We start from the raw sequence: 42,621 nt of genomic DNA on the forward strand, positions 1-42,621 counted from the left end.
GGGCGCGGGGGCCGCGGGCATGGCGGCCACCGACAGGCCGGCTTCACGTGCCGCGGCGTGCTGCTCGGGGCTGCCGCCGCGCACGGCGATCGGCTGGGTCTGGTGGCGCGCCAGCAGGCTGCGCAGGGCGGCAAAGTCGATTTCGGGGGCGTCGGTGCCGCCCTCGGCCGCCTGTTCCTGCAGCAGCGAGAGGTCGATCACCACCGGCTCCTGCTCGAAGAAGTCGGGCGAATCCGCCAACTGGGCGTCGAGCGCCTCGGCCAGCACGTCGAGGTCGGCTGTCTTGAGGATCACTGCGATCAGCGGCAGTGTGGCGCTCTTGAATTCGAAAACCGCCTTGGTACGAGCGGCGGAAACATCGGCCATTGGAAAACGTGTGTGAACGTCGGTGCGAAAAGCGTTGGAGTCTAACGGGCGCCGGCCAAAGCCCGATGGCCGGCGCCGTGTTCACTGACCCCGCACAACAGTTATTGCACGAGGTTTCACTTTGTCTGCGCTCAGGCGTTGCGCGAACGGCCCAGCAGGGCGTAGAGGATGATCGCGCCGAAAGTGGCGGTTCCGATGCCGCCGAGGGCGAAGTCGCCGAACTTCAGCGTGAAGTCGCCCGTGCCGATGATCAGCGTGATGGCGGCCACGATCAGGTTCTTGTTCTGCGAGAAATCGACCTTGTTGTCGACCCAGATCTTGGCGCCGGCAATGGCGATCAGGCCGAACACCACGATGCTCACGCCGCCCATCACCGGCAGCGGAATGGCCTGGATCAGCGCGCCGAACTTGGGGCTGAAGCCCAGCACCAGCGCAATCAGCGCCGCCACCACGAACACCGCCGTCGAGTAGATGCGGGTGGCCGCCATCACGCCGATGTTCTCGGCGTAGGTGGTCACGCCGGTGCCGCCCGCGGAACCGCTGATGACCGTGGCGATGCCGTCGCCGATGAAGGCGCGGCCCATGTACGGGTCGAGGTTGCGGCCCGTCATGGCCGTCACCGCCTTCAGGTGGCCGAGGTTTTCCGCCACCAGGATGATCGCCACGGGCGCGATCAGCAGCATCGCGTTGGCCGTGAACACCGGCGCCGTGAAGGTCGGCAGGCCGAACCAGGCCGCGTTGGCGATGCCGCTCAGGTCGACCGGCTTGCCCAGGCCCATGCCGTTGGTGAGCGCGGCGTACACCAGCGTGGCCAGGATCAGGCCGATGAGGATCAACAGGCGCTGCACCATGCCGCGCGTGAACACTGCCACCAGGCCCACGCACAGGAAGGTCACGGCCTGCATCCACGAATCGAAGTTGCTGGCCGCCATGTTCTTGATGGGAATGCCCGCCAGGTTCAGCCCGATCACCGCCACCACGGCGCCCGTGACCACGGGCGGCATGAAGCGTTCGATCCAGCCCGTGCCCACGGCCTGCACGATGGCCCCGATCAGGATGTAGACCACCCCGCAGGCCACGATGCCGCCCAGGGCCACCGCGATGTTGGCGTTGGCCCCCTTGCCCGCGTAGCCGCTGGCCGCGATCACCACGCCGATGAAGGCGAAGCTCGAGCCCAGGTAGCTGGGCACCTTGCCGCCCGTCACGAGGTAGAAGATGAGCGTGCCGATGCCGCTCATCAGGATCGCGATGTTGGGGTTGAAGCCCATCAGGATCGGCGCCAGCACCGTGGCGCCGAACATGGCGATCACGTGCTGGATGCCCATCGCGCCCGTCTGCAGCCAGGGCAGCCGCTCGTCGGGCGCGATGACCGCGCCGTTGGCCAGTGTGGACACCGGCTTTTCAGTCCAGTTGAACATGTGTTTTCTTCTCCTCGGTTGGTGTGTATGGGGGGTCGACGCGCTCCCTGGGGCGAGATTGTGGTCGATCCACCCCGTGCTGAACACGGGTGCCACCCGCAAGAGGCGTACCAGCGGGAGAAGAAAAAAGAAGAAGCGCCCCGGGGGCGCGCCCGCGCTCAGCGCGGCTGCAGCACCGCCATGGTGATGCGCGAGACGCAGGTCAGCTCGCCGGCCTCGTTCGTCAGGTCGATCTGCCAGACCTGCGTGGTGCGCCCGCGGTGCACCGGCCGCGCCGTGCCGGTGACCCAGCCGCTGGTGGCCGAGCGGATGTGGTTGGCGTTGATGTCCAGGCCCACGGCGCGGTCGCCCTCGGGGGCCGAGTAGTGCGCGCCGCAGGAGCCCAGCGTCTCGGCCAGCACCACCGACACGCCGCCGTGCAGGATGCCGTAGGGCTGGCGGGTGCGCTCGTCCACCGGCACGCGGGCGCGGATGAAGTCGTCGCCCACCTCCAGGAATTCGATGCCCAGGGCGGCCACGGCCGTGCCCACGTGGTTGGCGGTCAGCGATTCGACCGAGATCTCTTTCTTCCAGATACGCATGCAGGGGTCTCCGATACAGGGGGTGCGAGGGCACCGAGGGCACTATAGCGACGACGGCTGACAACCGCAGTCGCCTTTGCGTGCTACCTTGGCCCGATGACCTTCCCTTCGGTGCGGCGGTGGCTCCTGGGCTCGGCGGCGGTGCTGCTGCTGGGCATCGGCGCGCTGGCGCTCGTGGTGGCCGCGCGCCTGCCCGACGACGAGGAGGTGGCGGCCCGCATCGCCGCCGGCTTCTCGCAGCGCTACGGCGTCGAGCTGACGGTGGGCGGCGCCCACTGGTCGCTGTGGCCGGTGCCCGTGCTGGCGCTGTCCGAGCTGGCGACCGACCAGCCCCAGCCCATCACCCTGCGCCGCGTGAGCGTGCGGCTGCACCTGTGGCCGCTGCTGCTGCGCCGCGAGGTGGCCATCGACGAGATCGCGCTCGAGAGCTTGGTGCTGCCGCGCGCCTCGGTGCGCGCCTTCCGGGACAAGGGCCCCGAGCCGCAGGAAAGCGAGCGCATCGTGCCGCTGCCCGCGCCCTGGACCCTGGCGCCCGTGCCGGTGGAGCGCGTGCGCTGGCGCGACGTGGTCTGGATCGACCGCCGCGACATCGCGCTGGCCTACGACGGCGAGGTGACGTTCGACGACAACTGGCGCCCTCGCAACCTGCGTCTGGAGCGCGCCGGCGCCGCATCGCCCGTGCGCCTGCGGCTGGACCGCGAGGGCACGGAAGACCGCTGGCGCACCCGCATCGACGCCGGGGGCGGCACGTGGAACGGGCAGGCGCGGCTCGAGGTGCTGCCCGAGGGGCGGGGCTTGCGCGTGTCGGCCGAGCTCGATCCGCGGCAGGTCGACATCGAAGCACTGGTGCAGGCCTTCGGGCGCCGCTCGGCGGTGGCTGGCAAGGTCTCGGGCCACACCTCGCTGGTGGCCGAGGCCCGCGAGGTGGGCGCGCTGATGCGCGGCCTGCACACCCGCACCACCTTCTCGGTGCAGCCCGCCACGCTGACCCGGCTGGACCTGGCCAAGGCCGTGACCACCGCCGGCATCAGCCGCGGCGGCACCACGGCGCTGGACGAGCTCACGGGCACGCTCGACACGCAGGGCACCGAAGACGGCATCGTGATGCGCTACACGAACCTCAAGGCGCGCTCGGGCGTGCTCACCGCCAGCGGCAACCTGCGGCTGTTCAACCGGCAGATGTCGGGCGAGATGGCGGTGGACCTGGTCGATGGCGTGGTCGGCGTGCCGCTGAAGATCGGCGGCAGCGTGGCCGAGCCCGAGGTGTCGATGACCGGCGGCGCGCTCGCGGGGGCGGCGGTTGGCAGTGCGGTGCTGCCGGGGGTGGGCACGGCGATCGGGGCGCGTGTGGGGCAGCAGGTGGAGAAGCTGTTCGGTGGGGATGAATCGGCGAAGAAGAAGCCTGCATCGAAGCGCTGACTGGGTGCCGGCGTGTTCAGGGCGTGTGCCCAGGCCACCGGGTACTTCCCTCCGCGAATGTCCCCCGGCCTGCGGCCTCCTCCTTGATTTCGCTGCGGGAAGCACCCAGTGTCCTGGGCACATGGACGCGCTGCTGGTGTGCGGCTGGCCGATCAGGAGAACGCCTTGATCACCGCCGGCACCGTCAACACCGCCGTGTAGTAGCCCATGAACTGCACGCCCGTGTTGAAGCCGATGGCACGCGACAGCAGGCCGCCGAGCAGCCCCATCGTGAGGATCACCAGGAGCCCGAGCAACTGGCCTTCCCACACGCTGATCACCACGATCAAGCCGACGAAGGTCGCGATGATCGCCTCGTGGCTCACCTTGCGCGAGACGAACAGCGCTGCGCGGCGCGCGAAGTTCATGGTGAAGGGGTAGGCCACCAGCGCCGCGAGCACCACGGCCAGCATGCCGTAGCCGAGGAACTCCCAGTGGTTCAGCAGGTTGTGCAGGTTGTGGGTCTGGCCCGTGGCCGAGTCGATCGTGAACACAGGCGGCGCGTTGAACAGCGGCGCGGCGGGGCCGGCCGCCACGGGGCTCAGCGGCAGGCCGATGGCGATCAGCGGGATCAAGGCTTCGGCGATGTAGGTGGCCTCGGTCACGCCGTTGCGCGCGGCCAGCGTGGTGGTGAGGCGGTGGTACGCATGCTTGATGCGCGAGCCGACCAGCTCGCCCAGCACCACCGTCATCGCGACGGGGCTGAACACGAAGGTGGCGCTGGAGATCGCGGCGGTCGCGAAGGTCCACTTCACCTGGCCGCGGTCGAGCACCTTGAACGGGTTCGGGAAGTAGCCCGACCAGCCCTTCACGTCGGGCGCGAGCGAGAAGGTGCGGACCTTGTCGCGCTTCATGCGCGCACGCGCCGCCGGCGAGATCACCGAGAACAGGTCGGCCACCAGCGGCCCGATGGCGATGCCCAGGAAGTAGCTGATGCTCAGCTTCACGCCGTACTTGCCCGTGAGCGCCTGCAGCGCCACGATCACCATCACGAACGGCACCAGTGTGGCCACCGAGGCCCAGCGCCCGCTCGAGAAGTAGGCAATGGCCACGGCCGCCACCACGAAGATCCACGGCGCCGCCTTGGTGATGGCCGCGCCGTACGGCGCCAGCAGCACCGCGAACAGCACGGCCAGCGGCACCGCCAGAAAGGCCGCGATGATCGCGCCCGACACCATCTTGCGCAGCGCGATGTGCGGCACGCCCAAGTTGCGCAGCACGTTCGCGTCCTGCAGCAGCGGCGTGGCCATGGTGTCGCCCGGAATGCCCAGTAGCGCGGTGGGCACCGCGTGCGTCATGTGCTTGGCCACGGCGGCGGCCAGGAAGAAGGTGAACACGCCTTCGGGCGGCACGCCCAGCAGCACCACCAGCAAGGTGAGCGGTGCGAGCGTGGTGGTTTCGTCGGTGCCCGAGACGAGGCCGATGGCCGCGAACACGATGGCGCCCACGAGGCCCATGCCGGTGGCGACGAGGATCTGGTTGAACAGGGCTGCGTCGATCACGAGGCGGCTCCTTCCGCGGCCTTGGCGGCCTGGGGCTTGTACGACGCGAACAGCTCGTAGATCTCGAGCTCCTTCATCTCGCGCACCACCACGGGCGGCAGGTCGTCCACCGAGCCCAGGTCGCCGTGCTCGGCGGCCAGCTCGGCCAGCACCTCCTCGCGCCAGCGCGGATCGGCGGCGGTGCCTTCGACCACTTCGCGCTTGGGCGTGAAGAGCTTCGCGCAGATCACGCCCGAGACCACGCAGCCGCCGAGGCCCGCGAGCATTGCGTAGGCGCGCGCCAGTTCAGGCGTGTTCACCACGCTCGCGAGCACGCGGCTCGCCACGAGGTAGCCCGTGAGGCTCACCGCGACGCCGATCGCGATCGACCACGCGAGGTGGCCCAGGTCGGCCGTGTCGCCCCATATCTCCACCAGCCGCCAGCGGGCGGGCGTTGCACTGTCTGCGTTCATTCGAGTTGTCTCCGTCTGTGGTTGTGTGACGGCCGCGTGCGCGACCGCCGCGGTGTCGGCCGCGGACCGTGGTGCGGGAGGCTCCCGCGTTGCTTACTTCTTGCGCAGCGCGTCGAGCAGCGCCACGGCGCGGTCGGTGCGCACGTCGTGCTCGGCCGCCATCTGTCTGGCGATGGCGTCGATCTCGTCGCCGGTGGCGCCCGCGACCAGCGCGATGTTGCGGGCGTGCAGCGCCATGTGGCCGCGCTGGATGCCTTCGGTGGCGAGCGCGCGCAGGGCGCCGAGGTTCTGCGCGAGGCCGACGGCCACGGCGACTTCGCCGAGCTCCTGCGCCGACTTCACATCGAGGATCTTCAGCGCGAGCCGTGCGAGCGGGTGCGTCTTCGTCGCGCCGCCGACCAGGCCCACCGGCATCGGCATCTCGATGGTGCCGACCAGCGCGCCGCCCGCGTCCTTCTCCCACGTGGTGAGCGAGGTGTAGCGCCCGCTGCGGCAGGCGTACGCATGCGCGCCGGCTTCCACCGCACGCCAGTCGTTGCCGGTCGCGACGATCACCGGGTCGATGCCGTTCATGATCCCCTTGTTGTGCGTGGCCGCGCGGTAGGGGTCGATGGCTGCGAAGGTGTAGGCGTCGATCACGCCCTCGACCACCTCTTCGCCGCTGCGCTCGCGCGTGGCCAGCACGGAAGGCGCGAGCCGCACGCGCGCACGCGCCAGCCGCAGGTCGGCCAGGTTCGACAGGATGCGCAGGCGCACCGTGCCGCCGGTGAGCTTCTCGACCAGCGGCGACACCGCCTCGGCCATGGTGTTGACGGTGTTCGCGCCCATCGCGTCGCGCACGTCGACGATCAGGTGCATCACCACCATCGCGCCGCGCGGCGTGTCGCCGAACACATGCACCTCGATGTCGCGGCAGCCGCCGCCCAGGCCGATCAGCACCTTGTCGCGGCTGTTCGCCACGGCCAGGATCTCGTCGCGCGCACGCAGCAGCGCCAGCCGCGCACCGTACGGGTCGGTGATGCCGATCACCTGCACCTGCGCGCGCATCAGCGGCCCGGTGCTCGAGGCCTCGAAGCCGCCGCCTTCGCGCGCCAGCTTGGCCATGAACGAGGCGGCGGCGACCACCGAGGGTTCCTCGACCGCCATCGGCACGAGGTAGTCGCGCCCGTTCACGGTGAAGTTGCCGGCCACGCCCAGCGGCAGCTCGAAGGTGCCGATCACGTTCTCGACCATGCCGTTGGCGCGCTCCACGCCCAGCGCGCCGGGTTGCGCGAGCAGGGCCACCTCGTCGTCGGTGAGCGCGGCGGCCTGTGCGATGTGGGCCAGGCGTTGGGCGGGCGTGAGTGCGCGGAAATTGGGAATGCGGGAATCGGCGGCCATCGGTGCGTGTCTCTTCGGAAGGTGAATTCGGGAGCAGGCAATTTAGGCCGGCTGTACCGCCCGCGGAAGGCACAGTTTGGCGGGACAGTGCGGACAGTGGTGCGCCGCCACGCCTCGCTGTGTCACAGTCCAAGCCCATGACCACGATCGCCGATTCGCTCGCCGACACCCTCGCGCGCCAGATCGCGAGCGGCGCCTACAAGGCCGGCGACAAGCTGCCCTCGCTGCGCGAACTCGCACAGCTGCACGGCTACGCCAAGAACACCGTGGTGGCTGCCTTCGAGCTGCTGGTGTCGCGCGGCCTCGTCGAGCCGCGGCGCGGTTCGGGCTACTACGTGCTGGCGCAGGCCACGGCCACGCCCAAGCCCGCCGAGGACGACGCCGGCAGCCTCGGCCGTGCGATGGACATCGTGTGGCTCATGCGCGAGCAGCTCAAGACGCAGCCCGATGCGGTCGCCGTGGGCGACGGCTTTCCGCCCGTCGAATGGCTGGCCGACGTGCGGCTGGACAAGTACCACCCGAAGGTCGTGCGCACGGGGCTCGGCGCGCTGTTCCGCTACGGCAGCCGCTTCGGCTACGCGCCGCTGCGCGACCACCTCGTGCGCAAGCTGGCCGACTTCGGCATCGGCGCCGAGCCGCGGCAGATCGTGCTCACGCACGGCGCCAACGAGGCGATGGACATCGTCATCCGTTATTTCGTGCCGCCCGGCGGCAAGGTGCTGGTCGACGACCCGGGCTACTACCCGCTGTTCGGCAAGCTCAAGCTCGCGGGTGCGCAGATGCTGGCCGTGCCGCGCCTCGCCGACGGGCCCGACCTCGAGGTGCTCGAGCAGCTGCTCATCGCCGAACGGCCGCGCCTGTTCTTCACGCAGTCGTTGGCGCACAACCCTACCGGCTCCGACATCTCGCCGGCCAAGGCCTTTCGCGTGCTGCAGCTCGCGCAGAAGTACGACCTGCTGATCGTCGAGAACGACCCGCTGGCCGACTTCAAGCCCACGGCGCTGCCGCGCCTCTCGGCGCTCGACCAGCTCGAACGCACGATCTACATCGGCAGTTTTTCGAAATCGTTCTCGGCCGCGCTGCGCGTGGGCTTCATCGCCTGCGGCGCCGACCTGGCGAGCGACCTCGCCGACCTGAAAGCGCTGATCCACGTGAGCAGCTCGGAGTACAGCGAGCGCACGGTCGACGTCATCCTGAGCGAGGGCCACTACCAGCGGCACCTCAAGCGGCTGCAGCAGCGGCTGGGCGAGGCCACGCGCGACGCGCTGAAGCTGTTCGACGCGGTGGACGCCGAGGTCTTCGCGCGCAGCCCGCAGTCGCTCTACATCTGGGCCGCGCTGCCCGGCGTGGACGACTCGCTGGCCTTCGCGAAAGAGCTGCTGCCGCGCAAGATCGTGATGGCGCCGGGGCGCATCTTCAGCGTCGACTCGACGCAGGTCTCGCGCTGGTCGCGCTTCAACGTGGGCGCCATGGCCGACCCGCGCTTTGCGAAGGCGCTGCGCACGGCGTTGCGGCGGCGCGCTTGAATCAGCCGGTGAAGGTGCCGTGCCGGCCCGCACCGCCGGCAAAGCGCGCGGCGCCGGCTTCGCCTTCGGCCGCGACGATCGGCACGCCCTGCGCGCCTTCGCGGCGCAGCGCCTCGGCCAGCGGCAGGTCCCACTGCTCGAAGGCGGAGCGCCGGTCGGCCAGCATGCATTGCTGCGGAAAGGCGGCGATCTGCCGCGCCAGTTCCTGCGCGGCGGCCAGCGCGCCGCCCGGTGGCGTGGTGCGGTTCACCAGGCCCATCGCCAGCGCCTCGGCGGCGGACACCGGCCGGCCCGTGAGGATCAGGTCGAGCGCACGCCCCATGCCCACGAGGCGCGGCAGCCGCACGGTGCCGCCGTCGATCAGCGGCACGCCCCAGCGGCGGCAGAACACGCCGAACACCGCGTCGTCGTCGGCCACGCGCAGGTCGGCCAGCAGCGCCAGCTCGAGCCCGCCCGCCACCGCGTAGCCGTTCACCGCCGCGATCAGCGGCTTGGACAGTGCCATGCGCGTCGGGCCCATCGGGCCGGTGCCGCCGCCGTCAGGGTCGAGCTCGTTGCGGCGCGCCGGATCACCGACCGCGCCCAGGTCGGCACCCGCGCAGAAATGGCCGCCCGCGCCCGTCAGCACGGCCACGCGCAGCGCGTCGTCGGCCTCGAAGCGTTCGAAGGCCGCGCGCAACGCGGCGGCCACCACGCCGTCCACGGCGTTGCGTTTGTCGGGACGGTTCAGCGTGAGCGTGCAGACGGGGCCGTCCGCTTCGAAGGTCACGCAGGGTGGGGTGGACATGGGCGGCGTCTCCGGGAAGTTGAAATGGCGGGTGGCCCGGCCATCGTAGAAAACATTCCCGGGTTCTCCAACCCCGCCGCGTTCAGGTGGCGCGGATCACGTCCGCATCGCCCGGCGCCGGCGCATGCAGCCGCGCCACCTCGACCGCGCGCCGCGTGAGCACGGCGCGCTGGTTGATGTAGCCCTTGTCGGTGATCTCGCCCGCATCGGGGCTGGGCGGTTCGGCCAGCACCAGCGCGCAGGCCGGGCACTGCGACGAGCCCGCGCCTTCGTCGCGCAGGGCGCGCAGCACCCCGGCGATGCGCGCGGCCAGGGCTTCGGGCGCGAGGGCGGCGCCTTGCGGGCTGGCGAACACCAGCATGCCGATCGCGTCGCGGTCGTGGCCCGTGAGCACGATGTCCTGCACATGCGGCGCCAGCAGCGACACCAGCTTCACGCGCAGCGTGCCTACCGACACCCAGGTGCCGGTCGACAGCTTGAAGTCTTCCGCCACGCGGCCGTTGAAGATCACGCCCTGCGCCGGGTCGCCGGGGTTCGCAAGAAAGCCCGCGTCGCCGATGCGGTAGTAGCCCTCGGCGTCGAAGGCACTGGCGGTTTCGCGTGGCGCGTCGCGGTAGCCGGGGAACACCGAGACGCCCTTGACGCGCATCTCCAGCTTCTCGCCGTTGGGCACGAACTTCAGTTCCAGCCCCGGCAGCGGCGCGCCGATGCAGCCGGCGCCGTCGAGCTGCCAGTGCGCCGAGGTGATGGCGGGCGAGGTCTCGGTGGCGCCCCACGAGGTGGTGAGCCACAGCGGGCGCGCGGGCCGCACGCGCCGCGCCACGGCTTCGAGCCGCTGCCAGGTCGAAGGCGCGAGCGCGGCCGCCGCGTAGAAGGCCAGGCGCAACCGCGAGAACACTTCGGCGGCGAGCGCGTCGTCGGCTTCGAGGAACGGCAGCAGCATGTCGAAGCCGCGCGGCACGTTGAACAGCAGCGTGGGTTTCACCTCGCGCAGGTTGCGCACGGTCTTCTCGATGAGGCCCGGCGCGGGCCGGCCTTCGTCGATATAGAGCGCGCCGCCATGGCACAGCACCATGTGCAGGTTGTGGTTCGCGCCGAAGGTGTGGCTCCATGGCAGCCAGTCGACGAGCACCGGTTTTTCTTGCGCGAGGAAGCGCCAGGTCTGCGCCATCATCTGCTGGTTGGCGCACAGCATGCGGTGCGTGTTGATCACCACCTTGGGCTGGCCGGTGGAGCCGGAGGTCAGCAGGTACTTGGCGTGCGTGTCGGGGCCCACGGCGGCGAAGGCCTGCATGACGGCGGGCGTTTCCTTCGTCGCGCGCAACCGGTCGAAGGGCATCGCGCCGGGATGCGCTTCGGCGTTGCGACTGAACACGGTGACCGCGTCGACGCCGCAGCCGGCGAGCGATGCGCCGTACACCTTCGCGTCGGAAGCGTAGATCAGCCCGGGTTGCAGCGCCTTCAACATGCCGTGCAGCCGCGACGGGTCTTTCGCCATGCGCGAGTAGGCGCTGGACAGCGAACAGGCCGTGCGGCCGATGTGCATCGTCGCGAGCATCAGCACGGCATGGTCGATGGCGTTGTCCGAGAGGATCACGACCGGTCGGCCTGGTGGCAGGTCCAGGTCGAGCAGGCCCTGCGCCACCGCGCCGACGGCGGCGCGCAGTGCGCGGTAGTCGAGCCTGCGCCAGCCTTCGCCCGTCTCATCGCGCTCGGCAAAGGCCAGCGCGTCGGGCGTCTCGCGCGCCCAGCACTCGATCCATTCGCCGATGCAGCGTGCGTACGGCTGCAGCGCCGTCGGCGAGCGCAGCACGAACGAGCCGTCGTCGAAGTCGATGCGCACCGTGCGGGGCGGCGCGACCAGGGTGTCGTCGAGAAGGAAGTCGGTCATGTCAATCCAGCGTACCCGTCTCGGCCTTGGCGCGAATCAGGTTCAACAGCAGGGTGTCGCGCGCGGCTTCGAGGTCGGCCGTGTGGCGCGTGCCCAGGGCTTCGTCCACGCCTTGCACCACTTGCTGCTTCAGCTCGGCCGTCATCGACGGTGCTCCCAGGTCCTTCCACCAGTCTTCGATCGGACCGCCCAGGTGCGCGAGCAAATGCTCAATGCCGCCCGCACCGCCTGAGAGGTGCAGATTCATGAACGGCCCCATCACGGCCCAGCGCAGGCCGGGGCCGTGCGCGATGGCGGTGTCGATGTCGGCCACGCTCGCCACGCCTTCGTTGACGAGATGAAAAGCTTCGCGCCACAGCGCAGCCTGCAGCCGGTTCGCGATGTGGCCTTTCACCTCTCGCTTCACGTGGATCGGCCGCTTGCCGATGGCGGCATAGAAGGCCATCGCGCGGGCGATGGTGTCGGGCGAGGTCTGCTCGCCGCCGATCACCTCGACCAGCGGAATCAGGTGCGGCGGGTTGAACGGGTGCCCCAACACCACACGCTGCGGGTGCACGCAGCCCGACTGCACGCCGCTGATCGCCAGGCCCGACGAGCTCGACGCGAGGATGGTCTCCGGCGGCGCGGCCGCGTCCATGCGGCGGAACAGGTCGATCTTGAAGTCCATGCGCTCGGGGCCGTTCTCCTGCACGAAGTCGGCCACGGCCACGGCGTCTTCCAGGCTGTCGTGAAAGCGCAGGCGGCCGACCGAGGCGCCCTCGGCCAGGCCGAAGCGTTCCAGCGTCGGCCAGTGCTGCGCCACGGCGGCGCGCAGCCGGTCTTCGGCGCCGGGCGAGGGGTCGGTCGCATTCACGTCGAGCCCGTGCGCGAGGAAGTGCGCGGCCCAGCTCGCGCCGATCACGCCGGTGCCGACGACGGCGACGCGCTTCACGTCGGTGGTGAGGTTCATGCCGATTTCCACCGCGCGCAGCGGCTCTCCGTCTTGGTGGTCCACGCGGCTTCGCCGGGGATGTTCTCGATCACCTTGTAATAGTCCCACGGCTCCTTCGATTCGGCCGGCGCCTTCACCTGCATGAGGTGCATGTCGTGCACCATGAGGCCGTCGTCGCGCAGCCAGCCGCCCTTGACGAACATGTCGTTGAACTTCGTCTTGCGCAGCTGCGCCATCACCTTGTCGGCGTCGTCGCTGCCCGCGGCCTTCACGGCCTGCAGGTACTGCAGCGCGGCCGAGTAGTCGCCGGCATGGAAGGAGGAGGGCATGCGCTTGTGCTTGTCGAAAAAGCGCCGCGCCCAGGCGCGCGACTCGGGGCTCTGGTTCCAGTACCAGCTGTCGGTGAGGTACATGCCCTGCGAGGCCTTCAGGCCCAGCGCGTGCACGTCGTTGATGGTGATGATCATGCCGGCGAGTTTCATGTTCTTGCTGATGCCGAACTCCGCCGCCGACTTGATGGCGTTCACCGTGTCGCCGCCCGCATTCGCGAGCGCCAGCACCTGCGCCTTCGAGCTCTGCGCCTGCAGCATGAACGACGAGAAGTCGCTCGCGCCCAGCGGGTGCTTCACCGAGCCCGCCACCGTGCCGCCGCTGGCCTGCACGGTCTTGGTGGCGTCGCCTTGCAGCGCGGCGCCGAAGGCGTAGTCGGCCGCCACGAAGTACCAGCTCTTGCCGCCGGCCTTGACCACCGCGCTCGCGGTGCCGCGCGCCATGGCCACGGTGTCGTAGGCGTAGTGCACGGTGTAGGGGGAGCAGTACTCGTTGGTGAGGCTGGACGCGCCCGAGCCCACCACGAAGTACGGCTTCTTCTTGTCGGCCGCCACGCCGGCCATGGCAATGGCCGCGCCCGAGTTCACGCCGCCGATCAGCATGTCGACCTTGTTCACGTCGAACCATTCGCGCGCCTTGGCGGCGGCGATGTCGGGCTTGTTCTGGTGGTCGGCCGTGACCAGCTCGATCTTCTTGCCATTGATGGCGCCGCCCATGTCGGCGATGGCCATGCGGATCGCCTCGGCGCCGGCCGGGCCGTCGTAGTCGCGGTAGATGCCCGACATGTCGCTGATGAAGCCGATGCGGATGGTGTCGTCGGACACCTGGGCGAAGGCGCTCGATGCAAAGAGGGCGCCGAGCGCGAGGGCCAGGGCGGTGCGGGGAATGTTCATGTGCGGTGTCTCCGTTCGTTGTCGTTGTTGTCTGTCTTCAACCGAGCGCGAACTCGGGCCGCGGGCCGCCCACGCGCGGCAGGCCCATGATCTGGCGCGCCTCGGCCGGCGTGGCCACTTCCATGTCGAGCTCGCGGATCACGCGCACGATGCGCTCGGTGAGCTGCACGTTGGTGGCGAGTTCGCCGTGACGGAAGTAGAGGTTGTCTTCCAGCCCCACGCGCGCATGGCCGCCCAGCAGCAGCGCCGCCACGTTGGCCTCGAGCTGCGACATGCCGATGCCGCTCACGCCGAAGATGGCGCCCTTGGGCAGCGTGTCGACCATCATCTGCAGGTTGCGCGGCGAGTACGGCATCGCGTTCTGGAAGTTGCGGTGCACGTTCATCACCAGGTTGACGAAGTAGGGCTCGTCGTCATGGCCTTCCTCGATCAGCGTGGTCGTGTCCTGCAGGATGTGCGTGGGGCTGAACACCTCCCACTCGGGCTTGATGCCGCGTGCCTTCATGCCGGCGGCCAGCTCGCGCCCGCGCGTGATCGGCGTGTCCATCAGGATCTGCTTGCCCTCGAAGCTCAGGTTGAGCGTGGTGGCGTCCAGCGTGCACATCTCGGCGCCGGCGTCCATGCCCTTGATGCGCTCTTCCCACGCGATCTCCCAGCGGTCGCCGGCCAGCGGCTTCACCATGTCGCCGTGCACGCCGCCGCCGGTGGAGTTGTTCAGCACGATGTCGCTGCCGGCCGCGCGGATGCGGCTGTTGATGTCGCGGTACACCTCGGCGTTGCAGGTGGCGCCGTCGTCGGGGCGGCGCGCGTGGATGGCGACCACGCTGGCGCCGGCGTTCCAGCAGCGCAGCACGTCGGCGGCGATCTCGGCGGGCTGGGTGGGGAGGTGGGGGTTCTGCGACTTGTGCGCCATGCCGCCAGTGGGGGCGATGGTCACGATCACTTTGCGCTTCGACATGCTCGGGGCTCCTGGGGTCGGTCGTTCGGTCAGTCAGTCAGGGGGGGCGCGCCATTATTTTTTGTGATGCGTTCGTACTCAGTCATCGCGACGACATTCAGGGGCAGGGTTTACGCGGCGCCAGCCGCTAAAGTCGCCCCTGCGCCGTTGCGCACACAAGGAACCTCTCCATGAAATTTCTGCCCCTCGTGCTGGCCGCCGCGGCCGCGTTCACCACCCTCGGCGCCGCCGCGCAACCCGCCGGCCCCGCCACCTGCGACGCCAAGCGCGAGGCCATCGGCCGCGACATCGAGATGGCCAAGTCCAAGGGCCAGAAGCAGCGCGTGCGCGGGCTCGAAACCGCGTTGGCGGAAGTGAACCGCAACTGCACCGACGCCAAGCTGGCGGCCGAGCACCAGAAGCGCATCCGCGCCCAGGAGCGCAAGGTGGCCGAGCGCGAGCGCGACCTGCGCGCGGCGCAAGAGAAGGGACGTGCCAGCAAGATCGCCGACCGCGAGAAGAAGCTGCACGAGGCGCAGGCCGAGCTGCAGCAGCTCAAGGGCGCGCAGTAAATCAAAAAGACAGCATGCCCTCGACCAAGCCGGCGATCCCCGCGGCCTCCCTGACCATTCCCCAGCTGCTGCAGGGTTCGGCCTGGTTCCCGCTGCTCGACCTGGGCGCGGGCGAGCGCGTGCTCGACGAGATGCGCGAGGTCGAGGTGGCCGCCGGCGCCGCGCTGTGCCGGCGCGGCGACACGCCGCTGCACTGGTACGGCACGCTCGAAGGGCTGCTCAAGTGGTCGATCACCTCCAGCGACGGCCGCTCGGTCACGCTGGGCGGGCTGTCGGTGGGCAGCTGGTTCGGCGAGGGCACGCTGCTGCGCGCCGTGCCGCGCTCGGCGGACATCATTGCGCTGCGGCCCAGCCGCGTGGCGCAACTGCCGCTGGAGACCTTCGAGTGGCTGCACCGCACGCAGCGCGGCTTCGATCACTTCCTGCTGCAGCAGATCAACGAGCGGCTGCACTGGTTCATGGGCAGCTACGCCGCGCACCGGCTGCTCGACGCCGACAGCCAGGTGGCGCGCGCACTGGCCGGCCTGTTCCATCCCTGGCTGCACCCGGGCAGCGAGCCGCACCTGCAGACCTCGCAGGAAGAGATCGCCAACCTGTCGGGCGTGTCGCGCCAGCGCTGCAACGCGGCGCTCAACCGGCTGAAGGAGGCCGGGTTCCTGCACATCGAGTACGGCGGCATCACCGTGACCGACCTCGAAGGCTTGCGCCGCTTCATCCAGGAGTGAATGACTCCCTCTCCCCGAGGGGAGAGGAAGCCGGAGCCGCTCAGCGCTTGTGGTGCGACGCCGCCAGCTCGTACACCGGCGTATCGATCCCTTCCATGCGCGCCTTCAACTGCAGCGCCAGGAACTGCGAGTAGTGGCGCGACTGGTGCAGGTTGCCGCCGTGGAACCACAGCTGGGGCACCTGCGTCGGCTTCCACATGTTGCGCAGCTCGCCCTCCCACGGACCCGGGTCCTTCGGCGTGTCGGAGCCCAGGCCCCAGCACTTGCCGACCTTGTCGGCGATCTCGGGCGAGATCAGGTCGGCCAGCCAGCCGTTCATCGAGCCGTAGCCCGTGGCGTACACCAGCAGGTCGGCCGGCAGCTCGGTGCCGTCGGTGAGCGTGACCGAGTGTGCGTTCACGCGCTCGATGTTCACGCCGCTCTTGAGGTGGATGCTGCCGTTGGCCACCAGCTCCGAGGCGCCCACGTCGATGTAGTAGCCCGAGCCGCGCCGCAGGTACTTCATGAACAGGCCCGAGCCGTCCACGCCGAAGTCGAGCAGGAAGCCGGCCTTCTCCAGCCGCGCGTACAGGTCGGCGTCGCGCTTCTTCATCTCCTCGTACACCGGGATGTGGAAGGTGTGCATGATCTTGTAGGGCACCGAGGCGAAGATCAGGTCGCCCTTGTGGTGGTCGATGCCGCTCTTCACCGCCTGCTCGGAATACAGCCCACCCAGCGCCAGCTCCATGAGCGACTGCGAGGGCGCGATGTGCGTGGACGAGCGCTGCACCATCGTCACGTCGGCGCCGTGCTCCCACAGCGCCGCGCAGATGTCGTGCGCCGAGTTGTTCGAGCCCAGCACCACGCACTTCTTGCCCGCATAGGCCTCGGGGCCGGGGTGCTGGCTGGAGTGGTGCTGGTCGCCCAGGAAGTTCTCGGCGCCCGCCACCTTCGGCACGTTCGGGTAGCCCGACACGCCGAGCGCGAACACCAGCTGCTTCGGGCGCAGCGTCACCGGCTTGCCCTCGCGCTCCACCTGCACCTCCCAGCGCTGCGTGGCCTCGTCGAAGCGCGCCTTGGTCGCGTTGGTGGAGCTCCAGTAGTTGAGCTCCATGATCTTGGTGTACATCTCGAGCCAGTCGCCGATCTTGTCCTTGGGCGCGAACACCGGCCAGTCGTCGGGGAAGGGCATGTAGGGCAGGTGGTCGTACCAGACCGGGTCGTGCAGGCACAGCGACTTGTAGCGCTTGCGCCAGGAGTCGCCGGCCTTGGCGTTGCGCTCCACGATGATCGTCGGCACGCCCAGCCGCCGCAGCCGCGCCCCCAGCGCGATGCCGCCCTGGCCGCCGCCGATGATCACCACCTCGGGCTGCTCGGTGTAGCCCAGCGCGGCCTCTTCGTCGCGGCGCTTCTCGAGCCAGTTCTTGCGGCCTTTGTGCACGCCGTGCTCCGCGCCCTTGATGCGGTTGTCGCCGGTCTTTTCCTCGAAGCCCTTCAGCTCGGTCATGGTGGTGAGCAGCGTCCAGGCCTTGCCATCGCGCAAGCGAAGATGGCCGCGTCCGCGCGCCACGCGCGTCTCGAAGCCGAACCACGCGTCGACCACGCCGTCGGCCTCGGTCGCCTCGCCTTCGAGCGCGAAGGCCGTGGGCTGCGTGTCGGCCAGGCGCGCCTGCAGCATCGCGCGGATGGCGCCCGCGCCTTCCTGCGTGCGGATGTTCCAGGTGAAGGCGACGAGGTCGCGCCAGTAGCTGTCGGCCTCGAACAGCGAGACGGCCGCATCGATGTCGCCGCGTGCGAGCGCGGCGGCGAGGTCGGCCAGCCATTGGGCGGCGGCCCGGGTGGGGCCGGTGGTCGGGTCTGTCATTGCATGTCTCCGTTGTGTCGTTGAACGAATCGAATCGCGGCGCGGCAAGGCGCACGCGAAGGGCGTGGCGCAGCTTTCGTGCCGTGCGGGGCGGGACGAAGAATCAAGGGGTTGGCGGTGGTTTTGTCGCAGGCGGCTGTCGCTGTCTCACCGAGACTGAGACGATGCATGAGAATTTGAACGACGTATAAAATTGGACGACGTTCAAATTCAAGGGCCCAAAACCGTGACCGAACCAGAACCGCCAGGCCGCCGCGAGCGCCGCCGCACCCAGACGCTCGACCACGTCGCGTCCACCGCCATGCGCCTGTTCGAAGCCCAGGGCTACGACGCGACGACCATGGAGCAGATCGCGCAGCAGTCCGACGTGGCCAAGGGCACGCTCTACAACCACTTTCCGACCAAGGAAGCGATCCTGGCGCACTGGGTGCACCTCGAGCTCGTGGTCGATGCGCAGCGCCTGCACGAGGCCATCGACCCGAAGGCGGGTTTCACGGCGCAGCTCACCGGCCTGCTCGACGCCTCGGCCGACTGGTCCGAGCGCTACCGGGCCTACCTGCTCGACTACTTCCGCTTTCGCTTCCTCAACATCGAAAGCGAGCTCGGCGGCGGCGACCGCAGCACGCCGCGCGACCTGTCGGGGCTGTTCGAGGCGCTCATCGCCGCCGCCCAGCAGGCCGGCACGCTGCGCACCGACGTCTCGGCCGCGCACCTCGCGAGCCTGTTGCACCACCTGTACTTCGGCGCGCTGATGCGCTGGCTCACGCTGCCCGGCCTCGTGCTGCGCGACGAGTTCGCGGTGGTCGTCGACCTCTTCGTCGGCGGCGCGCGCACGGCCCCGAAGCCACCCGCTGCAAGGAGGCGCGCCCCATGAAACTCGCCGTACTCACCTACGGCACCGAGGGCGACGCCCGCCCGCTCGCTGCGCTTTGCCGCGCGCTGGACGACGCGGGCCATGCGTCGGTGCTGCTGGCGGACGCCACCACGCTCGGCGCAGCCGAACGGCTCGGCGTGCGCTCGCAGGTGCTGGCCGGCGACATCCGGCAGGCGCTCGGTGGCGTCATCGCGCAGGGCGACAAGCCGGCCGCCGCCGCGAAGGCGCTGGCGGACATCGCCAATGCCAACGCCACGCCCTGGCTGCGCCAGACCATCGAGGCCGCGCAGGGCTGCGACGCGATCGTCTGCGCGGGGCTCGCGGCCTTCGTGGGCCTGTCGGCGGCCGAGGCGCTGGGCGTGCCCGCCATCGGCGCGGGCATGTTCCCGCTCACGCCGACGGCCGCATTCGCTTCGCCCTTCCTGCCGCCCGCCCGCGTGCCGCGCTTCTTGAACCGCGCGAGCCACCACCTCGTCAACGGGCTGCTCTGGCGCGCCTTCCGGCCGGCCGTGAACGCCGCGCGCGCCGAGGTCTGCGGCCTGCCGCCGCGCCGCCGCCTGTGGACCACGCACCCCGTGCTCTACGGCTACTCGCCGAGCCTGCTGCCGCGCCCCGCCGACTGGCCCGCCAATGCCGCCGTGTGCGGCCAGTGGCTCGCGCCCGCGCCCGACTGGCAGCCGCCGGCGGCGCTGCGCGACTTCCTCGCGGCCGGCGAGGCGCCCGTCTACATCGGCTTCGGCAGCATGACGGGCTTCGACAAGGCGCGGCTGCTCGCGGCCCTCGTCGACGGCATGGCCGGCCGGTGCGCGGTGCTGCATCCCGGATGGAGCGGCCTCGATGTGCAGCAGTTGCCGCCGAACTTCCACGTCATCGGCGACACCCCGCACGACTGGCTCTTTCCGCGGATGGCGCTGGTGGTACACCACGGCGGCTCGGGCACCAGCCACTCGGCCGCGCGCGCGGGCGTGCCCTCGGTGGTCGTGCCCTTCGCGGGCGACCAGGCGTTCTGGGCGCACCACCTCGCGCAGGCGGGCGTGGCACCGCCCGCGGTGGCGGGGGGCCGGTTCGGTGCGGACGACCTGGCGCGCGGCATCGCCTTCGCGCACGACCCGCAGGTGCGCGCACGGGCCCAGGCGCTGGGCGAACGCATGCGCGCGGAAGACGGCCTGGGCACGGCCGTGCGCGCCATCGAGCAGATCCTGAGGCGTTAGCCGCGCTGCGGCGCCACGATGCCGAAGCGCTTCATGTGGCGGTACGCGGTGGCGCGGCTGATGCCGAGCGCCTGCGCGGCCCGCGCCACATGCCAGCGGTGGCGCTGCAATGCGTCGAGCAGGCGCGTGGCGTCGGCGGCGCTGTCGTCGTCGACCGGAGAGGGCGCGGCGTCGCGGTGATCGAGCGACGGCCGATGCGGCGCCAGGCGCAGCTCTTCGGGCGTGATGCTCGCCCCCGTGCAGAGCGCCAACGCCAGCCGCAGCACATTGCGCAACTCGCGCAGGTTGCCCGGCCAGTCATGCGCCATCAGCCGCAGCATCGCCGCCTCCGACAGCCGCGCGGTCGAGCCCATCGCCGCCGCTTCTTCGTGGAACATCGCCTCGATCAGATAACGCCGGTCGCGCCGCGCGCGCAGCGGTGGCAGCTTCAGCACCGCGCCGCACAGCCGGTAGTACAGGTCCTCGCGAAAGCGCCCGGCCGCGACCAGCGCCGACAGGTCGCGGTGCGTGGCCGCCACCACGGCAAGGTCCACGCGCTGCGGCGACTCGGCGCCCAGCGGCAGCACCTCGCCTTCGGACAGCACGCGCAGCAGCCGCGTCTGCAGCGCCATCGGCATGTCGCCGATCTCGTCGAGAAAGAGCGTGCCGCGGTCGGCCTGCGCGATCAGCCCCTTCATGCCCTTGGCGCGGCCGCCCGTGAAGCTGCCGGGCGTGTAGCCGAAGAGCTCGCTCTCGATCAGCGAATCGGGAATGGCCGCGCAGTTCACTGCCACGAAGGGCAGCGCCGCACGCCGGCTCGCGCCATGCAGCGCGCGCGCCAGCACCTCCTTGCCGCTGCCGGTCTCGCCCTCGACCAGCACGTGGATGCCGCGGTCCACCAGGCGGCGCGCCTGCGCGATCAGCTGCTGCATCGCGGGGTCGTCGTCGCCCGCGATGCGTTCGAGCGGCGGCAGGCGGTCCGAAGGCTGGGGCGCCGGCGATGAGGGCGCGGTGACCGGCGAGCGCCGCAGGCGCGGCGCGATCAGCGAGGCGTGGTACTCGCCCCCACCGGGCAGCAGCACCGTGTGCGCAAACGGCAGGGCCGACGCACCGCCGTTGCCCAGGCGCCAGATCGCGTCCATCGGCAGGTGCAGCAGGTCCGACACCGCACCGCCCAACAGTTGCTGGTGTCCCGGGAAGACCTCGCGCGCGCCCCCGTTGGCGCCCACCACCGTGCCGCCCTCGTCGAAGGCCAGCATCACCTCGCCCGCCACGTCGACCAGCCCGAAGGCACTGCCCAGCCGCAGGATCCAGTGGCCGCGAAAGTGCCGCAGGAAGTCGGCGTCCTCGATCATCCGCGCGTAGATCGACACCAGGTGCCGCACCAGGTGCTGGCTCTCGCGCGCCTCGGGCGAGCGCAGGGCCGACACGTCGAGGATCGCCGTGAGCTTGCCGCTGTGGTCGAACAGCGGCGCCGTCGTGCAGGTGAGCGCGATGTGCGTGGCGTCGAAGTGCTCGGTCTGGTGGCAGGTCATCGGCTGGCGCTCGATGAGGCAGGTGCCCACGCCGCAGGTGCCGGCGTGCGCCTCGTTCCAGTCGGCGCCCAGGTACAGGCCGGCGCGGCGCAGCTGGTCGTCCCAGGCCGGGTTGCCGATGTAGTCGACCGTGATGCCCTCGGCGTCGGTCAGCAGCACCATGTAGCCCAGCTCGGCCACGCGGCGGTAGATGTCTTCCATGCCCGCGCGCGCGGCGCGCAGGAAGTGCTCGAGCTGCTGCTGGTGCACGCGCACCTCCTGCGCCGGCAGGATGCGCGCGGGCGTCGGCCGCGACGGATCGAGCCCATGGTCGCGCACGCAGCGCGCCCACGACTTGTGCACCAGGCTCGCCGCCGGATCGGCCCGCAGCGCCGTGCCGGTGGCGATCGAATAGACGTTGTCGATGTGGCGCGATTGCAGGGACGTCATGCGCAGCCTCGTGCGTGGGTGGGCGCGGCCCTGGGAGGGGCTGCGCAGCCGGACATGATTCGGCTGTCGCGCTGTCGCAGGACAGAGGTGAAACCCGGTGGAACGGACGTGTTACTCCCCCTCACATCGAGGGCAATGCGGCCCGATCCGGCGCCATTCCTTCACTGCGGCGGCTTCGCACGCTCGGCCAGCCGCTTGCGGTACTCGGTGGTCGTCAGGCCCGCGAAGCCCCAGTCGTCGGTGTCGATCTCCTCGATCACGATGTGCGTCCATTCCGGCGGCTTCTTCAGCACCCGTTCGAGCGTTTCCGTGAACTCGGCAATGACCTGGGTTTTCTGTTCGCGCGTGACGCCGTCGCGGGTGATCTTCAGGTTGATGAAAGGCATGGTGTGCTCCTTGGGTGAATGACTGAGGTGATTACCACTTGCCGGTGCTCATGCCGCCATCCACGGGCAGCACGACGCCGGTCGTGAAATCGGCGCTTGTCAGGTAGAGCACCGCATCGGCGATCTCCTGCACGGTCGCGATGCGGCCGGCGGGTGCCAGGCCGTTGAGGAAGCCGTGCTGCTCGGGCGTGTACAGCGGCGTGTCCACGATGCCGGGTGCCACCGCATTCACCTTGACGTTGTGCGGTGCGAGTTCGAGCGCCAGCGCGCGCGTCGCGGCATTGATGCCGCCCTTGATCAGCACCGGCAACACGGCCGGCACCTGCTGGTTCGGCTGCAGCGCGATGCTCGCCGTGATGTTCACGATGTGTCCCTGGCGGCGCGCAACCATGTGCTTTGCCGCGGCCTGCGAGGCGTAGACGAAGCCCTTGAGGTTGGTGGCGACCAGCTGGTCGAGTTCGTCTTCGGTGTAGTCGACGAAAGGCTTCGCGTTGAAGATGCCCGCGTTGTTGACGAGCACGTCGACCTGGCCGAAGCGCTCCACGGCGCGGTCGACGAGCTGCTGCGCCGTGTCGCGGTGGCCGATGTCGCCCGCGACGCCGAGAAGGCGCGCCGGGTTGCCGAGCTGCTTCGCGGCGGCTGCGAGCCGCTCTTCGGTGCGCGCATTCGCGACCACGTTGAAGCCGCGCGCGAGATACGCCTGCGCAAGGCCCAGGCCGATGCCGCTCGAGGCGCCGGTGATGACCACGGTGGGGGATGTGTCGTCCTGCATGTCGGTTCTCCAGGGAAGTTGATGACGTGGGGAGAACTGTATTGATGACAGAGAAACTGATAAATCACTAGACTCGAACTTCACTTGATACACAAGGTAATCAATCCATGCAGCGGCAGTTCGGCGACATCCTTCTGGGCAGCATCGAGTTGTTCTGCCTCGCTGCGGAGAGCGGCGGCTTCACCTCGGCGGCACTCGCGGCTGGTGTGACGCCGGCGGCCGTGAGCCGATCGATCTCCCGGCTCGAGAAGCGGCTGGGATTGCGGCTTTTCGTGCGCACCACGCGCAGCGTGCGGCTCACCGACGCGGGCCGCTCCTACTTTGCACAGTGCCGACAGGCGCTGGCGCAGCTCGCCGAGGCCGAGCGCGAGGTGATGGGCCAGCAGGTGCTGCCTTCGGGCACGCTGCGCATCAGCGTGCCGACCACCTACGGCCACCACCGCATCCTGCCCTTGCTGCCGGCGTTTCGCGAACGCTTTCCCGACATCCGGCTGCACGTGCACTTGAGCAACCGCAACATCGATTTCGTGGAAGAGGGCTACGACATGGCCGTGCGCGTGCGGGCCCAGCCCGACTCCACGCTGATCGCGCGGCACCTCGAGGATGCGGACCTGGTCGTGGTCGCCACGCGCAAATACCTGAGGAAGGCCGGCACGCCGCGCACGCTGGACGACCTCGCCGCGCACGAGTGCATCCAGTTCGAGCTGCCCAGCAGCGGCCGCCGCATTTCGTGGCTCTTCAAGGAGAACGGCAAGGATCGCGAAGTGTTCGCGGACGGCGCCTACAGCTGCTCCGACGACGTGCTCGGAGGCGTCACGCTCGCGAAAAGCGGCGCCGGGTTGTTCCAGACCTACCGCTTCGTCGTGGAGAAGGAATTGGCCGACGGTTCGCTCGTCGAGGTGCTGAAGCCCTGTGCGGGCCGTTCGCGGCCCTACACGCTGCTGTACCCGGACGGGCGCCACGTGCCGCTGCGCATGCGGGTGTTCATCGATTTCCTGATGGCGCAGCGGACCGGGTGACGCCCGCCACGCATGCTCAAACCCCCAGCAGTTCCTCCAGCACCTGCGGCTCGGCCAGCAGATCGGCCGACGCCCCATGCCGCACGATCTGCCCCTTCTCCATCACCACCGCGAGGTCGGTGTGCGCGAGCACCTTGCGGTAGTCGCGGTCGACGATCAGCGTGGCGATGCCCGTCGCGCGGATCTCGCTGATCACGCGCCAGATCTCGGCCACGATCAGCGGCGCGAGGCCTTCGGTGGCTTCGTCGAGGATCAGCAGGCGCGGGTTGGTCATGAGCGCGCGGCCGATGGAGAGCATCTGCTGCTCGCCGCCCGACAGCTGCTGGCCGCCGTGCGAGAGCCGTTCCGACAGGCGCGGGAAGGTGGCCATCACGCGGTCGAAGGTCCAGGCGCGCTGGCCGTCGATGCCGGCGCGTTCGCTCATCACGAGGTTCTCGCGCACCGACAGGTTCGGGAAGATGCCGCGCCCTTCGGGCACATAGCCGATGCCCAGGCGTGCCATCTTCTCGGGCGGCAGGCCGGTGACGGTGCGGCCGTCGACCTGCACTTCGCCTGAAGCGGGCCGCACGTAGCCCATGATGGTGCGGATCAGTGTGGTCTTGCCCATGCCGTTGCGCCCGAGCAGGCCGACCGAAGTCGCCGCCGGAATGCCGGCGTGCACGCCGCGCAGGATGTGGCTGTTGCCGTAGTAGGTGTTGAGGTCGCGAACGATCAGCATCAGTGTTGCTCCTCGCCGAGGTAGGCCGTGCGGACCTCGGGGTTCTCGCGAATTTCTTGTGGGTTGCCCGTGGCGATGACAGTGCCGTTCACCATCACCGTGATGCGGTCGGCGATGCGGAACACGGCGTCCATGTCGTGCTCGACCAGCAGGATGGCGTGCGTGGCTTTCAGCCGCGCGAGCAGCGTGAGCATGCGGTCGGTTTCTTCGGCGCCCATGCCGGCGAGCGGTTCGTCCAGCAGCAGCACGCGCGGGTGGGTGGCCAGGCACATCGCCACTTCGAGCTGGCGTTGCGCGCCGTGGCTCAGCGTGCCGGCGACGCGCCGGGCTTCGGCCGCGAGGCCGGCGGCTTCGAGCGCGGCGTCGGCCGAGGCGTTGCTGGTGGCGCAGCGCTGCGACGACTGCCAGATCGCCCAGGGCTTCGCCGTGGCGGCCTGCGCGGCGAGGCGGCAGTTCTCGTGCACGGTGAACTCCGGGAAGATGGTGGTGCGCTGGTAGCTGCGGCCCACGCCGTCGCGGGCGCGGCGCGACTGCGCGCGCGCGGTGATGTCCACGCCGTCCAGGGCGATGCGGCCCTCGGAGGCCTCGATCTCGCCCGAGAGCATGTTGATGAGCGTCGACTTGCCGGCGCCGTTGGTGCCGATCACCGCATGCACCTCGCCGATGTGCAGGTCGAGCGTGACGGCGTTGACGGCCGTGAGGCCACCGAAGCGGCGCGTGAGCTTGTCCACGGACAGCAGTGCGGCGGTCATGCGCCTCCCTTCGGCGACAGGCGCTGCGCCAGGCCGATCAGGCCCTTGGGCAGCAGCGCGACGAACACGATGATGGCAATGCCCAGCGTGAGCTGCCAGTGGTCGGCCAGCGGGCCCATCACGGCGTGGGTGGAGAAGATTTCCTTCAGCAGCGTGAAGGCCACGGCACCGATCACCGCGCCGCGCAGGTGGCCGAGGCCGCCCAGGATCACCATCAGCAGCACCTCGCCCGAGTTGTGCCAGGCCATCAGCTCGGGGTTGACCACGCCGTCGCGCGAGGCCAGCAGAAAGCCCGCGAGCCCGGCCAGCGCGCCCGCGAGCACGAAGGCCGCGAGCTTGTAGCCGTACACCGCGAAGCCCGCCGCGCGCATGCGCTGCTCGTTCACGCGGATGCCCGCGAGCGCCGCGCCGAAGCGCGAACGGCGGATGAGTGCCAGCAGGCCGTAGGTGAACACCAGCGCCGCCAGCACCACGTAGAACAGCACCGTGCGGTTCTCCATGTCGAGCGCGCCGAGGGCCGGGCGCACGTACAGGTAGATGCCGTCGCTGCCGCCGCCGACCTTGGTGTCGTGGAACACGAAGAAGGCCATCTGCGCAAAGGCCAGCGTGACCATGATGAAGTACACGCCGCGCGTGCGCAGGCTCAGCGCGCCCACGAACAGCGCGTACAGCGCGGCCGCGCCCATCGACAGCACGAGCAGCACTGCGAAGTTGCCGCCCTCGTTGCCCGAGGCCAGCACGGTGACGTAGGCGCCGATGCCGTAGAAGGCCGCATGGCCCAGGCTCACGAGCCCGGTCATGCCCACCAGCAGCTCCAGGCTGAGCGCGAAGATCGACAGGATCATCACCTTGACGATGAAGTCCGATGCGTAGTTGCCCAGCAGCGGGCCGGCCACGCCGAGCGCGATGGCGCACAGCACGGGCACGATGAAGGCACCACGCCGCGGCGCGGCAGGAGCAGTCGCAACCACCGGGTTCATGGCCGCCTCCCCATCAAGCCTTCGGGCTTCCAGATCAGCACGATGGCCATCAAGAGGTAGATGCCGATGCCCGCCAGGTCGGCGAAGAACACCTTGCCGAAGGTGTCGACGAAGCCCACCAGCAGCGAGGCCACGAGCGCCCCGGTGATCGAGCCGATGCCGCCGATCACCACCAGCACGAAGCAGATGATGAGCACGCTCGCACCCATGTTGGGGTACACCGAGGACATCGGCGCGGCGATCATGCCGGCCAGCGCCGCCAGCGCCACGCCGGCCGCGAACACGATGCGGTACAGCCGCTTCACGTCGATGCCCAGGCCGCGCACCATGTCGCGGTTGCTGGCGCCGGCGCGGATCATCATGCCCAGGCGCGTGCGGTTCACCACGTAGTACAGGCCCACGGCCAGCACGATGCAGGCGGCCGAGGCAAACAGGCGATACCACGGGTAGCTCATGACATTGCCCAGCGCGAAGCTGCCGTCCAGCCACGCGGGCACCTTCACGCCGTGCACGTCGTTGCCCACGAAGATGGAGCGCAGTTCCTCGAACACCAGAATGAGCCCGTAGGTCATGAGCACCTGCTGCAGGTGGTCGCGCTGGTAGAGGTAGCTGAAGAAGGCCCACTCCAGCACGTAGCCGAAGATCGCGGCCAGCACCACGCCGGCCACCAGCATCAGCAGAAACTGATCGCCGAACAGCGGCGCCAGCGAGAACGCCATGTAGGCGCCGATCATGTAGAAGCTCCCGTGGGCGAGGTTGATGACGCCCATGATCCCGAAGATCAGCGTCAGCCCCGAGGCCACGAGAAAGAGCAGCAGGCCGTACTGAACGGAGTTCAGGCACTGCACCAAGAAGGTTCCGAAATCCACCGTGTGATCCCAGTTGAGTGTGGTTGCCGCAAGGCGGCTCGCGGCCCTGAACCCGGTCAGGGCCGCGAGGGAACGAGAGAGAACCGAAGGCCCGTGGCCTTGCTTACATCCGGCAGCCGCGGGCCGGATCGGAGAGACCCTTGATCGCGGTGCTCACCAGCTTGTTTTCCTTGCCTTCCACCTTGCGCAGGTAGATGTCCTGCACCGGGTTGTGCGACTTGCTCACCGTGAAGGTGCCGCGCGGGCTGTCGATCTTCGCCTTCTCGATCGCGCCCGTGAACTCGGCCTTCTTCGAGATGTCGCCCTTGGTGGCATTCAGGCCCACGCCCAGCATCTGCGCGGCGTCGTAGCCCTGCACCGCGTACACGTCGGGCTGCAGCTTGAAGGACTTGGCGTACGCCACGCGGAAGGCGTTGTCGCGCGGGGTGTTCAGGCCGTCGGCGTAGTGCAGCGTGGTGAGCATGCCTTGCGCCGATTCGCCCTGCGCGTCGAGCGTGCCGTCGGTCAGGAAGCCGGGGCCGTACAGCGGGATGGTCTTGTTCAGGCCGGCGGCCTGGTAGTCCTTGACGAACTTCACCGCGCCGCCGCCCGCGAAGAAGGCGTACACCGCATCGGGCTTGGCCGCCGCGATCTCGGTCAGCAGCGCCTGGAACTCCACGTTGGGGAAGGGCAGCGTGAGCTGCTTGTCGACCTTGCCGCCGTTCTTCTCGAAGCCTTCCTTGAAGCCGTTGACGGACTCTTCACCGGCCGCGTACTTCCAGGTGATGGTCATGACCTTCTTCTTGCCCTGCTGCTTGGCCGCCACCTCGCCCATGGCGTAGGCCGGCTGCCAGTTGCTGAACGAGCTTCGGAAGATGTTGGGCGCGCACATGGGGCCCGTCACGGCGTCGGCGCCGGCGTTCGGCACGATGAGCACGGTGCCGCTTTCCTTGGCGGCCTTGGCCATGGCCATCGCCACGCCCGAGTGCACGGTACCCACGATCACGTCGACGTTGTCGCGCTTGATGAGCTTGTTGACGTTGTCGGTGGCCTTGGCGGGGTCGGACTCGTCGTCGACCTTGAAGTATTCGATCTCGCGGCCGGCGAGCTTGCCGCCTTGCTGTTCCACGTAGAGCTTGAAGCCGTTTTCAATGGCCACGCCCAGGGCGGTGTAGGTACCGCTGTAGGGCAGCATGAGGCCGACCTTGAGCTTTGCCGTGCCCTGTGCGCCGGCCGCGGAGGCCAGGGCGGCGAGGGCGATGGCCGTGAGCGCCAGGCGCGCGGTGCGAAGGTTCGTCATGGTGTCTGTCTCCTGTTGTTGGTGATGAAAGAAGCGGTCGCGACGATGACACGATCCGGCTGATCGCGATGCGGGGAATGCCCGCATTCAGGGATTTCGAGCAGCTCGCAAATCCCACCGACGCGCGGTGCGATGTCGCGGATCTGCGCGAGCGTGCCGTACTCGTCGTCGATGCCCTGCACCGCGAGCACGGGGCAGCGGATCGTGGCCAGCTCGGCCTCGATGTTCCAGTCGCGAAAGGGCGGGTGCAGCCAGATGCGGTTCCAGCCCCAGAAGGCCGAGTCGGCGCTGTCGTGGTAGCGGCCGAGCTTGCCGGGCAGGTCGGTCGTTCGGTAGGCGGTGCGCGCAATTTCGATGTTCGCGACGGTCTTGTCTTCCACGAAGATGTGCGGCGCGAGCACCACGAGACCCGCGACCTTGTCGGAGAAGCGCGAGGCGTACAGCAGCGAGATCGAGCCGCCGTCGCTGTGGCCGAAGAGCCAGGGTTTTTCGTCGCCGAGCTTCAGCGCGGCGAACAGCGCGGGCAGCACCTCGTGCGCCTGGCGGTGCATGAAGTCGACGTCCCAGATCTCGTCCTCGGCGCGCGGCGTGGAGCGGCCGTAGCCGGGGCGCGAGAACACGAGCCCGCGCGCGCCGGCGGCTTCGCAGACCTGGGCGGGGAAGTCCTTCCACATCGCGACGGAGCCCAGGCCTTCGTGCAGGAACACGATGAGCGGGGCATCGGCGCCGCGTTCGGGGGCGATCCACCGGCACTCGATGCGCACGGTGCGCCCGCGCCAGTCGATGGTGGCGAAGTCGGTGGCAACCGTGGGCGTGCTCATGCCTGCTTCTCGCGTTCGCGCAGCCGGAAGCGCTGGATCTTGCCGGTGGCCGTCTTCGGCAGCTCGCTCACGAACTCCAGAAAGCGCGGGTACTTGTAGGGCGCCAGGCGCTCCTTCACGAAGGCCTTGAGCTCGTCCTCGGTGGCGGTGGCGCCGTCCTTGAGCACCACGAAGGCCTTGGTCTTCGTGAGCCCGTCGGCGTCGTCCTTGCCGATGACGGCGGCCTCGAGCACGGCCGGGTGCTGCATCAGCGTGGCCTCGACCTCGAAGGGCGAGACGTAGATGCCGCTGACCTTGAGCATGTCGTCGCTGCGCCCCGCATAGGTGAAGTAGCCGTCGGCGTCGCGCGTGTACTTGTCGCCGCTCTTGGTCCAGCCGCCCTGGAAGGTGTCGCGCGACTTCTCGCGGTTGCACCAGTACATGAGCGCCGAGCTCGGGCCGCAGATGTACAGGTCGCCCACCTCGCCGTCGGGCACGGGGCGGCCGTCTTCGCCGCGCAGCTCGACCTCGTAGCCGTCCACCGGCTTGCCCGTGGTGCCGTAGCGCACGTCGCCGGGGCGGTTGGAGATGAAGATGTGCAGCATCTCGGTCGAGCCGATGCCGTCGATGATCTCGCAGCCGAAGTGCGCCTTGAAGCGCTGCGCGATCTCGCCGGGCAGCGCCTCGCCGGCCGACGAGCACATGCGCAGCGCCACGGCGTCGCGCGCGGGCAGCTTCGGCGAGGCGAGCATGCCCGCGAAGCCGGTGGGCGCGCCGAAGAACACGGTGGGCTTGTGCTCGGTCCAGCGGCGGAAGGTCGCATCGGGCGTGGGCCGCTCGGCCATCAGCACCACGGTGGCGCCGACCGACAGCGGGAAGGTCAGCGCATTGCCCAGGCCGTACGCGAAGTACATCTTGGCGGCCGAGAAGCACACGTCGCCTTCGGTGAGGCCGAGCACCGGCTTGCCATAGAGCTCGGCGGTCCACCACAGGTTGGCGTGCGTGTGCACCGTGCCCTTGGGCTTGCCGGTGGAGCCGGAGGAATAGAGCCAGAAGCCCGGGTCGTCCGACGCGGTGAGCGCGGGTGCGGGCTGGGGCTCGACGGCGGCGAGCGCGGCTTCGAACGCCTGCGCGCCTTGGGGCAATGCGCCCGTCGGTTGCGACACGAACAGCGTCTGCACTTCATGGCCGCCGCGCGCCATCGCGTCCTGCAGGGTCGGCAGCAGCGCGCCCGACACCAGCACCGCCTGCGCACGGCTGTGGTCGAGCATGTAGGCGTAGTCGTCGGGCGTGAGCAGCGTGTTCACGGCCACGGGCACGATGCCCGCGTACAGGCACCCCAGGAAACTCACGGGCCAGTCGTTGCCGTCGAGCATGAGCAGCAGCACGCGCTCTTCGCGGCGGATGCCCGCGGCCTTCAGCGCGGCGGCCAGGCGGCGCGCGCGGTCTTCGAGCTGGCCGTAGCCCAGCGTGCCGCGGTCGTCGATGTAGGCGGTGCGTTCGGCGCGGCCGCGGTTGAGGGCGAACAGGTGTTCGGCAAAGTTGAATCGTGCGGGCAGGCTGCTGTTCATCGTGTGTCTCCTTGGGGCCTGTGCGTGGCTGGCTCTAGAGGCCGAGGGCGGCGAGCACGCCGGGGCTCGCCTGCACCGCGCTCCTGCGGTGATAGAAATCGAGCGCGCGCAGGCCGCCCAGCTCGGCGCCGCCGCCCGCGCGGCCGGGGCCGCCGTGCAGCGACATCGGCATCACGTTGCCGTGACCGGTGTGGGCCTGCGCCACCTCGGGCGTGATGACGTGCACGCGCCCGTGGCTCGGCGCGACCGACAGCGCGGCCTGGGCCAACGCGGCATCGTCGCTGCCGTACAGCGAGGTGACGAGCGAACCCTGGCCCCGGTGCGCGAGCGCGATGCCGTGCGCGAGGTCGTTGTAGGGCAGCAGCGTGGCGACCGGGCCGAACACTTCCACGTCGTGCACGCGCTGTGCCGCATCGGCGTCGCGCGCGCCCAGCAGCACGGGGCCGATGCAGGCGGCCACGGCGGGGTCGGCGTCGATGAGGGGCTTGTTGCTGCTGTCGTGCAGCACGGTGGTCTGCGCGGCCAGCGCGTCGAGGCCGTCGCGCACCGCGTTCAGCTGCGCGCGGCTCACGAGCGAGCCCATGCGCACGTTCTCGTTGCGCGGGTTGCCGACGGTCACGCCTGCGAGTTTGGCTCCGATGGCTTCGGCGGCGGCGTCGTACACCTCGGCCGGCACGAGGATGCGGCGGATGGCGGTGCACTTCTGACCCGACTTGACCGTCATCTCGCGCACCACTTCGCGCACGAGCAGGTTGAAGGCCTCGCTGCCGGGCGCGGCGCCGGGCAGCAGCAGGGCGCTGTTGAGGCTGTCGGCCTCGATGTTCACACGCACCGAGCGCGCGGCCACGGCCGGGTGCGAACGGATGATGGCGGCGGTCTCGGCCGAGCCGGTGAACGAGACCACGTCGAAAGGCTGGAGCTGGTCCATCAGGCCGGCCGAGCTGCCGCAGATGACCGACAGCGCGCCGGCCGGCAGCACGCCCGCATCGACCACGTCTTTCACCATGCGCTGCGTGAGCCAGGCGGTGGCCGTGGCGGGCTTGACGATCACGGGCACGCCCGACAGCAGCGCGGGCGCGGCCTTTTCCCACAGGCCCCACGAGGGGAAGTTGAAGGCGTTGATGAACAGCGCCACGCCGTGCGTCGGCACCTGCAGGTGCTGTGACTGGAACACGGGCTCCTTGCCGAGCTTCATGGCCTCGCCGTCGCGCAGCGCACGCACGTCGCCGAGCGCGTCGCCCCACTTGGCGTACTGGCCCAGCGTGAAGATCGCGCCGTCGATGTCGACGGCCGAGTCGTTCTTCACCGTGCCGCAGTTCGCGGTGGCGATCTCGTAGTACGCGTCGCGGTTCGCCTGCAGCACCTTCACGAGCGCGGCGAGCAGGCCGGCGCGCTGGCGGTAGGTGAGGGCGCGCAGCGCGCGGCCGCCTTGCTCACGCGCAAAGGCAAAGGCCTCGGGCAGGTCGAGGCCGGTGGCGTCGACGCGCGCGAGTTCGGTGCCGAGCACCGGGTCGAACAGGGGCGTGCCGGCGCCCGTGCCGCTTTGCCAGCGGCCGGCGACGTGGTTGGCGAGAAGGTCGGTCATGCGGTGAACTTGATCTGCCCTTCGGGCAGCAGGTAGAGGACGAGCGCGCGGCCCTGGGCCACGGTCGGGCGGTGTGCGGTGCCGGGCCCGTAGACGCACCAGCCCGCGGGCCGTCCGTCGAAGGTGGCGGCGGGGGTGTCGTCCAGCGGCATGATCAGGTCGATCTCGCCGTTCGGATGCGTGTGGTGCGGGCCGGCGAGGTCCTGCATGTCGACCACGTCGACCGAGAAGCGGTGCAGCGCGTCCTCGGCCTTGAAGACGCGGCCGTACTTGAGGCCGCCGCCTTCGCGGTCGCACAGCCAGCCTTCGGCGACGCCGCCGATGCAGGCCTGGCGCAGTTGCGCAAAACGGGCGCTGCCGGCGCCGTGGGTGGCGTTGAGCCACTGGTCGAGCGCGGCGTCCAGCGGCTGGCCGGCGATCTCGGCGGTCAGGTCGGCGATCAGCTGGTGAAATGCCGCCTTGCCGGTGGCGGGCGTGGGGGTGTCGGACATCGTGGGCCTCGAACGGATGAACTATCGTCTTCTTGCAGGAAGTCTGCGTGTGCAGTATCTTGCGTGTGATCGAACAATAAGCAGCGAGACAACAGGTGTCAAGCAATATAGTGCATCTATGGTGTTTACCCTGAGCGCGCACAATCCCGGCGAAGAACGAGGAATGGCATGAACGAGCATGTAGACGCGGTGCTGGCCACCGCGCCCGAGGGCGGCACCGGCAACCACGGCGCCGCCGTGGCCGGGGAGGCCAAGAACCCACTGCTGGTGGCACTGGGCGACCGCGTGCGCAACCTGCGCGCGCAGCGCGGCCTCACGCGCAAGGCGGTGGCCCTGTCGGCCGACGTGTCGGAGCGCCACCTGGCGAACCTGGAATACGGCATCGGCAACGCATCGATCCTGGTGCTGCAGCAGGTGGCCGGGGCGCTGCACTGTTCGCTGGCCGAGCTGGTGGGCGACGTGACGACCAGCTCGCCCGAGTGGCTGCTGATCCGCGAATTGCTCGAGCACCGCAGCGAAGCCGACCTGCGCCGCGTGCGCGTGGCGCTCGGCGAGATGCTGGGCACGGCCTCGGTCGACCCGGCGCGCCACCGGCGCATCGCGCTCGTGGGGCTGCGCGGCGCGGGCAAGTCGACGCTGGGGCAGATGCTGGCCGAAGACCTCGAAATTCCGTTCATCGAACTGAGCCGCGAGATCGAGAAGCTGGCGGGCTGCAGCGTGCGCGAAATCCACGACCTGTACGGCACCAACGCCTACCGCCGCTACGAGCGCCGCGCGCTGGAAGAGGCGGTGCAGATCTATAGCGAGGTGGTCATTGCCACGCCCGGCGGCATCGTGTCCGACCCGGCCACCTTCAACGAGCTGCTGGCCCACTGCACGACAGTGTGGCTGCAGGCCGCGCCCGAGGAGCACATGGGCCGCGTGGCCGCGCAGGGCGACACCCGCCCGATGGCGGCCAGCAAGGAGGCCATGGAAGACCTGCGCCGCATCCTGAATGGGCGCGCCGCTTTCTATTCGAAGGCCGATCTGTCGGTCGATACCAGTGGGAAGACGTTGCCGCAGAGTTTCCAGGCGCTGCGTGCGGTTGCCCGGCAGTCGATGGGGTTGGCCTGAGTTTCCGCTTGCTGGCGTTGGGGCGTTCGCTGCTCAGGGCGACGCTCCCGCCGACGGGGTACCTTGCTCCGCGAATGTCCCCCGGCCTGCGGCCTCCTCCTTGATTTCGCTGCGCAAGGCACCCCATCGGCGTGAGCGTGGGCAGTGCGGTGGTTGATCGGCCATGACCCGACCGCGTGCCCCGTGCGCAGGGCACCGGGTGCTTCCCGCAGCGAAATTAAGGGGGAGGGCGAAGCCCGGAGGACATTCGCGGAGGGAAGTACCCGGTGTCCTGCGCACACCCCCTGATCCGTCGTGCGCCCCGCACAAGCCCTGCCCGATCCTGAAATCTGAAAAAAAGCACAACAGGCATTGACTTGCCTGTTTGCATGCAGCATGATGCATGTCATCGGAACAAGGAAGTGCATTATTATTCCTGTTCACGGTTTTCTGAACACAGCCCCACAGGAGACTTCCGCATGACCGACACCACGCTCCAGGCGCCCCAGCGCGTCGACTACCGCATCGAACCCGCCCAGTACCGCCACTGGTCGCTGAGCTTCGACGGCGCCATTGCGCGCCTCACGCTCGACATCGCGGAAGACGGCGGCATCCGCCCCGGCTACAAGCTCAAGCTCAACAGCTACGACCTGGGCGTGGACATCGAGCTGAACGATGCGCTCAACCGCATCCGCTTCGAGCACCCCGAAGTGCGCAGCGTGATCGTCACCAGCGGCAAGGACCGGATCTTCTGCTCCGGCGCCAACATCTTCATGCTCGGCGTTTCCAGCCACGCCTGGAAGGTGAACTTCTGCAAGTTCACCAACGAGACGCGCAACGGCATGGAAGACACCTCCAAGCACTCGGGCCTGAAGTTCCTCGCGGCCGTGAACGGCGCCTGCGCCGGCGGCGGCTACGAACTGGCACTGGCCTGCGACGAGATCCTGCTGGTCGACGACCGCTCCTCGTCCGTCTCGCTGCCCGAAGTGCCCCTGCTCGGCGTGCTGCCCGGCACCGGCGGCCTGACCCGCGTGACCGACAAGCGCCATGTGCGCCACGACCTCGCCGACATCTTCTGCACCAGCGTCGAAGGCGTGCGCGGCCAGCGCGCGGTCGACTGGCGCCTGGTCGATGCGGTGGCCAAGCCCGCCCAGTTCCCCGCCGCCGTGCAGGAACGCGCCACGCAGCTCGCCGCCGGCAGCGACCGCCCCGCCGGCGCCAAGGGCGTGGCCCTGACCCGCGTCGAGCGCACCGACAGCGCCGACGGCATCGCGTACGCCAACGTCAACGTGCAGATCGACCGCAGCAAGCGCACCGCGACGATCACCGTGAAGGCACCCACCGGCGCGCAGCCGGCCGACATCGCCGCCATCGAAGCCGCAGGCGCCGCCTGGTGGCCGCTGGCCGTGTGCCGCGAGCTCGACGACGCCATCCTCAACCTGCGCACCAACGAACTCGACGTCGGCACCTGGCTGCTCAAGACCGAAGGCGACGCCGCCGCCGTGCTCGCATCGGATGCCGTGATGTTCGCGAACAAGGACCACTGGCTGGTGCGTGAAACCATCGGCGGCCTGCGCCGCACGCTGGCGCGCCTCGATGTGTCCTCGCGCAGCCTGTTCGCGCTGGTCGAAGCCGGCTCATGCTTCGCCGGCACGCTGGCCGAGCTGGCCTTCGCGGCCGACCGCACCTACATGCTCGCGCTGCCCGACGACGCCGCGCGCGCACCAAAGCTCACGCTCAACGAATTCAACTTCGGCTTCTTCCCGATGGTGAACGACCAGAGCCGCCTGCAGCGCCGCTTCTATGAAGAGGCTGCACCGCTCGAAGCCGCGCGTGCCGCCGCCGGCCAGGCGCTCGACGCCGACGAAGCCGTGAAGCTCGGCCTCGTCACCGCCGCGCCCGACGACATCGACTGGGACGACGAGATCCGCATCGCCATCGAAGAGCGCGCCGCCATGTCGCCCGACGCGCTCACCGGCCTGGAAGCCAACCTGCGCTTCGCGAGCAAGGAGAACATGGCCACCCGCATCTTCGGCCGCCTCACGGCCTGGCAGAACTGGATCTTCAACCGCCCCAACGCCGTCGGCGAGAAGGGCGCGCTGAAGGTCTACGGCACCGGTCAAAAAGCCGGCTTCGACCTGAACCGCGTTTGAGCACAGAGCAGTCCGCACAACCCAAGGAACAACGATGAGCACGATCAACTACAGCGAGAAGATCCCCAACAACGTCAACCTCGGCGAAGACCGCACGCTGCAGCGCGCGCTCGAAGGCTGGCAGCCCAACTTCATCAACTGGTGGGACGACGTGGGCCCCGAGGGCTCCACCAACCACGAGGTGTACCTGCGCACCGCCGTGAGCGTCGACCCCCAAGGTTGGGCGCAGTTCGGCCACGTGAAGATGCGCGACTACCGCTGGGGCATCTTCCTGAACCCGGGCGACGCCAACCGCGAAGTGCACTTCGGCGACCACAAGGGCGAGAAGGTCTGGCAGGACGTGCCCGGCGAACACCGCGCCAACCTGCGCCGCATCATCGTCACGCAGGGCGACACCGAGCCCGCGTCGGTCGAGCAGCAGCGCCACCTGGGCCTCACGGCGCCGTCGATGTACGACCTGCGCAACCTGTTCCAGATCAACGTCGAAGAAGGCCGCCACCTGTGGGCCATGGTCTACCTGCTGCAGAAGCACTTCGGCCGCGACGGCCGCGAAGAGGCCGACGCGCTGCTGCAGCGCACCTCGGGCGACGCCAACAACCCGCGCATCCTGGGCGCCTTCAACGAGAAGACGCCCGACTGGCTCGCGTTCTTCATGTTCACCTACTTCACCGACCGCGACGGCAAGTTCCAGCTGGCCGCGCTGGCCGAGAGCGCGTTCGACCCGCTGGCGCGCACCACGAAGTTCATGCTGACCGAAGAGGCGCACCACATGTTCGTGGGCGAGAGCGGCGTGTCGCGCGTCATCGCGCGCACCGCGCAGGTGATGAACGAGCTCAAGACCGACGACGCGCAGAAGATCCGCGCCGCCGGCTGCATCGACCTGGGCACCATCCAGCGCTACCTGAACTTCCACTACTCGGTGACCATCGACCTGTTCGGCGCCGACCAGTCGAGCAACGCCGCCATCTTCTACAGCTCGGGCCTGAAGGGCCGCTACGAAGAAGGCAAGCGCGACGACGACCACGTGCTCAAGGGCCAGACCTACAAGGTGCTCGAGGTGAAGGACGGCCAGCTCGTCGAGAAGGACGTGCCGATGCTCAACGCCCTGAACGAAGTGCTGCGCGACGACTTCATCAAGGACTCGGTGGCCGGCGTCGGCCGCTGGAACAAGGTGCTCGAGAAGGCCGGCATCCCCACCCGCCTGGTCGTGCCGCACAAGGCCTTCAACCGCCAGATCGGCGCACTCGCCGGCATCAAGATGTCGCCCGAGGGCCGTGTGGTGAACGACATCGAATGGGCCGCCAAGCGCGACGAATGGCTGCCGAGTTCCGAAGACTTCGCTTTCGTGGCATCGTTGATGGGCCGCGTGATCGAGCCGGGCAAGTTCGCGGGCTGGATCTCGCCGCCGGTGATGGGCATCAACCGCCAGCCGGTGGACTTTGAATACGTGCGTTTCGGCTGAGCGTCTGGATATGAAGCCCTCGTCCCCACGGCGAGGGCATGGAGAACAACATGGACATGGTCGTTGAAGCCGGGGTCATCAAGCAGCACCTGATCGACCCCGAGATCTGCATCCGCTGCAACACCTGCGAGGCGACCTGCCCCGTGAACGCGATCACGCACGACGACAACAACTACGTCGTTCGTGCGGACGTCTGCAATGGCTGCATGGCCTGCATCTCGCCGTGCCCCACGGGCTCGATCGACAACTGGCGCACCATGCCGCTGGTGCGTGCGTACACCATCGAAGAACAGCTCACGTGGGAAGAACTCCCCGCCGAGCTCTCGCCCGAAGAACTCGAGGCGGCGGGCGTGTCCGGCGCTGCCGCCGAGGCCGCGGAAGTGCCTGCCCAGACGCAGGCCCAGGCCGCCGTGCAGGGCACCGAGCCCGCTTTCAATTCCGCGCAGTACGGCGCCAGCGTGCCGCCCTGGTCGGCCGCGCACGCCTACACCAACCTTTTTCCGCCGAAGACGCCGACCACCGCCACCGTGGTGGGCAACTTCAACTGCACCGAGGCCGGCTTCGACAGCGAGACGCACCACATCGTGCTCGACTTCGGCGTGGTGCCGTTCCCCGTGCTCGAAGGCCAGTCGATCGGCATCGTGCCGCCGGGCGTCGATGCCATCGGCAAGCGCCACCATGCGCGCCAGTACTCGGTGGCCAGCCCGCGCAACGGCGAGCGGCCGGGCTACAACAACGTCTCGCTCACCGTGAAGCGCGTCACCGAGGACCACGAGGGCGACCCGGTGCGCGGCGTGTGCTCCAACTACGTGTGCGACCTCAAGGTGGGCGACACCGTGCAGGTGGTGGGGCCCTTTGGCGCCTCGTTCCTGATGCCGAACCACCCCAAGTCGCACATCGTGATGATCTGCACCGGCACCGGCAGCGCGCCCATGCGCGCCATGACCGAATGGCGCCGGCGCTTGCGCAAGAGCGGCAAGTTCGAAGGCGGCAAGCTCATGCTGTTCTTCGGCGCGCGCACGCAGCAGGAACTGCCGTACTTCGGCCCGCTGCAATCGCTGCCAAAAGACTTCATCGACATCAACTTCGCGTTCTCGCGCACGCCGGGCCAACCCAAGCGCTATGTGCAGGACCTGATGCGCGAACGCGCCGCCGACCTGGCCGCGCTGCTGAAAGACGGCGCCAGCCACTTCTACGTGTGCGGCCTCAAGAGCATGGAAGAGGGCGTGGTGCTCGCACTGCGCGACGTGGCGAAGGAAGCGGGGCTCGACTGGGACACCGTCGGCGCGCAACTCAAGCGCGAAGGTCGTCTGCACCTCGAAACGTACTAAGCTGCGGCGGATGCAGTTCGCCGACTTCCATGCAGGCCAGGTCATCGAGGCCGGGCCTTATGTGCTCACCGAAGCCGAACTCGTGCAGTTCGCGCGGGCCTACGACCCGCAGTGGTTCCACACCGACGCCGAGGCGGCGGCAGGCAGCCCCTTCGGCGGGCTCATCGCGAGCGGCTGGCACACCTGCTCGATCGCGATGCGGCTGGTGGTCGAGGCGGCGCTGGCGGGTTCTGAATCGTTCGCGTCGCCCGGGCTCGAGCACGTGCGCTGGCCGAACCCGGTGCGACCCGGCGATGCGCTGCGGCTCGTGGCCGACGTGATCGAGGTGCGCCGCTCCGAAAAGCGCCCCACGCTCGGCATCCTGCGCTGGCGCTGGCGGCTGTTCAACCAGCGTGCGCTGGTGGTGCTCGACACCGAAGTCACCAGCCTCTTCAAGCTGCCTGCCCCCGACCTCTGAACGACACAAGCCCGCAACGCTTTGGCGCTGCGGGCTTGATTACTTGCGGAGCGATGCGCTGCAACAGCCGCGTCCGGCCGCTGCAGCTTGGACCTGCTTACTTCTTGTGCAGGTCGACCGCGCCCGAGCCCTGGGCCTTGCCGCTGGCCTTGGCGCCGGCCGTGGCCGGTTTCACGGCGCCGCCCACGGCGCCAGCGGCACCGGTCGCGCTGTTCACGGTACTGCCCACGGTGTTGGTCACACCGCCGACGGCTTGCGTCGCGCCGCCCACGGCGCCGGTGGCACCGCCGACCGCACCCGTGGCCGTGCCGAGCACGCCACCGACGGCATTGCCCACGCCGCCGGTCGCGCCGGTGGTGGAGGTGTCCGCATTGGCATCGGCCGACGCACCGGTCTGCGCGCGTGCGCCTGCTGCGCCGCCTTGTGGCGTCGCGCCGGTGCTGCCCGAGGCCTTCACATCGGCGTTGACCCCCACGCCGACCCCGACGCCTTGCGCCTGGGCCGTCCCGCCGAGGGCCAGCAGGCCCGCCAGCATGGCGCCGATGAAGATGCGGTTGGTTGCATGTGTAGTCATGAGTGACAGTTCCTTTCGTTGCTGAGTCACGGTTTGCAGAACCGACCGGGGTTCGATCGATTCGGGGGCAACCATGACGGGCCGGCAGGTTGTCGCCATGTGCGGCGCGTTCGCTCGACGCTGTGGGAATCGGCCGTCGGCGGAATCGGGGGCTCGTGCGTTAGGGCGGCGTTTGCAAATCCCCGCCCGATCCGGGGTTTCTTGGCGCGATGCGCCGTGTCATCGAAAACATGCAACTCATAATGTTGCATGAAACGAGACAGCAAGCTTTCCGGCGTGCTCCACGTGCTGCTGCACATGGCCGAGCTGAACGCCCCCATCACCTCCGAGGCGCTCGCCGCGGCGATGCAGACCAACCCCGTGGTCGTGCGACGGCTCATGGCGGGGCTGCGGCAGGCCGGCTTCGTCAGCTCGGCCAAGGGCCATGGGGGCGGCTGGGTGCTGTCGTGCTCGTTGAGTTCGGTGACGCTGGGCGACATCCACAACGCCGTCGGCGCGCCTGCGCTGCTGGCCATGGGCAACCGCACCGAGAGCCCGGGCTGCATCGTCGAGCAGGCGGTGAACGCGGCGCTCGACGGGGCCTGCCAGGAGGCCGAGGCGCTGCTGCTGCGGCGGCTCAACGGGATCACGCTGGCCGATCTCTCCAAAGACTTTCATCGCCGCATGACGGGTGGCGGCTTCACCGCGAAGGACATCGCACATGCGCTATGACGCACTCATCGTGGGCGGCAGCTTTGCCGGCCTCTCCGCTGCCATGCAACTGGCGCGCGCACGCAGGAAGGTCTGCGTGGTTGACGCGGGCGCGCCGCGCAACCGCTTCGCCGCGGCCTCGCACGGTTTCTTCGGGCAGGACGGCATGCCGCCGCTGCAGATGATTGCCGACGCGCGCGACAAGCTGCTCGTCTATCCGTCCGTCACCTTCGTCGAAGGCACGGTGACTGCGGCAATGGCCGATGGCGCGGAGGGCTTCACGGTTTCATTGAACAGCGGGGAACAGCTGTCGACGCGCAAACTGTTGCTGGCCTTCGGCGTGCAGGACGGCCTGCCGGACATTCCGGGCCTCGGCGAACGCTGGGGGAAGAGCGTGCTGCACTGTCCTTATTGCCACGGCTACGAGTTCGGCGACCGTCCGCTGGGCGTGCTCTTTCACAGCGCGCACCCGCCGGACCACGCGTTGCTGATCGCCGAATGGGGCCCGACCACGCTCTTCCTGAATGGCGACGCAGGGCCGGACGCCGAGGCACGCGCCCGGCTGCAATCACGCGGCGTGGCCGTGGAGCCCGGGCGCATCGCCGGTCTCGAAGGGCAGGGGACGGACCTCGCGGCCGTGCGTCTCGACGACGGCCGGCGCGTGCCAATCGAAGCGCTGTTCGTGGCGCCGCACACGCGGCCGACCAGTCCGCTGGCCGAGCAGCTGGGCTGCGCGTTCGACGACGGCCCCACGGGCCCGGTGCTGCGCGTCGATGCGATGAAGACGACGACGGTGCCCGGCGTGTACGCGGCGGGCGATGTAGCGATGGCTTTTTCCAACGCCACGCTGGCCTCGGCCGACGGGCTGTTCGCCGGGGTGTCGATGCACCGCGCGCTGGTGTTCGGCGCCTGATTTCAAATTTTTTCGGGGGAAGATGGCAAACCGCCTCAAACCACCCTATAATCTGAGGCTCACGCGGGAATAGCTCAGTTGGTAGAGCGCAACCTTGCCAAGGTTGAGGTCGAGAGTTCGAGACTCTTTTCCCGCTCCAAATCGCATGAAAAGGCCACCTCACCAGGTGGCCTTTTTCATTGGCGCGTCGCTTTCAACCTCGCGCCGGCAGCACGGTCCCCCGGCTCTCGCCGAAACCGATGCGCGCATGGCCGGGCTTCTCGCACCAGCCGCGCAGCAGCACCGCATCCCCGTCTTCTAGGAAACCGCGCGTCTCGCCGTTGGCCAGCGTCACCGGGGTTTGGGCCGCGCGCGTCAGCTCGATGATCGCGCCGGCCTCGCCCTCGCCGGGGCCCGAGATGGTGCCGCTGCCGAACAGGTCGCCCGGGTTCAGGCTGCAGCCGCCCACCGTGTGGTGCGCCACCATCTGCGCCACGCTCCAGTACTGGTGCTTGAAGCTCGTGCCCGACAGGCGCGACGGCCCGGTCTTCTGCGCGCGCGCCTTTCCGCTTTCGAGCCACACCTCGAGCCGGATGTCGAGCGCGCCGCCTTCGCGGTTCGCGCTGCTTTCCAGGTAGGCCAGCGGTTGCGGCTCGTTCGCGGGCCGCGTCCACGCCTGGCGGTAGGGCGCCAGCGCTTCCATCGTCACGATCCACGGCGAGATCGTGGTCGCGAAGTTCTTCGCCAGGAAGGGCCCGAGCGGCGCCATCTCCCAGAACTGGATGTCGCGCGCCGACCAGTCGTTGAGCAGGCAGAGACCGAAGATGTGTTCTTCCGCGCGCGCGAGCGGAATCGCCTCGCCCTGCGCATTGCCCTGGCCGATCCACACGCCCAGCTCCAGTTCGTAGTCGAGCCGCGCGCAGGCCTGGTAGGTCGGCGCCTTCGCGCCGGGCGCCATGGCCTGGCCCATCGGCCGGTGAAAGCGCTGGCCGCTCACGCCGATGGTTGACACGCGCCCGTGGTACGCGGTCGGCACCCAGCGGAAGTTGGGCGTGACGTCGCCGTCGGGGTTCATCAGGCGGCTGATGTTCAGCGCGTGGTCGATCGAGGTGTAGAAGTCGGTGTAGT

The 42,621-nt window shown here is 69.2% G+C and carries 40 protein-coding genes and 1 tRNA gene; 15 read left to right on the forward strand and 26 right to left on the reverse strand.

The window, feature by feature from the left end:
- The 3 genes from AC07Y4_RS24215 to AC07Y4_RS24225 all read right to left on the reverse strand — a co-directional run.
- A partial coding sequence (locus tag AC07Y4_RS24215; protein ID WP_492742478.1) for a septum site-determining protein MinC occupies positions 1-366 on the reverse strand: 366 nt, incomplete at its 3' end.
- Positions 367-497: 131 nt separating this feature from the next.
- A complete protein-coding gene (locus AC07Y4_RS24220; protein ID WP_487847751.1) occupies positions 498-1,784 on the reverse strand; it encodes a solute carrier family 23 protein in 1,287 nt (428 codons plus the stop codon).
- A gap of 158 nt (positions 1,785-1,942) precedes the next feature.
- Positions 1,943-2,365, reverse strand: a complete 423-nt coding sequence (locus AC07Y4_RS24225; protein ID WP_062481810.1) for a hotdog fold thioesterase — start codon at positions 2,363-2,365, stop codon at positions 1,943-1,945.
- A 96-nt stretch (positions 2,366-2,461) separates the two neighbouring features.
- Between AC07Y4_RS24225 and AC07Y4_RS24230 the strand changes: the two genes are divergently transcribed.
- Positions 2,462-3,784: an AsmA family protein gene (locus AC07Y4_RS24230; RefSeq protein WP_487847752.1), complete on the forward strand. Its 1,323-nt coding sequence runs from the start codon at positions 2,462-2,464 to the stop codon at positions 3,782-3,784.
- Positions 3,785-3,936: 152 nt separating this feature from the next.
- Here the strand turns inward: AC07Y4_RS24230 and AC07Y4_RS24235 are convergent, their stop codons facing one another.
- The 3 genes from AC07Y4_RS24235 to AC07Y4_RS24245 form a co-directional block, all read right to left on the reverse strand.
- Positions 3,937-5,280: a tripartite tricarboxylate transporter permease gene (locus AC07Y4_RS24235; protein ID WP_139140391.1), complete on the reverse strand. Its 1,344-nt coding sequence runs from the start codon at positions 5,278-5,280 to the stop codon at positions 3,937-3,939.
- A 41-nt stretch (positions 5,281-5,321) separates the two neighbouring features.
- Complete coding sequence (locus AC07Y4_RS24240; protein WP_487850384.1) at positions 5,322-5,777, reverse strand: hypothetical protein; 456 nt, start codon at positions 5,775-5,777, stop codon at positions 5,322-5,324.
- Positions 5,778-5,870: 93 nt separating this feature from the next.
- Positions 5,871-7,157 (reverse strand): hydroxymethylglutaryl-CoA reductase, degradative, encoded by a 1,287-nt coding sequence (locus tag AC07Y4_RS24245; RefSeq protein ID WP_487850385.1) that lies wholly within the window; start codon positions 7,155-7,157, stop codon positions 5,871-5,873.
- A gap of 137 nt (positions 7,158-7,294) precedes the next feature.
- On the opposite strand from AC07Y4_RS24245, the gene AC07Y4_RS24250 reads away from it, so the two are divergent.
- Positions 7,295-8,683: an aminotransferase-like domain-containing protein gene (locus AC07Y4_RS24250; protein ID WP_062481803.1), complete on the forward strand. Its 1,389-nt coding sequence runs from the start codon at positions 7,295-7,297 to the stop codon at positions 8,681-8,683.
- Position 8,684: 1 nt separating this feature from the next.
- On the opposite strand, the gene AC07Y4_RS24255 is transcribed toward AC07Y4_RS24250, so the two are convergent.
- From AC07Y4_RS24255 to AC07Y4_RS24275, 5 genes are all read right to left on the reverse strand, one after another.
- Complete coding sequence (locus AC07Y4_RS24255) at positions 8,685-9,470, reverse strand: crotonase/enoyl-CoA hydratase family protein (RefSeq protein WP_487850386.1); 786 nt, start codon at positions 9,468-9,470, stop codon at positions 8,685-8,687.
- Positions 9,471-9,552: 82 nt separating this feature from the next.
- Positions 9,553-11,361 carry a feruloyl-CoA synthase gene (locus AC07Y4_RS24260; protein WP_487850387.1) on the reverse strand — a complete coding sequence of 603 codons (1,809 nt, stop codon included), beginning with the start codon at positions 11,359-11,361 and terminating at the stop codon, positions 9,553-9,555.
- A gap of 1 nt (position 11,362) precedes the next feature.
- A complete protein-coding gene (locus tag AC07Y4_RS24265) occupies positions 11,363-12,310 on the reverse strand; it encodes a 3-hydroxyacyl-CoA dehydrogenase NAD-binding domain-containing protein (RefSeq protein ID WP_487850388.1) in 948 nt (315 codons plus the stop codon).
- Positions 12,307-13,515 (reverse strand): ABC transporter substrate-binding protein, encoded by a 1,209-nt coding sequence (locus tag AC07Y4_RS24270; RefSeq protein ID WP_487850389.1) that lies wholly within the window; start codon positions 13,513-13,515, stop codon positions 12,307-12,309. Before AC07Y4_RS24270 ends, AC07Y4_RS24265 begins: the two co-directional genes overlap by 4 nt.
- A 37-nt stretch (positions 13,516-13,552) precedes the next feature.
- A complete protein-coding gene (locus AC07Y4_RS24275; protein ID WP_159279034.1) occupies positions 13,553-14,473 on the reverse strand; it encodes a beta-keto acid cleavage family enzyme in 921 nt (306 codons plus the stop codon).
- A gap of 170 nt (positions 14,474-14,643) precedes the next feature.
- Between AC07Y4_RS24275 and AC07Y4_RS24280 the strand changes: the two genes are divergently transcribed.
- Both AC07Y4_RS24280 and AC07Y4_RS24285 read left to right on the forward strand, forming a co-directional pair.
- Positions 14,644-15,024: a DUF1090 domain-containing protein gene (locus AC07Y4_RS24280; protein WP_487850390.1), complete on the forward strand. Its 381-nt coding sequence runs from the start codon at positions 14,644-14,646 to the stop codon at positions 15,022-15,024.
- Between the two features lie 14 nt (positions 15,025-15,038).
- Positions 15,039-15,749: a Crp/Fnr family transcriptional regulator gene (locus AC07Y4_RS24285; RefSeq protein ID WP_487850391.1), complete on the forward strand. Its 711-nt coding sequence runs from the start codon at positions 15,039-15,041 to the stop codon at positions 15,747-15,749.
- A 40-nt stretch (positions 15,750-15,789) separates the two neighbouring features.
- Here the strand turns inward: AC07Y4_RS24285 and AC07Y4_RS24290 are convergent, their stop codons facing one another.
- The gene (locus AC07Y4_RS24290; RefSeq protein ID WP_487850392.1) at positions 15,790-17,592 is read right to left on the reverse strand and encodes an NAD(P)/FAD-dependent oxidoreductase; all 1,803 of its coding nucleotides are present in this window, start codon (positions 17,590-17,592) and stop codon (positions 15,790-15,792) included.
- 226 nt (positions 17,593-17,818) lie between these two features.
- Here AC07Y4_RS24290 and AC07Y4_RS24295 point away from each other — a divergent pair, with 226 nt between their 5' ends.
- Together AC07Y4_RS24295 and AC07Y4_RS24300 are read left to right on the forward strand one after the other, a co-directional pair.
- Complete coding sequence (locus AC07Y4_RS24295; RefSeq protein WP_487850393.1) at positions 17,819-18,466, forward strand: TetR/AcrR family transcriptional regulator; 648 nt, start codon at positions 17,819-17,821, stop codon at positions 18,464-18,466.
- A complete protein-coding gene (locus AC07Y4_RS24300; protein WP_487850394.1) occupies positions 18,463-19,677 on the forward strand; it encodes a glycosyltransferase in 1,215 nt (404 codons plus the stop codon). Before AC07Y4_RS24295 ends, AC07Y4_RS24300 begins: the two co-directional genes overlap by 4 nt.
- On the opposite strand, the gene AC07Y4_RS24305 is transcribed toward AC07Y4_RS24300, so the two are convergent.
- From AC07Y4_RS24305 to AC07Y4_RS24315, 3 genes are all read right to left on the reverse strand, one after another.
- Positions 19,674-21,620: a sigma-54-dependent Fis family transcriptional regulator gene (locus tag AC07Y4_RS24305; RefSeq protein ID WP_487850395.1), complete on the reverse strand. Its 1,947-nt coding sequence runs from the start codon at positions 21,618-21,620 to the stop codon at positions 19,674-19,676. The genes AC07Y4_RS24300 and AC07Y4_RS24305 overlap by 4 nt on opposite strands.
- A gap of 161 nt (positions 21,621-21,781) precedes the next feature.
- Positions 21,782-22,006, reverse strand: coding sequence for a tautomerase family protein (locus AC07Y4_RS24310; protein WP_070061404.1), 225 nt, complete (start codon positions 22,004-22,006; stop codon positions 21,782-21,784).
- A gap of 31 nt (positions 22,007-22,037) precedes the next feature.
- Positions 22,038-22,778, reverse strand: coding sequence for an SDR family NAD(P)-dependent oxidoreductase (locus AC07Y4_RS24315; protein ID WP_487850396.1), 741 nt, complete (start codon positions 22,776-22,778; stop codon positions 22,038-22,040).
- Positions 22,779-22,885: 107 nt separating this feature from the next.
- Here AC07Y4_RS24315 and AC07Y4_RS24320 point away from each other — a divergent pair, with 107 nt between their 5' ends.
- A complete protein-coding gene (locus AC07Y4_RS24320; RefSeq protein ID WP_487850397.1) occupies positions 22,886-23,797 on the forward strand; it encodes a LysR family transcriptional regulator in 912 nt (303 codons plus the stop codon).
- A 16-nt stretch (positions 23,798-23,813) separates the two neighbouring features.
- Here AC07Y4_RS24320 and AC07Y4_RS24325 read toward each other — a convergent pair whose 3' ends face one another.
- The 9 genes from AC07Y4_RS24325 to AC07Y4_RS24365 all read right to left on the reverse strand — a co-directional run bounded on the left by AC07Y4_RS24325 (position 23,814) and on the right by AC07Y4_RS24365 (position 32,842).
- Positions 23,814-24,515, reverse strand: coding sequence for an ABC transporter ATP-binding protein (locus tag AC07Y4_RS24325; protein ID WP_139703457.1), 702 nt, complete (start codon positions 24,513-24,515; stop codon positions 23,814-23,816).
- Complete coding sequence (locus AC07Y4_RS24330; protein WP_487850398.1) at positions 24,515-25,267, reverse strand: ABC transporter ATP-binding protein; 753 nt, start codon at positions 25,265-25,267, stop codon at positions 24,515-24,517. Before AC07Y4_RS24330 ends, AC07Y4_RS24325 begins: the two co-directional genes overlap by 1 nt.
- On the reverse strand, positions 25,264-26,247 hold the full coding sequence (locus AC07Y4_RS24335) for a branched-chain amino acid ABC transporter permease (protein ID WP_487850399.1): 984 nt from the start codon (positions 26,245-26,247) through the stop codon (positions 25,264-25,266). The genes AC07Y4_RS24330 and AC07Y4_RS24335 overlap by 4 nt, the downstream gene beginning before the upstream one ends.
- Positions 26,244-27,116, reverse strand: a complete 873-nt coding sequence (locus AC07Y4_RS24340; protein WP_062470301.1) for a branched-chain amino acid ABC transporter permease — start codon at positions 27,114-27,116, stop codon at positions 26,244-26,246. The genes AC07Y4_RS24335 and AC07Y4_RS24340 overlap by 4 nt, the downstream gene beginning before the upstream one ends.
- Positions 27,117-27,219: 103 nt before the next feature.
- Positions 27,220-28,395 carry an ABC transporter substrate-binding protein gene (locus AC07Y4_RS24345; protein ID WP_062470303.1) on the reverse strand — a complete coding sequence of 392 codons (1,176 nt, stop codon included), beginning with the start codon at positions 28,393-28,395 and terminating at the stop codon, positions 27,220-27,222.
- Entirely contained in the window at positions 28,392-29,216 is an 825-nt protein-coding gene (locus AC07Y4_RS24350) for an alpha/beta fold hydrolase (RefSeq protein ID WP_487850400.1), read from the reverse strand. Before AC07Y4_RS24350 ends, AC07Y4_RS24345 begins: the two co-directional genes overlap by 4 nt.
- Positions 29,213-30,766 carry a benzoate-CoA ligase family protein gene (locus AC07Y4_RS24355; RefSeq protein ID WP_487850401.1) on the reverse strand — a complete coding sequence of 518 codons (1,554 nt, stop codon included), beginning with the start codon at positions 30,764-30,766 and terminating at the stop codon, positions 29,213-29,215. Before AC07Y4_RS24355 ends, AC07Y4_RS24350 begins: the two co-directional genes overlap by 4 nt.
- A 34-nt stretch (positions 30,767-30,800) precedes the next feature.
- Positions 30,801-32,351, reverse strand: coding sequence for a 3,4-dehydroadipyl-CoA semialdehyde dehydrogenase (locus AC07Y4_RS24360; protein ID WP_487850402.1), 1,551 nt, complete (start codon positions 32,349-32,351; stop codon positions 30,801-30,803).
- Entirely contained in the window at positions 32,348-32,842 is a 495-nt protein-coding gene (locus AC07Y4_RS24365; protein WP_487850403.1) for a 4-hydroxylaminobenzoate lyase, read from the reverse strand. The genes AC07Y4_RS24360 and AC07Y4_RS24365 overlap by 4 nt, the downstream gene beginning before the upstream one ends.
- A gap of 168 nt (positions 32,843-33,010) precedes the next feature.
- Between AC07Y4_RS24365 and AC07Y4_RS24370 the strand changes: the two genes are divergently transcribed.
- From AC07Y4_RS24370 to AC07Y4_RS24390, 5 genes are all read left to right on the forward strand, one after another.
- On the forward strand, positions 33,011-33,955 hold the full coding sequence (locus tag AC07Y4_RS24370) for a helix-turn-helix transcriptional regulator (RefSeq protein ID WP_062470316.1): 945 nt from the start codon (positions 33,011-33,013) through the stop codon (positions 33,953-33,955).
- Between the two features lie 458 nt (positions 33,956-34,413).
- The gene (gene boxC, locus AC07Y4_RS24375; RefSeq protein WP_307696802.1) at positions 34,414-36,087 is read left to right on the forward strand and encodes a 2,3-epoxybenzoyl-CoA dihydrolase; all 1,674 of its coding nucleotides are present in this window, start codon (positions 34,414-34,416) and stop codon (positions 36,085-36,087) included.
- Between the two features lie 34 nt (positions 36,088-36,121).
- The gene (boxB, locus tag AC07Y4_RS24380) at positions 36,122-37,549 is read left to right on the forward strand and encodes a benzoyl-CoA 2,3-epoxidase subunit BoxB (RefSeq protein WP_062470322.1); all 1,428 of its coding nucleotides are present in this window, start codon (positions 36,122-36,124) and stop codon (positions 37,547-37,549) included.
- A 50-nt stretch (positions 37,550-37,599) separates the two neighbouring features.
- A complete protein-coding gene (gene boxA, locus AC07Y4_RS24385; RefSeq protein ID WP_062470507.1) occupies positions 37,600-38,880 on the forward strand; it encodes a benzoyl-CoA 2,3-epoxidase subunit BoxA in 1,281 nt (426 codons plus the stop codon).
- Between the two features lie 10 nt (positions 38,881-38,890).
- Complete coding sequence (locus AC07Y4_RS24390; protein ID WP_062470325.1) at positions 38,891-39,337, forward strand: MaoC family dehydratase; 447 nt, start codon at positions 38,891-38,893, stop codon at positions 39,335-39,337.
- A gap of 97 nt (positions 39,338-39,434) precedes the next feature.
- Here the strand turns inward: AC07Y4_RS24390 and AC07Y4_RS24395 are convergent, their stop codons facing one another.
- On the reverse strand, positions 39,435-39,911 hold the full coding sequence (locus AC07Y4_RS24395) for an adhesin (RefSeq protein WP_487850404.1): 477 nt from the start codon (positions 39,909-39,911) through the stop codon (positions 39,435-39,437).
- 249 nt (positions 39,912-40,160) lie between these two features.
- Here AC07Y4_RS24395 and AC07Y4_RS24400 point away from each other — a divergent pair, with 249 nt between their 5' ends.
- The 3 genes from AC07Y4_RS24400 to AC07Y4_RS24410 all read left to right on the forward strand — a co-directional run bounded on the left by AC07Y4_RS24400 (position 40,161) and on the right by AC07Y4_RS24410 (position 41,653).
- Positions 40,161-40,622 (forward strand): RrF2 family transcriptional regulator, encoded by a 462-nt coding sequence (locus AC07Y4_RS24400; RefSeq protein ID WP_495275209.1) that lies wholly within the window; start codon positions 40,161-40,163, stop codon positions 40,620-40,622.
- Complete coding sequence (locus AC07Y4_RS24405) at positions 40,612-41,514, forward strand: NAD(P)/FAD-dependent oxidoreductase (protein ID WP_487850406.1); 903 nt, start codon at positions 40,612-40,614, stop codon at positions 41,512-41,514. Before AC07Y4_RS24400 ends, AC07Y4_RS24405 begins: the two co-directional genes overlap by 11 nt.
- A 63-nt stretch (positions 41,515-41,577) precedes the next feature.
- Positions 41,578-41,653 (forward strand) — tRNA-Gly (locus AC07Y4_RS24410).
- 54 nt (positions 41,654-41,707) lie between these two features.
- Here the strand turns inward: AC07Y4_RS24410 and fahA are convergent.
- A partial coding sequence (gene fahA, locus AC07Y4_RS24415) for a fumarylacetoacetase (protein WP_495275210.1) occupies positions 41,708-42,621 on the reverse strand: 914 nt, incomplete at its 5' end.

It is taken from the genome of Variovorax sp. GW460-12-1-14-LB1 (assembly GCF_059423605.1).

Coding starts and splice junctions, on each gene's coding strand:
- AC07Y4_RS24345 (WP_062470303.1), bottom strand. CDS start 28,395: ATGACGAACCTTCGCACCGCGCGCCTGGCGCTCACGGCCATCGCCCTC.
- AC07Y4_RS24330 (WP_487850398.1), bottom strand. CDS start 25,267: ATGACCGCCGCACTGCTGTCCGTGGACAAGCTCACGCGCCGCTTCGGT.
- AC07Y4_RS24350 (WP_487850400.1), bottom strand. CDS start 29,216: ATGAGCACGCCCACGGTTGCCACCGACTTCGCCACCATCGACTGGCGC.
- AC07Y4_RS24245 (WP_487850385.1), bottom strand. CDS start 7,157: ATGGCCGCCGATTCCCGCATTCCCAATTTCCGCGCACTCACGCCCGCC.
- AC07Y4_RS24265 (WP_487850388.1), bottom strand. CDS start 12,310: ATGAACCTCACCACCGACGTGAAGCGCGTCGCCGTCGTCGGCACCGGC.
- AC07Y4_RS24315 (WP_487850396.1), bottom strand. CDS start 22,778: ATGCAGGACGACACATCCCCCACCGTGGTCATCACCGGCGCCTCGAGC.
- AC07Y4_RS24275 (WP_159279034.1), bottom strand. CDS start 14,473: ATGTCGAAGCGCAAAGTGATCGTGACCATCGCCCCCACTGGCGGCATG.
- boxB (WP_062470322.1), top strand. CDS start 36,122: ATGAGCACGATCAACTACAGCGAGAAGATCCCCAACAACGTCAACCTC.
- AC07Y4_RS24365 (WP_487850403.1), bottom strand. CDS start 32,842: ATGTCCGACACCCCCACGCCCGCCACCGGCAAGGCGGCATTTCACCAG.
- AC07Y4_RS24395 (WP_487850404.1), bottom strand. CDS start 39,911: ATGACTACACATGCAACCAACCGCATCTTCATCGGCGCCATGCTGGCG.
- AC07Y4_RS24305 (WP_487850395.1), bottom strand. CDS start 21,620: ATGACGTCCCTGCAATCGCGCCACATCGACAACGTCTATTCGATCGCC.
- AC07Y4_RS24290 (WP_487850392.1), bottom strand. CDS start 17,592: ATGACAGACCCGACCACCGGCCCCACCCGGGCCGCCGCCCAATGGCTG.
- AC07Y4_RS24225 (WP_062481810.1), bottom strand. CDS start 2,365: ATGCGTATCTGGAAGAAAGAGATCTCGGTCGAATCGCTGACCGCCAAC.
- AC07Y4_RS24240 (WP_487850384.1), bottom strand. CDS start 5,777: ATGAACGCAGACAGTGCAACGCCCGCCCGCTGGCGGCTGGTGGAGATA.
- AC07Y4_RS24260 (WP_487850387.1), bottom strand. CDS start 11,361: ATGACCGACTTCCTTCTCGACGACACCCTGGTCGCGCCGCCCCGCACG.
- AC07Y4_RS24400 (WP_495275209.1), top strand. CDS start 40,161: ATGAAACGAGACAGCAAGCTTTCCGGCGTGCTCCACGTGCTGCTGCAC.
- AC07Y4_RS24405 (WP_487850406.1), top strand. CDS start 40,612: ATGCGCTATGACGCACTCATCGTGGGCGGCAGCTTTGCCGGCCTCTCC.
- AC07Y4_RS24250 (WP_062481803.1), top strand. CDS start 7,295: ATGACCACGATCGCCGATTCGCTCGCCGACACCCTCGCGCGCCAGATC.
- AC07Y4_RS24390 (WP_062470325.1), top strand. CDS start 38,891: ATGCAGTTCGCCGACTTCCATGCAGGCCAGGTCATCGAGGCCGGGCCT.
- boxA (WP_062470507.1), top strand. CDS start 37,600: ATGGACATGGTCGTTGAAGCCGGGGTCATCAAGCAGCACCTGATCGAC.
- AC07Y4_RS24255 (WP_487850386.1), bottom strand. CDS start 9,470: ATGTCCACCCCACCCTGCGTGACCTTCGAAGCGGACGGCCCCGTCTGC.
- AC07Y4_RS24370 (WP_062470316.1), top strand. CDS start 33,011: ATGAACGAGCATGTAGACGCGGTGCTGGCCACCGCGCCCGAGGGCGGC.
- AC07Y4_RS24280 (WP_487850390.1), top strand. CDS start 14,644: ATGAAATTTCTGCCCCTCGTGCTGGCCGCCGCGGCCGCGTTCACCACC.
- AC07Y4_RS24230 (WP_487847752.1), top strand. CDS start 2,462: ATGACCTTCCCTTCGGTGCGGCGGTGGCTCCTGGGCTCGGCGGCGGTG.
- AC07Y4_RS24360 (WP_487850402.1), bottom strand. CDS start 32,351: ATGACCGACCTTCTCGCCAACCACGTCGCCGGCCGCTGGCAAAGCGGC.
- AC07Y4_RS24310 (WP_070061404.1), bottom strand. CDS start 22,006: ATGCCTTTCATCAACCTGAAGATCACCCGCGACGGCGTCACGCGCGAA.
- AC07Y4_RS24355 (WP_487850401.1), bottom strand. CDS start 30,766: ATGAACAGCAGCCTGCCCGCACGATTCAACTTTGCCGAACACCTGTTC.
- AC07Y4_RS24325 (WP_139703457.1), bottom strand. CDS start 24,515: ATGCTGATCGTTCGCGACCTCAACACCTACTACGGCAACAGCCACATC.
- boxC (WP_307696802.1), top strand. CDS start 34,414: ATGACCGACACCACGCTCCAGGCGCCCCAGCGCGTCGACTACCGCATC.
- AC07Y4_RS24285 (WP_487850391.1), top strand. CDS start 15,039: ATGCCCTCGACCAAGCCGGCGATCCCCGCGGCCTCCCTGACCATTCCC.
- AC07Y4_RS24320 (WP_487850397.1), top strand. CDS start 22,886: ATGCAGCGGCAGTTCGGCGACATCCTTCTGGGCAGCATCGAGTTGTTC.
- AC07Y4_RS24335 (WP_487850399.1), bottom strand. CDS start 26,247: ATGAACCCGGTGGTTGCGACTGCTCCTGCCGCGCCGCGGCGTGGTGCC.
- AC07Y4_RS24220 (WP_487847751.1), bottom strand. CDS start 1,784: ATGTTCAACTGGACTGAAAAGCCGGTGTCCACACTGGCCAACGGCGCG.
- AC07Y4_RS24300 (WP_487850394.1), top strand. CDS start 18,463: ATGAAACTCGCCGTACTCACCTACGGCACCGAGGGCGACGCCCGCCCG.
- AC07Y4_RS24235 (WP_139140391.1), bottom strand. CDS start 5,280: ATGGGCCTCGTGGGCGCCATCGTGTTCGCGGCCATCGGCCTCGTCTCG.
- AC07Y4_RS24270 (WP_487850389.1), bottom strand. CDS start 13,515: ATGAACATTCCCCGCACCGCCCTGGCCCTCGCGCTCGGCGCCCTCTTT.